Origin of the sequence: Pseudomonas sp. 67(2021) (genome assembly GCF_017491835.1) — a bacterium.
Taxonomy (GTDB): Bacteria; Pseudomonadota; Gammaproteobacteria; order Pseudomonadales; family Pseudomonadaceae; genus Aquipseudomonas; species Aquipseudomonas atacamensis.
This window is the reverse complement of record NZ_JAFGYL010000028.1, coordinates 1-55,483: the sequence shown is the minus strand read 5'-3', so window position 1 is coordinate 55,483 and position 55,483 is coordinate 1. Positions and strand designations below refer to the sequence as shown.

At 59.3% G+C, this 55,483-nt stretch carries 46 protein-coding genes, 2 tRNA genes, 3 pseudogenes and 1 riboswitch; of the genes and pseudogenes, 25 read left to right on the top strand and 26 right to left on the bottom strand.

The genetic code is table 11. From position 1 onward, the window contains the following. Nucleotides 1-405 precede the first annotated feature (405 nt). A complete protein-coding gene (locus J5M66_RS24490; protein ID WP_207808307.1) occupies nt 406-2,403 on the top strand; it encodes an acyltransferase family protein in 1,998 nt (665 codons plus the stop codon). A 161-nt stretch (nt 2,404-2,564) separates the two neighbouring features. Here the strand turns inward: J5M66_RS24490 and J5M66_RS27075 are convergent. The 7 genes and pseudogenes from J5M66_RS27075 to dapA form a co-directional block, all read right to left on the bottom strand. Then, nucleotides 2,565-3,131 (bottom strand): annotated as a pseudogene (locus tag J5M66_RS27075) (transposase). Continuing rightward, complete coding sequence (locus tag J5M66_RS27070; protein ID WP_243432929.1) at nt 3,131-3,448, bottom strand: transposase; 318 nt, start codon at nt 3,446-3,448, stop codon at nt 3,131-3,133. The pseudogene J5M66_RS27075 and the gene J5M66_RS27070 overlap by 1 nt, the downstream one beginning before the upstream one ends. A 313-nt stretch (nt 3,449-3,761) precedes the next feature. Continuing rightward, nucleotides 3,762-3,851: transfer RNA gene (locus J5M66_RS24480), tRNA-Ser, on the bottom strand. 84 nt (nt 3,852-3,935) lie between these two features. Further along, nucleotides 3,936-4,649, bottom strand: a complete 714-nt coding sequence (gene purC / locus J5M66_RS24475) for a phosphoribosylaminoimidazolesuccinocarboxamide synthase (RefSeq protein ID WP_016771262.1) — start codon at nt 4,647-4,649, stop codon at nt 3,936-3,938. Nucleotides 4,650-4,677: 28 nt separating this feature from the next. Then, nucleotides 4,678-5,439 carry an MBL fold metallo-hydrolase gene (locus J5M66_RS24470; protein WP_024012002.1) on the bottom strand — a complete coding sequence of 254 codons (762 nt, stop codon included), beginning with the start codon at nt 5,437-5,439 and terminating at the stop codon, nt 4,678-4,680. Between the two features lie 6 nt (nt 5,440-5,445). Further along, the gene (gene bamC, locus J5M66_RS24465) at nt 5,446-6,561 is read right to left on the bottom strand and encodes an outer membrane protein assembly factor BamC (protein WP_207808306.1); all 1,116 of its coding nucleotides are present in this window, start codon (nt 6,559-6,561) and stop codon (nt 5,446-5,448) included. A gap of 17 nt (nt 6,562-6,578) precedes the next feature. Next, entirely contained in the window at nt 6,579-7,457 is an 879-nt protein-coding gene (gene dapA / locus J5M66_RS24460; RefSeq protein WP_016771265.1) for a 4-hydroxy-tetrahydrodipicolinate synthase, read from the bottom strand. A gap of 328 nt (nt 7,458-7,785) precedes the next feature. Here dapA and J5M66_RS24455 point away from each other — a divergent pair, with 328 nt between their 5' ends. Together J5M66_RS24455 and J5M66_RS24450 are read left to right on the top strand one after the other, a co-directional pair. Then, nucleotides 7,786-8,346 (top strand): glycine cleavage system protein R, encoded by a 561-nt coding sequence (locus J5M66_RS24455; protein ID WP_016771266.1) that lies wholly within the window; start codon nt 7,786-7,788, stop codon nt 8,344-8,346. 10 nt (nt 8,347-8,356) lie between these two features. Next, nucleotides 8,357-8,830 (top strand): peroxiredoxin, encoded by a 474-nt coding sequence (locus J5M66_RS24450; protein WP_041478861.1) that lies wholly within the window; start codon nt 8,357-8,359, stop codon nt 8,828-8,830. A 119-nt stretch (nt 8,831-8,949) separates the two neighbouring features. Here J5M66_RS24450 and J5M66_RS24445 read toward each other — a convergent pair whose 3' ends face one another. Continuing rightward, on the bottom strand, nt 8,950-10,020 hold the full coding sequence (locus tag J5M66_RS24445; protein ID WP_016771268.1) for an AI-2E family transporter: 1,071 nt from the start codon (nt 10,018-10,020) through the stop codon (nt 8,950-8,952). Between the two features lie 31 nt (nt 10,021-10,051). After that, nucleotides 10,052-10,291: a sulfurtransferase TusA family protein gene (locus tag J5M66_RS24440; protein WP_016771269.1), complete on the bottom strand. Its 240-nt coding sequence runs from the start codon at nt 10,289-10,291 to the stop codon at nt 10,052-10,054. Between the two features lie 98 nt (nt 10,292-10,389). Here J5M66_RS24440 and J5M66_RS24435 point away from each other — a divergent pair, with 98 nt between their 5' ends. Beyond that, nucleotides 10,390-11,823: a M48 family metalloprotease gene (locus tag J5M66_RS24435; RefSeq protein WP_016771270.1), complete on the top strand. Its 1,434-nt coding sequence runs from the start codon at nt 10,390-10,392 to the stop codon at nt 11,821-11,823. Nucleotides 11,824-11,904: 81 nt separating this feature from the next. On the opposite strand, the gene J5M66_RS24430 is transcribed toward J5M66_RS24435, so the two are convergent. The 4 genes from J5M66_RS24430 to rpoE form a co-directional block, all read right to left on the bottom strand. Continuing rightward, nucleotides 11,905-13,332, bottom strand: coding sequence for a DegQ family serine endoprotease (locus J5M66_RS24430; protein ID WP_205900657.1), 1,428 nt, complete (start codon nt 13,330-13,332; stop codon nt 11,905-11,907). A 214-nt stretch (nt 13,333-13,546) separates the two neighbouring features. After that, nucleotides 13,547-14,512, bottom strand: coding sequence for a MucB/RseB C-terminal domain-containing protein (locus tag J5M66_RS24425; protein ID WP_207808305.1), 966 nt, complete (start codon nt 14,510-14,512; stop codon nt 13,547-13,549). Nucleotides 14,513-14,520: 8 nt separating this feature from the next. After that, the gene (locus J5M66_RS24420; RefSeq protein WP_008077804.1) at nt 14,521-15,108 is read right to left on the bottom strand and encodes an RseA family anti-sigma factor; all 588 of its coding nucleotides are present in this window, start codon (nt 15,106-15,108) and stop codon (nt 14,521-14,523) included. A 30-nt stretch (nt 15,109-15,138) separates the two neighbouring features. Beyond that, nucleotides 15,139-15,720, bottom strand: coding sequence for an RNA polymerase sigma factor RpoE (rpoE, locus tag J5M66_RS24415; RefSeq protein ID WP_003172477.1), 582 nt, complete (start codon nt 15,718-15,720; stop codon nt 15,139-15,141). Between the two features lie 557 nt (nt 15,721-16,277). On the opposite strand from rpoE, the gene nadB reads away from it, so the two are divergent. Next, on the top strand, nt 16,278-17,894 hold the full coding sequence (nadB, locus tag J5M66_RS24410; protein ID WP_207808304.1) for an L-aspartate oxidase: 1,617 nt from the start codon (nt 16,278-16,280) through the stop codon (nt 17,892-17,894). Here nadB and J5M66_RS24405 read toward each other — a convergent pair. Further along, on the bottom strand, nt 17,863-18,315 hold the full coding sequence (locus J5M66_RS24405; protein ID WP_038860547.1) for a protein YgfX: 453 nt from the start codon (nt 18,313-18,315) through the stop codon (nt 17,863-17,865). The two genes, nadB and J5M66_RS24405, sit on opposite strands and share 32 nt — an antisense overlap. Next, complete coding sequence (locus J5M66_RS24400; protein ID WP_007963266.1) at nt 18,299-18,553, bottom strand: succinate dehydrogenase assembly factor 2; 255 nt, start codon at nt 18,551-18,553, stop codon at nt 18,299-18,301. Before J5M66_RS24400 ends, J5M66_RS24405 begins: the two co-directional genes overlap by 17 nt. A gap of 150 nt (nt 18,554-18,703) precedes the next feature. On the opposite strand from J5M66_RS24400, the gene J5M66_RS24395 reads away from it, so the two are divergent. Beyond that, entirely contained in the window at nt 18,704-19,645 is a 942-nt protein-coding gene (locus tag J5M66_RS24395) for a folate-binding protein YgfZ (protein ID WP_122505807.1), read from the top strand. A 34-nt stretch (nt 19,646-19,679) separates the two neighbouring features. After that, the gene (locus J5M66_RS24390; RefSeq protein WP_207808303.1) at nt 19,680-20,501 is read left to right on the top strand and encodes an HDOD domain-containing protein; all 822 of its coding nucleotides are present in this window, start codon (nt 19,680-19,682) and stop codon (nt 20,499-20,501) included. 157 nt (nt 20,502-20,658) lie between these two features. On the opposite strand, the gene J5M66_RS24385 is transcribed toward J5M66_RS24390, so the two are convergent. Together J5M66_RS24385 and J5M66_RS24380 are read right to left on the bottom strand one after the other, a co-directional pair. Continuing rightward, on the bottom strand, nt 20,659-22,044 hold the full coding sequence (locus tag J5M66_RS24385; RefSeq protein ID WP_207808302.1) for a sensor histidine kinase: 1,386 nt from the start codon (nt 22,042-22,044) through the stop codon (nt 20,659-20,661). Continuing rightward, the gene (locus J5M66_RS24380) at nt 22,037-22,708 is read right to left on the bottom strand and encodes a response regulator (protein ID WP_024011992.1); all 672 of its coding nucleotides are present in this window, start codon (nt 22,706-22,708) and stop codon (nt 22,037-22,039) included. Before J5M66_RS24380 ends, J5M66_RS24385 begins: the two co-directional genes overlap by 8 nt. Nucleotides 22,709-23,152: 444 nt before the next feature. On the opposite strand from J5M66_RS24380, the gene J5M66_RS24375 reads away from it, so the two are divergent. From J5M66_RS24375 to J5M66_RS24360, 4 genes are read left to right on the top strand one after another with little or no spacing between them, the layout of a single operon-like run. Continuing rightward, a complete protein-coding gene (locus J5M66_RS24375) occupies nt 23,153-24,130 on the top strand; it encodes a tripartite tricarboxylate transporter substrate binding protein (protein WP_016771275.1) in 978 nt (325 codons plus the stop codon). 55 nt (nt 24,131-24,185) lie between these two features. Further along, nucleotides 24,186-24,644, top strand: a complete 459-nt coding sequence (locus tag J5M66_RS24370) for a tripartite tricarboxylate transporter TctB family protein (RefSeq protein ID WP_016771276.1) — start codon at nt 24,186-24,188, stop codon at nt 24,642-24,644. A 1-nt stretch (nt 24,645) separates the two neighbouring features. Further along, nucleotides 24,646-26,160, top strand: coding sequence for a tripartite tricarboxylate transporter permease (locus J5M66_RS24365; protein ID WP_123442925.1), 1,515 nt, complete (start codon nt 24,646-24,648; stop codon nt 26,158-26,160). Further along, entirely contained in the window at nt 26,153-27,190 is a 1,038-nt protein-coding gene (locus J5M66_RS24360) for an AbrB family transcriptional regulator (RefSeq protein WP_123442926.1), read from the top strand. The genes J5M66_RS24365 and J5M66_RS24360 overlap by 8 nt, the downstream gene beginning before the upstream one ends. Nucleotides 27,191-27,302: 112 nt before the next feature. Here the strand turns inward: J5M66_RS24360 and ung are convergent, their stop codons facing one another. Next, the gene (gene ung, locus J5M66_RS24355) at nt 27,303-27,998 is read right to left on the bottom strand and encodes a uracil-DNA glycosylase (RefSeq protein WP_016771280.1); all 696 of its coding nucleotides are present in this window, start codon (nt 27,996-27,998) and stop codon (nt 27,303-27,305) included. Between the two features lie 132 nt (nt 27,999-28,130). Between ung and J5M66_RS24350 the strand changes: the two genes are divergently transcribed. After that, entirely contained in the window at nt 28,131-29,243 is a 1,113-nt protein-coding gene (locus J5M66_RS24350; RefSeq protein ID WP_206420905.1) for an enoyl-CoA hydratase/isomerase family protein, read from the top strand. Nucleotides 29,244-29,307: 64 nt separating this feature from the next. Here J5M66_RS24350 and J5M66_RS24345 read toward each other — a convergent pair whose 3' ends face one another. The 4 genes from J5M66_RS24345 to J5M66_RS24330 all read right to left on the bottom strand — a co-directional run bounded on the left by J5M66_RS24345 (nt 29,308) and on the right by J5M66_RS24330 (nt 37,544). After that, on the bottom strand, nt 29,308-34,839 hold the full coding sequence (locus J5M66_RS24345) for a calcium-binding protein (RefSeq protein WP_207808301.1): 5,532 nt from the start codon (nt 34,837-34,839) through the stop codon (nt 29,308-29,310). A 2-nt stretch (nt 34,840-34,841) separates the two neighbouring features. Further along, complete coding sequence (locus tag J5M66_RS24340) at nt 34,842-35,696, bottom strand: hypothetical protein (RefSeq protein WP_207808300.1); 855 nt, start codon at nt 35,694-35,696, stop codon at nt 34,842-34,844. 1 nt (nt 35,697) lies between these two features. Next, nucleotides 35,698-36,942, bottom strand: a complete 1,245-nt coding sequence (locus tag J5M66_RS24335; protein WP_207808325.1) for a glycosyltransferase family 4 protein — start codon at nt 36,940-36,942, stop codon at nt 35,698-35,700. 197 nt (nt 36,943-37,139) lie between these two features. After that, nucleotides 37,140-37,544, bottom strand: coding sequence for a hypothetical protein (locus tag J5M66_RS24330; protein ID WP_016771286.1), 405 nt, complete (start codon nt 37,542-37,544; stop codon nt 37,140-37,142). 350 nt (nt 37,545-37,894) lie between these two features. Further along, nucleotides 37,895-37,995, top strand: a riboswitch (guanidine-I (ykkC/yxkD leader). A gap of 63 nt (nt 37,996-38,058) precedes the next feature. On the opposite strand from J5M66_RS24330, the gene J5M66_RS24325 reads away from it, so the two are divergent. The 12 genes from J5M66_RS24325 (at nt 38,059) to J5M66_RS24270 (ending at nt 52,015) form a co-directional block, all read left to right on the top strand. Beyond that, the gene (locus J5M66_RS24325) at nt 38,059-39,126 is read left to right on the top strand and encodes a putative urea ABC transporter substrate-binding protein (RefSeq protein WP_130900088.1); all 1,068 of its coding nucleotides are present in this window, start codon (nt 38,059-38,061) and stop codon (nt 39,124-39,126) included. Between the two features lie 18 nt (nt 39,127-39,144). Further along, complete coding sequence (locus tag J5M66_RS24320; RefSeq protein ID WP_024011982.1) at nt 39,145-39,960, top strand: ABC transporter permease; 816 nt, start codon at nt 39,145-39,147, stop codon at nt 39,958-39,960. Next, on the top strand, nt 39,957-40,745 hold the full coding sequence (locus J5M66_RS24315) for an ABC transporter ATP-binding protein (RefSeq protein WP_207808299.1): 789 nt from the start codon (nt 39,957-39,959) through the stop codon (nt 40,743-40,745). Before J5M66_RS24320 ends, J5M66_RS24315 begins: the two co-directional genes overlap by 4 nt. 13 nt (nt 40,746-40,758) lie before the next feature. Next, nucleotides 40,759-41,484 (top strand): urea amidolyase associated protein UAAP1, encoded by a 726-nt coding sequence (locus J5M66_RS24310; RefSeq protein ID WP_110644979.1) that lies wholly within the window; start codon nt 40,759-40,761, stop codon nt 41,482-41,484. An 11-nt stretch (nt 41,485-41,495) separates the two neighbouring features. Continuing rightward, nucleotides 41,496-42,137, top strand: a complete 642-nt coding sequence (locus tag J5M66_RS24305) for an urea amidolyase associated protein UAAP2 (RefSeq protein WP_016771291.1) — start codon at nt 41,496-41,498, stop codon at nt 42,135-42,137. Between the two features lie 283 nt (nt 42,138-42,420). Then, the gene (gene uca, locus J5M66_RS24300; RefSeq protein ID WP_207808298.1) at nt 42,421-46,068 is read left to right on the top strand and encodes an urea carboxylase; all 3,648 of its coding nucleotides are present in this window, start codon (nt 42,421-42,423) and stop codon (nt 46,066-46,068) included. Nucleotides 46,069-46,093: 25 nt separating this feature from the next. Beyond that, nucleotides 46,094-47,866 (top strand): allophanate hydrolase, encoded by a 1,773-nt coding sequence (gene atzF, locus J5M66_RS24295; RefSeq protein ID WP_207808297.1) that lies wholly within the window; start codon nt 46,094-46,096, stop codon nt 47,864-47,866. A 280-nt stretch (nt 47,867-48,146) separates the two neighbouring features. Further along, nucleotides 48,147-49,634, top strand: a complete 1,488-nt coding sequence (locus J5M66_RS24290; protein WP_207808296.1) for a sensor domain-containing diguanylate cyclase — start codon at nt 48,147-48,149, stop codon at nt 49,632-49,634. Then, nucleotides 49,627-49,857: a cysteine-rich CWC family protein gene (locus J5M66_RS24285; protein WP_016771293.1), complete on the top strand. Its 231-nt coding sequence runs from the start codon at nt 49,627-49,629 to the stop codon at nt 49,855-49,857. Before J5M66_RS24290 ends, J5M66_RS24285 begins: the two co-directional genes overlap by 8 nt. Before the next feature lie 33 nt (nt 49,858-49,890). Beyond that, nucleotides 49,891-50,583 (top strand): pseudouridine synthase, encoded by a 693-nt coding sequence (locus J5M66_RS24280; RefSeq protein ID WP_207808295.1) that lies wholly within the window; start codon nt 49,891-49,893, stop codon nt 50,581-50,583. A gap of 316 nt (nt 50,584-50,899) precedes the next feature. Continuing rightward, complete coding sequence (locus tag J5M66_RS24275) at nt 50,900-51,784, top strand: alpha/beta hydrolase (RefSeq protein ID WP_016771295.1); 885 nt, start codon at nt 50,900-50,902, stop codon at nt 51,782-51,784. Between the two features lie 157 nt (nt 51,785-51,941). Then, nucleotides 51,942-52,015, top strand: a tRNA-Gly gene (locus tag J5M66_RS24270). Between the two features lie 143 nt (nt 52,016-52,158). Here the strand turns inward: J5M66_RS24270 and J5M66_RS24265 are convergent. Together J5M66_RS24265 and J5M66_RS24260 are read right to left on the bottom strand one after the other, a co-directional pair. Next, nucleotides 52,159-53,442: a type II toxin-antitoxin system HipA family toxin gene (locus tag J5M66_RS24265; RefSeq protein ID WP_207808294.1), complete on the bottom strand. Its 1,284-nt coding sequence runs from the start codon at nt 53,440-53,442 to the stop codon at nt 52,159-52,161. Beyond that, on the bottom strand, nt 53,442-53,738 hold the full coding sequence (locus J5M66_RS24260) for a helix-turn-helix transcriptional regulator (protein ID WP_110602078.1): 297 nt from the start codon (nt 53,736-53,738) through the stop codon (nt 53,442-53,444). Before J5M66_RS24260 ends, J5M66_RS24265 begins: the two co-directional genes overlap by 1 nt. A 299-nt stretch (nt 53,739-54,037) precedes the next feature. Between J5M66_RS24260 and J5M66_RS24255 the strand changes: the two are divergent. Beyond that, nucleotides 54,038-54,208: pseudogene (locus J5M66_RS24255) on the top strand (transcriptional regulator); the annotation flags it as partial. Between the two features lie 103 nt (nt 54,209-54,311). Here the strand turns inward: J5M66_RS24255 and J5M66_RS24250 are convergent. Beyond that, nucleotides 54,312-54,671: a DUF6124 family protein gene (locus J5M66_RS24250; RefSeq protein ID WP_071174652.1), complete on the bottom strand. Its 360-nt coding sequence runs from the start codon at nt 54,669-54,671 to the stop codon at nt 54,312-54,314. Nucleotides 54,672-55,260: 589 nt separating this feature from the next. Next, nucleotides 55,261-55,483, bottom strand: a pseudogene (locus J5M66_RS24245) (trans-aconitate 2-methyltransferase); the annotation flags it as partial.

Here is a 55,483-nt window from a genome sequence, read left to right as displayed (position 1 = left end):
GGTATCTTCTGCCGCTCGAACATCTGGCACGAACTCAGCGTCCATTTGAACTGTCGCACGAATTCCCTAGGTGTTTCTGCCCGACGCGGTAGAGCGTGGCACTGCCGACAAAGACCTCGACGTAGTATTGGTCGGGTTTTTCCGAGGGTCACAGCCAGCATTTACAAGGGGGTTGACGCCTTATCAATCGCCTCCTTTTTCGCACCGTTGCCCGAGAAATTGGCCCAAAATCTCTGGTGTTCTGTCGCCTCCCCTTTCGCAGTCAATATCGCTACGCCAAGGCTGTTTTCGATTTGCTGCCCGTTGCGGTAAGTTGATGGGAGTTTCTTTCGCAGCGGAATAATGGCACTATCGCGACCCTCTGCCCCCTGCCTTTCAGCTAGTAACAACTTGAGCCGAAAACCAATGACAAACCCCAATTTAAAGTATAGAAGTGATATAGACGGCCTTCGCGCGCTTGCTGTTATTTCTGTTGTTATTTTTCATGCATTCCCAACACTGATGCCAGGTGGATTCGTAGGTGTAGATATATTCTTTGTAATATCCGGATATTTAATCGGCACCATATTACTTAAAAGCATTGACCTAGGAACGTTTAGTTTTTCAGATTTCTATGCCAGAAGGATACGTCGAATCTTCCCAGCCTTGACTCTCGTACTGATATCTTGCTGGGTTATTGGAAGACTCGTTCTATTACCAGATGAGATGACCGAACTGTCCAAACACATCGTAGCGGGCGCGAGCTTTGTAGCAAATTTCGCACTCTGGTACGAGAGCGGATATTTCGATATCGCTGCAGAACTAAAACCATTACTACATCTATGGTCGCTAGCGATTGAAGAACAATTCTATCTATTATTTCCTATCATACTTTGGGCGGCCTGGAAGATAGGATTCAGCGCTATCAGGGTGATTCTGGCTATTGGATTAGTGTCGCTGATTTTGAATCTTTACTTCATCAGCATGGATCCAAATGCCACGTTCTATTTACTGCCGACCCGCGCCTGGGAATTGTTGGCAGGTACATTGCTGGCGTGGGCTTGTTTGCAGCCGTGGTGGGTTTCAAGCGTCGAAGCACCGGGCTCCAAACTAAATGACATTCTAAGCGCGAGCGGGCTCGCACTCATATTCTTCGCTCTTTTTAGCTTCAAGTCGAGCGATCTCTTCCCAGGGTGGCGTGCAATATTTCCGGTGCTTGGTTCAGTCCTCCTGATAGCCGCAGGACCTTCATCTATAATCAACAAGAAAATTTTTTCAACACGGGTAGCTGTAGCTATTGGCTTGATCAGCTTTCCGCTGTACCTCTGGCATTGGCCACTGCTTGCGTTCTCCCGTATAGTCGAAAGTGAAGTACCCAGCATTGAGATAAGATCGGCAGCGGTTGCAGCATCATTCTTACTTGCCTGGACTACTTATTCAGTAGTTGAAAAGCCCCTTCGCACCGGAATACTAAAACAGCCACGTCAAACCTCTGCATTTCTTGGATTAATGATCGTTATTGTGCTTGGTGGGTTTGTATCCTATAAACACCCAGCGGCTATCCCGTTAGAGACTAAAACCGAAGCAGCCCGGGCTACCGAGAAAAATACTGCAATTTCGCTGGCGAACTGCGCAACGAAATTTCCTGACTGGAACAAAATGACCGACAACCCATGCCTGATCCAAGATGGTTCAATTACTAGCTCGGTCATTGGCGACTCACATGCAGCACACCTATTCGCTGGTCTGAGCACCTACTCCAACGCCGAGCGTGGCTTGGCTGTTTTTCCGGCCAGCTGTGCTGCGCCATTTTACGATACGTCTACTGCGCAAAAGGATAAAGCCGCGGCGAAGGTTCGCGCGAATGCTTATCGCCTCATCAATGAAGCATATGATTACGTCGCAAAAGATAACAACGTGGCAAATGTACTTCTTGCTCATAATCCACGGTGTTCTTATGAAGACGCTTTAGACATTCAAAACCCTGGCGAACTGGATTTCAAAAAAGTCTTGGAGTCAGGCATGAGAAGATCCTTCAAAATGCTATCTGACGCAAAGAAAAATGTTGTGGTAGTTCTAGACGCACCAACTCTTCCATTTGATCCATCGGCCTGTATCGAAAGACCTTTTAGAATTACTGAAAAGAATAATTACTGTTCATTCCAGCGGACAGTATTCGATCAGGACACTGTAAATTCCGTCTACAATGAAATTATTCAACGCGTAGCAAAAGACTTTACTAACGTACAAATAATTGACTTATCATCGCAGATGTGCGACTCCGACAAATGCTATGTGGCCAAGGGTGGAAAAATCCTGTACAACGACAGGAACCATCTATCCAAGTATGGCTCGCAATTCGTTGCACCGTACATTATGAAATCTCTACTTCACGAAAAAAATGAGCGCACCACGCAACTTTAGCCGTTAAAGATAGCGAATTGACCCAGGGAAGGCCTAAAGTACCTACCGTTTTTTTTGATCTCATCACTGCCTGAGGTTTAAAAATTCTGGGTCGGTCAAAAACAGACCTTTCCTGTCTTCAACTCATGGTTTCATCCTCTGGTCTCGGTACTTCAGGGCGATCATTCCGCATTACAGACGCACCTCTCCCGCAACAAACGTTTTCGCACCATCCACAGGTTCGATAATGCTAACAAGGTTGTCTGTTGTGCGATGTTTTTCGACAAGGCGCGAAAGCGTCCTTTCGTGTACCCAAACTGGCGCTTGATCACGCGAAAGTGATGTTCCACCTTGGCTCGTACCTGCGCTTTGGCGTATTCGATCTCACGTCGCATGCGCCCGACCAAACTCCTTTTATCGTGTTTTTTATAACTGCTGGGACGCGCGGCAAATTGACCAGATCATCTTGCGTCCTTGATGCTCCAGCCGCTTTTCTACTCAGGTGTGACCCGCATCATTGCATCCTCGCCGTGCAGCAACTGATCGACCTGCGCCACCTCCGCAACATTCGCCGCCGTGCCCACCAAGCCGGATCCGGCATCGACGCCGATGTTCGCTTTCATACCAAAAAAGTACTGATTTGTTTTCTTCATCTGACGCGTTTCCGCGTCGCGCTTACGGTCTTGTTTCTTGGTCGAACTCGGCGCATGAATGACCGTCGCATCGACCACCGTACCTTGGCGCAGCATCAAGGCACAGTCCCCAGATAGCCGTTGAAGACCCGCAAGATCCCACCCGCCAGCTCACGTTTCTCCAACAAGCGCCGGAAATTGAGGATCGTGGTTTCATCAGGAAACCGATCCAGGTGCAGCCCTGCAAACTGGCGCAGGATAGTGGTCTCGTAGAAGGCTTCCTCCATCGCCGGATTGCTGTAGCTGAACCATTTCTGCATCAAGTGAACCCGTAACATACCCAGCAACGGATACGCCGGGCGATCGCCCTCGCCTTTCGGACAGTGCGGCTCGATCAGGGCAATCAAGCCCTTCCAGGGTACGACCTGATCCATTTCAATTAGGAACCGGTCACGACGGTCTACTTACGTTTGCCGGCAGATGCGGCATCGGCGAAAGACATCTGTTCCATCGGGACTCAACCGTTCGATTCGTGTGAGGCGGGTTCTCAGCAAATCTGGGAGTCTTATTCAGAGTTCCCTTAGCGCAGACCCCAATGCACGCTTTCGAAATTGGCTGAAGCATACATGGGCCTAGAGCATCCTGATGATGTCATTTTTTTGCCCTCAAAATGCCTAAACGAAAATCCACAAACGAAAAAGCCCCCGTAATCAGCAATGATTACGGGGGCTTCGTCTTGTTCAATAATGGCGGAGAGATAGGGATTCGAACCCTAGGTACCGGTGAAGGTACAACGGATTTCGAATCCGTCCCATTCGGCCACTCTGGCATCTCTCCAACGGCGCGCATCATAACAACACTTTCGTTGGTTGCGAACCCCCCAAACGAAATTTTTTCCGTGCTATCAGATGCTTGCGTCGATTAAAGCGGTACGCCCAGACGAGCGGCGACTTCTTCGTAGGCTTCGATGACGTCGCCGAGGCCCTGGCGGAAGCGGTCCTTGTCCATCTTCTTCTTGGTGTCCTTGTCCCACAGACGGCAGCCGTCCGGGCTGAACTCGTCGCCGAGGACGATGGAACCGTCGCTGAACACGCCGAACTCAAGCTTGAAGTCGACCAGCAGCAGGCCGGCGTCGTCGAACAGTTTGCTCAGGACTTCGTTGACCTTGAGCGACAGTTCCTTCATGCGCGCCAGTTGCTCGGCGGTACCCCAACCGAACGCCACGACGTGGGATTCGTTGATGAACGGGTCGCCCTTGGCGTCGTCCTTCAAGAACAGTTCGAAGGTGTACGGGTTGAGCTTCATGCCCTCCTCGACGCCCAGACGCTTGACCAGGCTGCCGGCGGCGTAGTTACGCACGACGCATTCCACCGGGATCATGTCGAGCTTCTTCACCAGGCATTCATTGTCGCCCAGCAGTTTGTCGAACTGGGTCGGCACGCCGGCCGCTTCGAGTTTCTGCATGATGAAGGCGTTGAACTTGTTGTTCACCATACCTTTGCGATCAAGCTGTTCGATGCGCTTGCCGTCGAACGCCGAAGTGTCGTTGCGAAACAGCAGGATCAAGCGGTCAGCGTCGTCGGTCTTGTAAACCGATTTGGCTTTGCCGCGGTAGAGTTCTTCACGTTTTTCCATGATGGGCTCCGCTTGCTAAGTAGGTGGGCTAGGCGATGTGGCGCCAGTCGAGCCCTGAATCTTGATCGGCCAGTTGCAGCCAGTCCGGGTCGCACCCGAGGGTGTCGACAAAACATTGCCGGGCCAGCTGCGGCAGGTTGTTCTTGCTGCTCAGATGGGCCAGGACCAGGTGTTGCAAACCCTGCCAGCCCAACTCGGCCACCAGGAATGCCGCCTGATGGTTGTTCAGATGTCCGCGTTCGCCGCCCACCCGCTGCTTGAGAAAGTACGGGTAGTGACCACGGGCCAGCATGTCGCGGCAATGGTTGGACTCGATCATCAATGCATCGAGGTCCCGATAGCCATCCAGCACCCGCTCGCAGAACGACCCCAGGTCGGTCAGCAGGCCGAAGCGCCGCTGTTCCTGATCGCTGAAGACGTACTGGGTCGGCTCCTGCGCGTCATGGGCCACGGCAATGACCCCGACGTTCAGTGCGCCGATCTGCAGCTGCTCGCCGCCGGCCAGAAAGCCTGCCGGTTCAAGCGGTTTGCGCATCCCGCGCAACGTGCCGCGACTGAGGTAGACCGGCAGATTGTAGCGCCGAGACAGCAAACCCACGCCATGCACGTGGTCTGCATGTTCGTGGGTCACAAGTATCGCGCTCAGTTGCGCCGGGTGCACACCCAGGCGCAACAGACGTCTTTCGGTTTCCCGCAGGGAAAAACCACAATCCACCAGCACGTACGTATCAGCACTGGCGATCAGCGTGCCGTTCCCTTGGCTACCGCTGCCGAGAACGGCAAAACGCATATCGGATCAGCCCAGGTTGTCCTGAATCACGCTCAACACTTTACGCGCGACATCGGCCGGCGCGACGGTGTTGATGTTCTTTTCGACGGTGACCTGGATGTTCTCGCCCACCTTGCTCAGGCGAACCTGATAACGCTCGGCGCGGGCTTCGACTTCTTCCTTGCTCGGCGCAGTGCCGAACAGGCTGCTGAAGAAGCCAGGCTTGTCGTCTTTCTTCTCGGCTTTTTCGGCCAGGTTGATGTAGTACAGGCCCAGGCTGCGGTTGATGTCTTCAACGCGCCATTCGCCCTGTTCCAGCGCACGGCCGACGCTCGACCAGGCGCGGTCCAGATCGGTACCGACGTTCAACACCGGGTTGCCGCTGCCGTCTTCGTTCAGGCTGACACGGCTCGGCGCGTCGAAATCACGCGAGGCCAGCATCGACACCGAACCGCCCTTCTCGGAGGTGCGGCTCATGCTCGCGAGCATGTCGTCGACCAGCGCAGCGTCCAGGCCAGTGTTGACCGAACGGTTGGTGAAGGCCACGTCGGCCGTGCTGCCGGCAGGACGCTCGGCGCTGACCACGTAGATTTCACTGGTGTTGCGCTGCACGCCCGGCTCGATGCGCACACGCACGCGGGTTTCGCTGTCGCTGGCGATACCGGCCGCACTCAGGCGCTTGGCCATCGACGCGGACAACTCGTCGGAGTGCTGCCAGGTGGTGGTGAATTCACCGGTCTGCGGACGCTGTTCATCCAGACGGAAACCGTTGTCCTGGAAGAACTGCAGCGCCACTGGCCAGACTTCGGCCGGCGGGTGCTGAGCCACGACCCAACGCGAATCACCGCTCTTCTGCAGCGAGTAATCAGTGGCATCGGCAACCGCCGAAAGCGGCTGAGGACGCGGCACAACGTACTCGCCCGTCGCGGTGTCATCGGCCACGTTGCGCGGGATCGGCAACAGCGGATCGAGACGTTTGGCAGTGCTCACATCCGGTGGCAATTGCATCGGTGCAGTCTGTTGCGCTTGCAGGTAATCGCTTCCACGGTCGCGGAAATAACCTTCCGGCCCCCAGACCCATCCGCAGCCACTGGTGCTGGAGATAATCAAGGCAAGTGCGGAAAGTCCGGCCATTCGCTTCATGCGTTGTACTTCCTCAATTAAACCAGGACGTTGCACTGGCGCAGGGCCGAGCGCAGCGTTTCATGACAAGGGGTGCTCAGCCAGGTCAGTGGCAGGCGGATGCCTTCGTGCATCAGGCCCATTTCGACCAAAGCCCACTTCACCGGAATCGGGTTGGCTTCGATGAACAGGTCCTTGTGCAGCGGCATCAGTTTTTCGTTGATTGCGCGTGCGGTATCGGCGTCGCCCTTGAGCGCGGCCTCGCACAGGTCAGCCATTTCGCGCGGGGCGACGTTGGCGGTGACCGAGATGTTGCCTTTGCCGCCCAGCAGGATCAGCTCGACAGCGGTCGGATCATCGCCGGACAGCACGATGAAATCCTTGCTCACGCCATCGATGATCGCTTTGGCGCGCTTGAGGTCGCCGGTGGCTTCCTTGATGCCGATGATGTTCGGCACGGTGGACAGGCGAATCACCGTCTCGGCCTGCATGTCGCAGGAGGTGCGGCCGGGAACGTTGTAGAGAATCTGCGGAATGTCCACCGCCTCAGCGATGTGCTTGAAGTGCTGGTACAGGCCTTCCTGGGTCGGCTTGTTGTAATAAGGAACCACCAGCAGGCAGGCATCGGCGCCGGCGGCCTTGGCGTTGCGGGTCAGCTCGACGGCTTCGCGGGTCGAGTTGGCGCCGGTGCCGGCGATGACCGGAATGCGCCCGGCAACCTGTTTGACCACGGCTTTGATGACGGCGATGTGCTCTTCTACATCAAGGGTGGCCGACTCGCCGGTAGTACCGACGGCGACGATGGCATGGGTGCCGTTCTTGAGGTGGAAGTCCACGAGTTTGCTGAGGCTGTCCCAGTCAAGACGCCCTTGTGCATCCATGGGAGTGACCAGTGCCACCATACTGCCCGCAATCATGAAACCGCTCCTGCCGGAAAAAGAGAGCGGTAATGGTACTGGCGCCAAGATGCTTGCACAAGCGAAGTACTGCGCCGCCGCCATTCCCCTTGGCGCCGCTTTTCGCTACCCTTCAGACTTTGATCGGTACAGATCAGCTTGTACGCCGGGTTTCAGCCTCCCCTTTCGGCCTCCCAGGCCCCGTTCCTGCGTCGCATCGACGCGCTCCCGCACAGTGGAGCGAGCCGCGAACGCTGGCCGGGGCTCTTTATACGGACCGCCAGAACAGGCACTCCCGGCCGCCAACGCCCGTCAACCTACCGACCGCTCATCGCTTTAGGAATGCTGCATGTCCACCCCCACAGTTCGCGAACAATTCCTTGTCATCAGTGCCCTCGGCGCCAACCCCATGGAGCTGACCAACGTCCTGTGCCGCGCCAGCCATGAAAACCGCTGCGCCGTCGTCACCTCTCGCCTGACCCGCCACGGCGAGTGCAGCGCCCTGGTGCTGGAAATTTCCGGCAGCTGGGACGCCCTCGCGCGCCTCGAAGGCAGCCTGCCAGTGCTGGCCAAGCGTCACGCTTTCACCGTCAACGTGGTGCGCAGCGCCGCTCTGGAAAATCGCCCGCAGGCGCTGCCTTACGTGGCTTACGTCAGCTCGGCGTATCGCCCGGACATCATCAATGAGCTGTGCCAGTTCTTCATGGACCACAACGTCGAACTGGAAAACCTCACCTGCGACACTTACCAGGCTCCCCAGACCGGCGGCACCATGCTCAACGCTACGTTCACCGTGACCCTGCCGGCCAACACCCAGATCAGCTGGCTGCGCGATCAGTTCCTCGATTTCGCCGACGCGATGAACCTGGATGCCCTGATCGAGCCTTGGCGCCCACAAAACCCAATGTAAGGAAGCTTTCATGGCCGTAGTCATCGACCAACCGGTTGCGGATTTCACCGCACCTGCGACCAGCGGGCAGACCGTCAGCCTGTCCGAACTCAAGGGCAAGCAAGTGGTGATCTACTTCTACCCGAAGGACAGCACCCCGGGCTGCACCACTCAGGGCCAAGGCTTTCGCGATCAATATGCGGCGTTCAAGGCTGCCAACACCGAAGTCTTCGGCATTTCCCGCGACAGTTTGAAGTCGCACGAAAACTTCAAAGGCAAACAGGAATTCCCCTTCGAACTGATCAGTGACAAGGACGAGGCGGTTTGCCAGTTGTTCGACGTGATCAAGCTGAAAAAGCTGTATGGCAAGGAATACCTGGGCGTTGATCGCAGCACTTTCCTGATTGATAAGGACGGTGTGCTGCGTCAGGAATGGCGTGGCGTGAAAGTGCCGGGGCATGTTGATGCCGTGCTGGCGGCGGCTGAGGCTCTGAATAAAGCCTGATGTTTTTGCTGCGCCTGTAAAGACGCCTTCGCGAGCAGGCTCGCTCCCACAATTGAAATCTAATCACCGTGGGAGCGAGCCTGCTCGCGAATAGCCTCTCTGTAAATCCGGATCAACCGCTAAAGCAACGGCGCCACCACCGGCTCCTTGCGCGGCCACGCATCGAGCACAGCCTTGAACAGCGTCGCCAGCGGGATCGCAAAGAACACCCCCCAGAATCCCCACAACCCGCCAAACAACAGCACCGCGCAGATGATTGCCACCGGATGCAGATTCACTGCTTCCGAAAACAGCAACGGCACCAGCACGTTGCCGTCCAGCGTCTGAATGATCCCGTAGACCGCCATCAGGTAGATGAACTGGTCGCTCCAGCCCCACTGGAATAGCGCAATCAGCAGCACCGGTACGGTCACCACCACCGCACCGACATACGGCACCACCACCGACAAACCGACCAGCAACGCCAGCAGCGCCGCGTAATTCAGGCCCAGCGCGATGAAGGCGATGTAGGTCACGCCGCCGCAAATCACGATCTCGATGCCTTTGCCACGTATGTAATTGGCGATCTGCCGGTTCATTTCCTGGGCGACGCGGGTGATCAGCGCGCGTTCGCGAGGCAGATAGCCACGCACCCACTCGCCGATCATCGCCCGATCCTTGAGGAAGAAGAACACCAGAATCGGCACCAGAACCAGGTAGATCATGATGTTCACCAGCAGCGGCAAACTCGACAACGAGAAAGTCAGTGCCCACTGACCGAACTTGCCAATCTCGCCCCGCGCCGCTTCGATCGCCTGCAGGACTTGCTCGTCAGACACCAGATGCGGATAGCGCTCGGGCAATAGAAGCAGCAGCGATTGCCACTTGGCGAGCATGCCCGGCAACTCGTTGAACAGGGTGATCAACTGATGCCACAGCAATGGCAGCACCACGACGATAAACAGCATCAGCGCGCCCATGAACAGCGCAAACACCAGCCCCACGGCCACCCCGCCGGGCACACGCAGCCGCTCGAGCGTCACCACCAGGCCCTGCATCAGATACGCCAGCACCATCCCGGCCAAAACCGGCGCAAGCATGCCGCCGAGGGTGAGCACGGCGGTGAAGGCGAGAAACAGCAGCACTGCCAGCACCACCGCTTCCTCATCGGAGAAGTAGCGCTGAATCCAGTCGCGTAACACTTTGAACATCAATAATCCCTTCGATTTTAGGCGCGGCGCTTCAGGCTTTTTTCAACCAGTAACGGTAGACGCCAGCCTCGTCTTCTTCGCGCAACAGCGCATGACCGGCGAGTTTGGCAAAGGTACGGAAGTCGCGTTGCGAGCCGGCATCGGTAGCGATCACCTTGAGCACAGCGCCACTTTGCAGTTTGTTGAGTTCCATTTTTGCCTTGAGCAACGGCAACGGACAGTTCAGGCCACTGGCGTCCAGTTCCACGTCATGGGCTACAGCGTCAGTCATTGCGTCACTCCGGTTCGGGTTGTCGAGCTGCCTAGAATATCTGGTCGCGGCTTCGGTGTCCGGCTACAGTAAGGTCTTTGTCCTCCAAGGCTTTGTGCATGACTTTTCTGCGCCCTACCCTGCTGACGCTCGCTTGCCTGCTCGCCTCACCAGGCTTTGCCGACGATCTGCCGTCACTCGGCGACGCCAGCTCTGCCATTGTCTCGCCGCAACAGGAATACCAGCTCGGCCGCGCCTGGCTGGCCATGCTGCGCAGTCAGGTTTCCCAGCTCAACGATCCGCAGCTCAAGGATTACGTCGAATCCAGCGTGTACAAGCTGGTCGAGACCAGCCAGGTCTCCGACAGGCGCCTGGAATTCATCCTGATCAACAGCCCACAACTCAACGCCTTCGCAGCGCCGGGCGGCGTGGTCGGGGTCAACGGCGGCCTGTTCCTCAACGCCCAGACCGAAGGTGAATACGCCTCGGTGCTCGCTCACGAACTGGCGCACTTGTCGCAACGTCACTTCGCTCGAGGCGTCGAAGCCTCACAAAGAATGCAGGTGCCGATGATGGCCGCGTTGCTGGCGGGTATCGTCATCGCGGCGGCAGGCGGCGGTGATGCTGGCATCGCCACCATCGCTGGCACCCAGGCTGCGGCGTTGCAGGAACAACGGCGCTTCTCGCGGCAGAATGAACAGGAAGCGGACCGCATCGGCATCCTCAACCTGGAAAAGGCCGGTTACGATCCGCGCTCGATGCCGACCATGTTCGAGCGCCTGATGCGCCAGTACCGCTTCGACGCCAAGCCGCCGGAATTCCTCCTGACTCACCCGGTCACCGAATCGCGTATCGCCGACACCCGCAACCGCGCCGAGCAGGCGAAACCGGGCGGCATCGAAGACAGCATGCGCTACCAGTTGATTCGCGCGCGGGTGCAGTTGATCTACGAAGAAACCCCGGGGCTGGGCGCCAAGCGTTTCCACGCCCTGCTCGATGAAAACCCGAAAAATGATGTCGCGCGATACGGCCTCGCCATCGCGCAAATCAAGGGTGGCCAGTTGAACGAAGCCCGCGAAAATCTCAAGCAATTGTTGGCCAAGTCGCCGAACGAGATCATCTACAACCTCGCGCAGGTCGATCTGGACATCACCAACAATCGCCTGCCCGATGCGCAGTCACGGGTCGACCGCATGCTTACGCAGTTCCCGGGCAACTACCCGCTGAATCAGGTGCGCGTCGATCTGCTGTTGAAACAGAATCGCGCTGCCGATGCCGAGAAGGCACTCGACAGCCTGCTCAAGTCACGCCCGGATGATCCGGACGTTTGGTATCAGGTTGCTGAAACCCGCGGCTTGTCGGGCAACATCATCGGCCTGCATCAGGCGCGCGCCGAGTATTTTGCACTGGTCGGCGATTACCGCCAGGCCATTCAGCAGCTGGACTTCGCCAAGCGCAAGGCCGGCAACAACTTCCCGCTGTCCTCGCGCATCGATGCCCGCCAGCGCGAGCTGATGGAGCAGGAGCGCATGGTCAAGGACATGATGGGCTGAGTCTTTCCCGACAAAGACAAAAGCTGCTGACACAAAAAAACCGCCTCTTTCGAGGCGGTTTCTTTTTACCTGCCTGCTGGCTTATTCAGCCAGTTTGAAGGTGATGAAGCTGGCACGGCCCTGACGCAGCACGCGCATCGACACCGAACGGTTCTTCGGCAACGCCTTGGCGATGTCGGTGAACTCCTTGGCCGAGCCGATGGCTTGATTGTTCAGGTGGGTGATCACGTCACCCGGTTGCAGACCGATCAGGGCCGCAGGACCGTCCTGCACTTCCTTGATCACCACACCACCTTTGAGGTCGTAGGTTTTCTTCTGCTCGGCGGTCAATTCACCGACCGCAACACCGAGGCGGTTGCTGCTGCTTTCAGCGCCGGATTTCGGCAGACCTGCCAGCTCTTTGTCCTCGTCCGGGATTGCGCCGACGGTCAGCTCGACGTTCTTGCGCTTGCCTTCACGAATCACTTCCAGATTGGCTTTGGCGCCAGCCTTCAGCGCGCCGACCAGATGCGGCAGATCGGCGGACATGACGATCGGCTGACCGTTCATGCTCAGGATCACGTCGCCAACCTGCAGGCCGCCCTTGGCCGCAGGGCCGTCATCCTGGATCTGCGCTACCAGCGCGCCAGCTGGCTTGTCCAGACCGAACGACTCGGCCAGATCCTTGTTCACTTCCTGAATGACCACGCCCAGCCAGCCGCGGCTGACTTTGCCACCGCTTTTGAGCTGATTGGAAACATCCATCGCCACGTCGATCGGAATGGCGAAAGACACGCCCATGAAGCCACCGGAGCGGGTGTAGATCTGCGAGTTGATGCCGACCACTTCACCGTTCAGGTTGAACAGCGGGCCACCGGAGTTGCCCGGGTTGATCGGCACGTCGGTCTGAATGAACGGCACATAGTTTTCGTTTGGCAGGCTACGACCGACGGCGCTGACGATGCCTTGGGTCACGGTGTGGTCAAAGCCAAATGGCGAACCGATCGCGACGACCCACTGGCCGGCCTTCAGGTCCTGGGATTTGCCGAGCTTGAGCACCGGCAGATCCTTGCCTTCGATTTTCAGCAACGCCACGTCAGAGCGTGGATCGGTGCCGACCAGCTTGGCTTTCATCTCACTGCGGTCAGCCAGACGGACGAGGATTTCGTCAGCATCGGCGATCACGTGGTTGTTGGTGAGGATGTAGCCATCCGGCGAAATGATGAAACCCGAACCCAGCGATTGCGCTTCACGCTGGCGGCCATCGCCACGTGGCGAGCGCTGCTGAGGCGGCATGCCGCGCTCGAAGAATTCGCGCAGCATCGGTGGCAGGCCTTCCAGATCCGGCATCTGCTGGTTGACCCGACGGTCCGGCAGTTTCTGCGTGGTACTGATGTTCACCACCGCTGGCGACGCTTGTTCGACCAATTGGGTGAAATCAGGCAGATCGGCCGCTTGCGCAGCAGGCACCGCCTGACCGAGCAACAGCACGGTGGCGAGGATGGAAAGGTAAGACTTCAAACTTGGTATCGACATACAGCTCCCGTTACGACGAGCAGGGTTAAGCGATATGGAGCAAAGGAACACCGGAAACCACAGACCGGCATTTTTGTTCCGGGAACAACAAACAAGGCCAGAGCCGTGAGGCTCTGACCTATAAAAAATTTTCAGGGGTTTTGCAAATGAAAATGCTCAGCAAACATTTCGACGTCTCGACGACGAAGTGGAAATGACTGAAATCAGCTCACTGCTTGCTGGTCGCAGCGCCATCGTTGTTACGCATCGATAGAGCGATTCGTTCGGCGGTGCCAATCGGGATTTCGCCGACCACCGTGACCATCATTTCACCCTGCGGCGTGGTCAGGCGACGGGATACCGCGACGGTCGGGCCCAACTGAGTGCGGGTGTCAGTGACGGTTGCGCCATTCAACGGTTCAAGGAACACCGAAAAACGCGCCAGACCATCGTCATACATCAGACTGCTGACCTGGGTCTTGGTCTGCGCATCCTTGTGCGAACTGCTGCTGGTCAGCTCAAAGCCTGGCGGGAGCCAGTCCGAACGCCAGTTTTGCACGGTTTTAGCTGCAGAAGCCTTGTCGCTTGCGATGTTGATCGGCTTGCAATCCGGTTCCGCCAACAAGTCCTTGTCCGACGGGATTTCATCCGTGTCGAGGCTGGTGAACTGGAAACGCTCGAGCAACTGCCCCTTGTCGTTCAAAAGCAACGACTTGAGCGGCAGCCCGGTTTTCTTGTCCAGATGCAACTCGAAACTATAACGGTGCTGATCACGAGGCGTCAGCGACACGATCACTGCATCACGGCCGGCCACGCGCGACTTGCCAATGACGGCAAGGTCATACCAATTCTTCAGCTTTTTGGGATCCAGCGCACGGGCGGCAGCATTGGGTGAATCACCCAATCCCGCAATCAGGGTGCCGCTGACGCATTGAGTACGTCCATCAATGCGCACGACTTCCTGAGCCGAGCCGTCGAGCTGTAATAACCTCTCGCGGACCTGGCCATTCTGGACGCGATGCCAGATATTGTGCGTGGAAAAACTGCCGTTGCGCTCGTAAACGAAAGTGCCGTGGAAGCTCTGCTGCTGCTCGGCCTGGCCCAGACGGGTCAACCAGTCCTGGGCCTCGTCAGCGTGGGCTGGTACTATGAACCAGCCACTGAGCAGAAGCGAAAGTAGAGGGATGGCGCGCATGATCCTCCTTAACGGTTTTCCAGGCTTGCGGCACGTGCGTATGGCAGCGCGCTTTCAGTTCCCTTGAGTGCAGCCTGCTGAGCATGCTGACGCAGGTAGCCTGGCAGACGCTGATCATGCCAGCCTGGCTGACCTTGCAGAACGCCGTTAGCCATAGGACCAGTCGCTTCCGAGCTTTCGCTGTAACCAGCCAGAACTGCCGGACCTTTGACCTGTGGAGTGGCCAGAGTAGGCTGGTTCGACTGCTGGGCCAGTTCAACACCGGCGATTTCGTCCTGGTTGTACAGGCGAACACCGGCCAGAACGGCCACGGTTACCGAAGCGGCAACAGCGAGGCGACCCAGGTTACGCCATGGGCTGCGGGATACTTTGGCCGGAGCCGTTTCGTCTTCCAGCGCAGCGGACACTGCCGCAGCGATATCCAGACGCGGAAGCAGCAGATCCTTGTGCATGGCTGCCCGAGCGATCTGGTAACGAGCCCAGGTCTCACGGGTATCAACATCATCCAGTGCGCTGAGCACTCGACGCAATTCCAGTTCGTCCGCTTCGTTATCCATCACTGCGGACAGCGATTCCTGCAGGGCTTCACGACTCATGGCGTTCCTCTCTTGGCTGTCGCCGCTGTCTCAGTTTTCCTGCAACAACGGTTGCAGGGCTTTGTCGATGGCCTCCCGAGCGCGGAAAATCCGGGAGCGCACGGTACCCACCGGACACTGCATGACGCTCGCAATGTCCTCGTAACTCAGACCATCGAATTCACGTAAAGTTAAAGCCGTACGCAAATCCTCTGGCAGTTGCTGGATGGTCCGATGGACAGTGCCTTCGATCTCATCCCGCAGCAATGCACGTTCCGGTGATTCGAGATCCTTGAGGCCGTGATCGCCATCGTAGAACTCTGCATCCTCTGAACTTACATCGCTATCCGGCGGCCGACGGCCGCGGGAAACCAGGTAGTTCTTTGCCGTGTTAATGGCAATACGGTACAGCCACGTATAAAACGCACTGTCACCGCGGAAATTTCCAAGTGCCCGATACGCCTTGATAAAGGCTTCCTGAGCAACGTCCTGGGCTTCATGGGTGTCGTGCACAAAACGCACGATCAACCCGAGAATTTTGTGCTGATATTTCAGCACCAGCAGATCGAAAGCTCGCTTGTCGCCACGCTGAACGCGTTCGACCAGCTGCTGATCCTCTTCCTGGGTTAGCATGAACACTCCTCGATAAGCCCGGAGGAGACTTGCATTACTAAACGACCAGACTTGCAAACATAGACTCGGGCTTTTCGCAAAAGTTCTCCCCCTCCAAGCAAGTTTCCTGCGGGCTCTGATTTGGCACGCACGAAAAACGCAGCGCGGGATAAACCGGCTGCGCGAATAATCTTGTTATCGGTTTCGCCGGCAGGAATCCAAACGCAGATTCCGCACTGAAGCCGACACTGTCCCTGGTTTCTGGCACCGTCTATTGATCTTGGGCCTTTGGCAAAAGTTCCAATTATTTATAGCCGTACCCACCTGACATTGCGCAACCCTGCTCGGAAAAGACTGTTTCAGCGCCGATACAGGTGTCATTTTTCAAAACCGATGAAAAAAACTTCCGACGAAGCACAGCGCTTTTTACTGCGCAGTAGTCTCACAATGCCATCTGGGCCCGGCTATTGTGCCGCCCAACCCCTCTATATACTAGTGGGCTGTGTGGCTGTCTTGACTCGCCGATCCAGCTGTCTTGCGCCAACCCCGACCCGGGTCGCTTTGAGCGGAATCCTGAAATGAGCCAACAGTTCCAACACGATGTTCTGGTGATTGGCAGCGGTGCTGCCGGTTTGACTCTCGCTTTGACCTTGCCCGGTCATCTGCGCATTGCCGTATTGAGCAAAGGCGATCTCGCCAACGGTTCGACATTCTGGGCCCAGGGCGGCGTTGCCGCCGTGCTCGACGATACCGACACTGTCGAATCCCATGTCGACGACACCCTCAATGCGGGCGGCGGCTTGTGCCATGAAGACGCCGTACGCTTCACCGTCGAGCACAGCCGCGAAGCCATCCAATGGCTGATTGACCAGGGCGTGCCCTTCACCCGCGACGAACAGTCCGGCACTGAAGACGGTGGTTTCGAATTTCACCTGACCCGCGAAGGTGGCCACAGCCATCGACGGATCATCCATGCTGCCGACGCCACCGGCGCTGCGATCTTCAAGACCTTGCTGGCCCAGGCCAAAGAGCGCGAGAACATCGAACTGCTGGAACAGCGGGTGGCCGTTGATCTGATCACCGAGCGCCGCTTGGGCATGGAAGGCGATCGCTGCCTCGGCTCCTACGTACTGAACCGCGCCACCGGCGAAGTCGACACCTACGGCGCACGTTTCGTGATTCTGGCCTCGGGCGGCGCGGCCAAGGTCTACCTTTATACCAGCAACCCCGACGGCGCCTGCGGTGACGGCATCGCCATGGCCTGGCGTTCCGGTTGCCGGGTGGCGAACCTGGAATTCAACCAGTTCCATCCGACCTGTCTGTATCACCCGCAAGCCAAGAGTTTCCTGATCACTGAAGCGTTGCGTGGCGAAGGCGCGCATTTGAAGCTGCCCAACGGCGAGCGCTTCATGTATCGCTTCGATAAACGCGCCGAGCTGGCGCCTCGTGACATTGTCGCGCGGGCCATCGACCATGAAATGAAGCGTCTGGGTGTCGACTGCGTATATCTCGACATCAGCCACAAGCCTGAATCGTTCGTCAAAAGCCACTTCCCGACTGTTTATGAACGCTGCCTGGGCTTCGGCATCGACATCACCAAACAACCGATCCCGGTGGTCCCCGCCGCGCACTACACCTGTGGCGGAGTAATGGTCGATCAGCACGGTCGCACCGACGTGCCCGGCCTCTACGCCATCGGCGAAACCAGCTTCACCGGCCTGCACGGCGCCAATCGCATGGCCAGCAACTCACTTCTGGAATGCTTCGTTTATGCCCGTTCGGCAGCGGCGGACATTCTTGCGCAACTCGATGACGTCGCGGCACCAAGCGCCCTGCCCGTCTGGGACGCCAGTCAGGTGACCGACTCGGATGAAGACGTGATCATCGCGCACAACTGGGACGAATTGCGCCGATTCATGTGGGACTACGTCGGCATCGTGCGCACCAACAAACGCCTGCAACGGGCGCAGCACCGGGTGCGTCTGCTGCTGGATGAGATCGATGAGTTTTACAGCAACTATAAAGTCAGCCGCGACCTGATCGAGCTGCGCAACCTGGCACAGGTTGCCGAATTGATGATCAGCTCAGCCATGGAACGCAAGGAAAGTCGCGGGCTGCATTACACCCTCGACTATCCGGATATGCTGCCCGAAGCGCTCGACACTATTCTGGTGCCGCCCACCTACGCCGGCTGAACTTGAGCCGCACTCGCAGGCGTCGGTGCAGATCCGCCGCTTGCGAGTCACGTGGCACGCAGATTGACCTGACCCGCCACTCTCCGCGCAAACGAAAGCGCAGCACCACGATCAATGGCAGCGCCAGACTGTCCGGGCGCAGTTGCACCGCTTGCCAGCCATCAGCCTGATTCCACACCTGCCAGCCATCGCCATCGCGGCGCAAGCCGCAGAATGCTTTCGGGTGGTTCAGCAGAATCTGCCGTGGCAGCACCCGAAAACCGTGCAGCGCACAGGCGCAAGCGGCGAGCAGGCTGGCCCAGAGTGGAATCGACAGCAGACACAGCGAACCCATGGCGAACGCCTGGGCCAGCAGATACGCCGCCAGCAACTGCCGTGAGGCATGCCAGCGGCATTCGAACGTATTACTTGGGCTGGACACGATCCAGAATCATCCGGACCATGCGTTGCAGCTCGGGATCTTCCGACTCGCTGCGCTCCATGAACCAGCCGAACATGTCCTGATCCTCACAGGTCAGCAAACGCACGTACAGATCGCGATCCACTTGATTGAGGTGCGGATAGACCTCCTGCACGAACGGCACCAGCAGCACGTCAAGCTCAAGCATGCCGCGACGGCTGTGCCAAAAGAGGCGATTCAGTTCAACTTGTTCGACCATGGAGCCCTCCTCGAATTTGCCGGGCAGTATACAGCCCCGGCGCGGGCCGCACAGTCGGCTTTGGTCGGGCACCCCTGATCCTTTATCAACTACCCATTTCAACCCTGCCCCCTTATGATGTGCCCCAGTCTATTTACCCTGCGATGACCCATGGCCGATTCTGCTTTTTTCTGCACCCTGTCTCATGAAGGCGTACTCGCGGTTCGCGGTGCGGACGCCGGAAAATTCCTGCAAGGCCAGTTGACCTGCAATATCAATTACCTGAGCGACACCCGCGCCAGCCTCGGCGCCCGCTGCACGCAGAAAGGCCGGATGCAGTCGAGCTTCCGCATCCTGCTTGAGGGCGACGGCGTGGTGATGGCGATGGCCAGCGAGCTGCTCGAGCCGCAACTGGCCGACCTGAAAAAGTACGCAGTGTTCTCCAAATCGAAACTGACCGATGAAAGCGCCGCCTGGGTGCGCTTCGGTCTGGCGCATGGCGATGCAGCCCTGACCAGCCTCGGTCTGGCACTGCCCGCCGAAACCGACAGCGTTGTGCGCCATGAAGGCCTGATCGCAATTCGCGTCTCGCCCGAGCGCGCCGAACTCTGGGTGCCTGCCGCTCAGGCGCCAAACATTCAAAGCCAACTGTCCGCCACGCTGGCTGAGGGCGAACTGAATCAATGGCTGCTGGGCCAGATCCGCGCCGGTATCGGCCAGGTCATGCCTTCCACTCGCGAACTGTTCATCCCGCAGATGCTCAATCTGCAGGCGGTCGGCGGGGTGAGCTTCAAGAAAGGTTGCTACACCGGCCAGGAAATCGTTGCGCGCATGCAGTACCTGGGCAAGCTCAAGCGGCGCCTGTACCGCCTGCGCCTCGACGCAGCCGAGTTGCCGGAGCCCGGCACTCAACTGTTCGCCCCCAGCCACAACAGCTCGATCGGCGAAGTGGTGCTGGCGGCCAATGCCGAGGGAAACATTGAACTCCTGGCCGTGTTGCAGGCCGAAGCTGCCGAAGCCGGTGATTTGCGTCTGGGCGCCCTCGAAGGCCCCGCGTTGCACGTGCTCGACCTGCCTTACGAACTGGATCGCGACCGCGAAATCCAGCGTTGATCGCAGCATTGTTGCAACACCCTAGAGAGTCCAAATGAGCGAACTGGCGGAAAAGGTCCAACAGGATTTGGTTGCGGCCATCGATAACGATGACCTGGTTCTGCCAACGTTGCCGGAAGTGGCCCTGCAGATTCGCAAGGCCGCCGAGGATCCGGAAATCAGCGTCGGCGACCTGAGCAAAGTCATCGGCCGCGACACCGCGCTGTCGGCGCGCCTGATCAAAGTGGTCAACAGTCCGCTGCTGCGCGCCGCGCAGGAAGTCACCGACCTGCACACCGCCATCACCCGTTTGGGCATCAACTACAGCAGCAACCTGGCGATCGGTCTGGTGATGGAGCAGATCTTCAACGCCCGCTCCGAAGTGGTCGAACAGAAAATGCGCGAAGTCTGGCGCAGCAGTCTGGAAATCGCTGGCGTCAGCTATGCGCTGTGTCGTCGTCACACTCAGCTCAAACCCGATCAGGCGGCACTCGGCGGGCTGGTGCATCAGATTGGTGTGTTGCCGATCCTGACTTACGCCGAAGACCACAATGAACTGCTCTCAGATGCGGTCAGCCTGACCCATGTGATCGAGCAGATTCACCCATTGCTCGGCGAGAAATTGCTGCGGGTCTGGGAGTTTCCCGAGCGCCTGGTGCATTTGCCGTTGCTGTATCAAGACTTCAGCCGCGACTCGGCGCGCATCGATTACGTCGATGTCGTGCAAGTAGCCAATTTGTATTGCCGCAAGGACACCGATCATCCGTTTGCGCGGATTGACCCGTTTAGCGTGCCGGCGTTCAGGAAGCTGGGGATTGACCCGGAGAACAAGCAGTTCTGCGCGGATCTGGAAGAATCGCGGTCGATGTTCTACTGACTTGTAGTGAGGGGATTTATCCCCGTTGGGTTGCGAAGCGACCCTGAACTCTGCAACCCGGTTTTTTCCAGACAGATTGTGATCGCTGAACTGCGACTGCTGCGCAGCCGAGCGGGGATAAATCCCCTCGCCACAAAAAACCCTCGCCACAAAAGTACTACCCGGCAATAAAGCTGACCCGCACCTTCAACCCTGCCTGATCGCCATCATGCAAGGTGATCTGCGCCAGATGCGCGCGACAGATCTCGCCGACAATCGCCAAGCCCAGACCTGAACCGGCAACCTGCTGATTGCGCCGATAAAACCGTTCGAACACCCGATCACGCTCGTGCAGCGGGATGCCCGGCCCGTCGTCCTCGACCTCAAGCACCGCCGGGGCCGTGACCCGCAGAATCACATTGCCGCCCGATGGCGTATGCGCCAGCGCGTTGTCGACGAGATTGCTCAGCAGCTCATTGAGCAGCGTCGGCTCACCGCGCAGCCACACCGGTTCATCCGCTTCAAGCGCCAGCGCCACGCCGCGCTTGTGCGCCAAAGGCGCCATGGCCATGCCCAGCTCTCGGGCCAATTGACTCAGATCGAGCAACTGCGCGCCGCCCTCGGCAATCGCCCGCGCGCCGTTTTCGACCCGGGCCAGCGATAGAAGCTGATTGGCCAGATGGGTCAAGCGATCGGTGCTTTGCGCGGACGATTCAAGGGTGGTGCGCCAGGTCTCCGGCTCGTTCGAGCGCAGGCCCAGTTCCAGGCGTGCCTTGAGTGCGGCCAGCGGCGTACGCAACTCGTGAGCGGCATCGGCGATGAACTGCGCCTGCCGCTCGAACTGGCCGCGCAGACGCTCGGTGAAATGATTGAGCGCGCGGACCAAGGGTCCCAATTCATGCTGCACTTCCACCAGCGGCAGCGGCCGCAAGTCGTCGGGCTGGCGTTCCTCAACAGCGGTTCTTAACCGCTCCAGCGGGCGCAACGCCGCACTCACCGCGAACCACACCAGCAGCAATGCACCCACGGCCAACATGCCCAGGCGCAACAGGGTGTCAGCCGCCAGACTGCGCGCCATGCTGACCCGCGCTTCGTCGGTTTCAGCCACGCGGATTTCCGCCATGCCGTTCATGTTCGGCTCGCTTACGGCCTTGAGCAGACTGACCACACGCACGTTCTGGCCGTTGTACTTCGCGTTGTAAAAGCGCGCGAGCGCCGGATAGCTGTCGGTACGCGGCGTGCCGGGCGGTGGCCCGGGAAGATTTTCGTAGCCGGAAATCAGCTTCTGGTGAATGTCGTTGACCTGGTAGTAAATGCGCCCGGCGCTGTCGTAGGCGAAGGTATCCAGCGCCACGTAAGGCACGTCGGCGCTGAGGCTGCCATCGCGCTGCGACAACCCGGCAGCGATGGTCCGTGCCGAGGCCAGCAGCGTGCGGTCATACGCGGTGTCGGCGGCTTCGCGACCGTTCCAGTAAGCGCTCAAACCACTGGCGAGCATCAGCACCACCAGCAACCATCCAAGGTTCCACAGCAACCGCCAGCGCAGGCTGCTGGGCTTATGCATCGCGGCTTTCCAGCAGATAGCCGAGGCCACGGAAGGTGACAATGGCCACGGGCTGGCCATCGAGCTTCTTGCGCAAGCGGTGCACGTAGATTTCGATGGCGTCGGGGCTGGCTTCTTCGTCGAGGCCGAACACCTGCGCGGCCAGTTGTTCCTTGCTCATCACTCGCCCCGGCCGCGCGATCAACGCTTCCAGGACGGCCTGCTCGCGGGAGGTGAGGGTCAGCAGTTCGTCGCCGAGGGTGAAGCGCCGCGTATCGAGGTCGTAAGCCAGCACGCCACAGCGCTGCTGACGCTCGCCGCCCAGCACACTGCGGCGCAGCAAGGCTTTGACCCGCGCTTCCAGTTCCGTCAGTTCGAACGGCTTGGCCAGGTAGTCGTCAGCACCGAGATTGAGGCCATGCACGCGATCCTTGACGTCACTGCGCGCGGTCAGCATTAACACCGGCAGGTTCTTGCCGCGAGCACGCAGCCGCGCCAGCACCTCGAAACCGTCCATGCGCGGCAGGCCGACATCAAGGATCGCCACGGCGTATTCCTCACTGCCCAGCGCCAGGTCGGCGGCCACGCCATCGTGCAACACATCCACCGTCAGACCGGTGCTCTTGAGCGCCTGAGCCACGCTTTCGGCCAGTTGCAGATGGTCTTCGACGAGCAGGACACGCATGGATTTTTACCTCGTTCAGGGTTGGCCGACGCCACGCTTTGCCGCGGAGTTTACAGCCGCAACCGCCGCTGTGAAGCCCGAAAACCGTGAAAGACAACTGAAAGGTTGTTGAAAGGTTAGCCGGTTAGAGTCGGCCCACGGACAGTTTCGACTGTCGCCGCTGCCGCCACACAGCGCAACGAAAAACGCCATGAAGCGTTTTCGACTCATAAGAACAATAACGGAGTACCCCAGCATGCCCTCCATGCGCACCAAGGCTGTAATGCCTGCTCGCCTTGCTCGATTCCACCGTTGCACTGTCGGTTTTTCGCCGCAGTCCTGTTTCCCCTCCGTTGTTTCAGTCGTTGCGCTCGCGCCGCGAGAGAACTGCGCCTGCCGCTAGGTTTTCGCGTTGCCCTTTGGTCATTCGGTCCATCCATAACAACAACTCCTCTGGAGACTCAAATGAACGTATCACTGCGTAAAGTTGCTCTCGCCGCTGGCGCGATGCTGTTTGCCGGCCAACTCATGGCCGAGCCGAAACGTCCGGAATGCATCGCCCCCGCCTCCCCCGGCGGTGGTTTCGACCTGACCTGCAAACTGGTGCAGAGCGCACTGGTCAACCAGAAGCTGTTGAGCAAACCGATGCGCGTGACCTACATGCCCGGCGGTGTCGGCGCGGTGGCATACAACGCAGTAGTGGCGCAACGTCCGGCGGATGCCGGCACGCTGGTGGCGTGGTCGAGCGGTTCGCTGTTGAACCTGGCCCAGGGCAAGTTCGGCCGCTTCGATGAAACCAACGTGCGCTGGCTCGCGGCCGTCGGCACCAGCTACGGCGCCATCGCAGTGAAAAGCGATTCGCCCTACAAGACCCTCGACGATCTCGTTCAGGCGTTGAAGAAAGATCCAGGCTCGGTGGTTATCGGCTCCGGCGGCACCGTCGGCAGCCAGGACTGGATGCAGACCGCACTGATCGCCAAGGCTGCCGGGATCAACCCGCGCGAACTGCGTTACGTGGCACTCGAAGGCGGTGGTGAGATCGCCACGGCCCTGCTCGGCGGCCACATCCAGGTCGGCAGTACCGACATCTCCGACTCCATGCCGCACATCCAGAGCGGCGACATGCGCCTGCTTGCGGTGTTCTCGGACAAGCGGCTCGACGAACCGGAAATGAAAGACATCCCGACCGCTCGCGAGCAAGGCTATGACATCGTCTGGCCGGTCGTGCGTGGCTTCTACCTCGGGCCAAAAGTCAGCGATGAAGACTACGCCTGGTGGAAAGACGCGTTCGACAAACTGCTGGCTTCCGACGAGTTCGCCAAGCTGCGCGATCAGCGTGAGCTGTTCCCGTTCGCCATGACCGGCCCGGAACTGGACACCTACGTGAAGAAGCAGGTCGCCGACTACAAAGTGCTGGCCAAAGAGTTCGGCCTGATCCAGTGATCGTCTCTGTCTAGTGGCTGCGTCTCCTACGCGGGGACGCAGCACAGGAGCTCCCATGCTTATTCAACGCATTTTCGCCTCGGTGTTGCTGCTGGTGTGTGCCGGCCTGGCACTGATGGCGTGGCCGTACCAAGCGGCTTTTTCCTATGAACCGGTCGGCCCGCGCGCCTTTCCGCTGCTGATGCTCGGCCTGATGGGCCTGGCGCTGCTGTACATGGTGTTTCGCCCGGCGCCGATCAAACACAACCCGGATGAGCCGCCGCTGGATCGCGAAACCCTGACCAAGATCGGTCTGTGCGTGGTGTTGTTGCTGGTGTTCGCCGGCACCTTCGAACCCCTTGGCTTCATCGTGGCCAGCATCATTACCGGCGTACCGATGGCTCGTCTCTATGGCGGCCGCTGGCTGCCGAGCGTGGTGATCATCAGCCTGATGGCGGTTGGTCTCTATCTGCTGTTCGATCGCTTGATGGATGTTCCGCTGCCACTCGGCCTGCTCAGCGTCCTGGAGAACTGATATGGATACCCTTGGCTATTTGGGTCAGGGCTTCGGCGTCGCGCTGAGCCCGTACAACCTGGTGACCGCACTGTGCGGCACCCTGATCGGCACCGTCGTCGGTCTGCTGCCGGGCCTTGGTCCCATCAACGGCGTGGCGTTGCTGATCCCGATCGCGTTCGCACTCGGCCTGCCGCCGGAGTCGGCGCTGATCCTGCTCGCGGCGGTTTATCTGGGCTGCGAATACGGCGGCCGGATCAGCTCGATCCTGCTGAACATTCCGGGTGAAGCTTCGACCGTCATGACCACTCTCGACGGCTACCCGATGGCGCGCAAAGGTATGGCCGGTGTCGCGCTGTCACTGTCGGCGTGGAGTTCGTTCATCGGCGCGTTCATCGCCACCTGCGGCATGGTCCTGTTTGCGCCGCTGCTGGCGAAATGGGCGATTGCCTTCGGACCGGCGGAATACTTCGTGCTGATGGTGTTCGCGATTGTCTGTCTCGGCGGCATGGCCGGTGATCGACCGCTGAAGACATTTATTGCGGCGCTGATCGGTCTGTTCCTTTCCACCGTCGGCATCGACGCCAACAGTGGTGTGTACCGTTTCACCGGCGACAACATTCACCTGACCGACGGCATCCAGTTCGTGGTGTTGGTGCTGGGTCTGTTCTCGATCAGCGAAATCCTTCTGCTGCTGGAAAAAACCCACCACGGCCAGGAAGCGGTGAAAGCCACCGGCCGGATGATGTTCAACTTCAAGGAAGCGGCGTCGGTTTTCGTCGTCAACGTGCGCTGCGGCGTGCTCGGTTTCATCATGGGCGTGCTGCCCGGTGCCGGCGCAACGCTCGCCAGTGCCGTGGCCTACATGACCGAGAAGCGCATCGCCGGCACTAGCGGCAAATTCGGTGAAGGCGATCCCCGTGGTCTGGCCGCGCCGGAAACCGCGATCGGCGGCGCGGCGTGCGGCGCTCTCGTTCCGATGCTGACCCTCGGCGTTCCGGGTTCGGGCACCACGGCGGTGATGATCGGCGCGCTGTCGCTGTACAACATCACCCCGGGTCCACTGCTGTTTCAACAGCAACCGGACATCGTCTGGGGCCTGATCGCGTCGTTGTTCATCGCCAACGTGATGCTGGTGATCCTCAACATCCCGATGATCCGCGTATTCACCCGCATCCTCGCCGTGCCGAACTGGGCGCTGGTGCCGATCATCGCGATCATCACCGGGATCGGCGTTTACGCTGTGCACGCGACCACCTTCGATCTGTTCCTGATGATCGGTATCGGCATCTTCGGTTACATCCTGCGCAAGCTGGATTTCCCGCTGTCGCCGCTGCTGCTGGGCTTCATCCTCGGTGGCCTGATGGAGCAGAACCTGCGTCGCGCCCTGTCGATCTCCAATGGCGCGCTGGAGATTCTCTGGTCGAGTCCGATCACCTTCGGTTGCTGGGTCCTCACCGCGATCATGCTGCTGATGCCGCTGATCCGCATCTGGCGCAAGCGTTCGGCGGCACGGCGCGTCATTGCCGATGTTTGATCGCTTGTCCCTGAAAGCCTGGTGGGGCACCCCGCTGGTCGGTCTGCTTGGCGGTTTCATCGCCAGCCAGATCGGCTGGCCGCTACCGTGGATGGTCGGCTCGTTGCTGGCGATCATCCTGGTGCGCTGCCTGACGCCGTGGCAACTGGCGGAAATCCCCGGCGGGCGCAAGTGCGGCCAGTGGATCGTCGGCATCGGTATCGGCCTGCACTTCACCCCGCTGGTGATGGAACAGGTGCTCAGTCATTTCGGTTTGATCTTCTTCGGTGCATTGGTCACCAGCCTTTCGGCGGTGGTCGGCGTGTGGCTGATGCGCCGCACCGGCGAGGACCGCGCCACGGCTTTTTTCTCAAGCATGCCAGGTGGTTCCGGGGAGATGGTCAACCTCGGCGCGCGCAACGGTGCTCTGCTCAGCCATGTGGCGGCCGGGCAGAGTCTGCGGGTATTGGTGGTGGTGTTGTGCGTGCCGGCGGCGTTCAAGTATCTGCTCGGTGACGGCACGCCGATTTCTCACGCCGGCAGTGTCGATTGGCGCTGGCTGGCGATTCTGTTTCCGGCGGGCGCCCTGCTCGCCTGGCTCTGGCAGCGTCTGCGCCAACCCAATCCATGGCTGTTCGGGCCGTTGCTGGTCAGTGCGGCGGTGAGCATTACGTGGGATCTGCACATCGGTTTGCCCAATGGCGGCAGTCAGATCGGTCAATGGCTGATCGGCAGCGGTCTGGGCTGTCACTTCAATCGGCAGTTCTTCCGCCGCGCGCCGTCGTTCATGGGCCGGACGTTGATCGGCACAGCGCTGACCATGTTGATCGCGTCGCTGGCGGCGCTGGGCTTGAGTGCGTTGACCCATCTGGATCTGCGTTCACTGACCCTGGGCATGATGCCTGGGGGGATCGCCGAGATGAGCCTGACTGCGGAGACCCTGCAACTGTCGGTGCCGCTGGTGACGGCGATGCAGGTGATGCGGCTGTTGTTTGTGCTGTTTCTGGCGGAGCCGTTGTTCAGGTATTGGAATCGTATTCCAGAGTCCTGACTGACTGATCGTTCCCACGCTCTGCGTGGGAATGCCTCAATGGACGCTCCGCGTCCGCTTTGGGACGCAGAGCGTCCCGGGCTGCATTCCCACGAGGAGCGTGGGAACGATCTCAGGCGAGAGGTGGCAAGCGCCAGTCGATCGGCGTTTCGCCATTCTGTTCGAGAAACTTGTTGGTCCGGCTGAAATGCCCACAGCCCAAAAAACCCCGATAGGCCGACAACGGCGACGGATGCACCGAGGTCAGCACCAGGTGTTTGGTCGCGTCGATCAGCTTCTGCTTGCTCTGCGCATGGGCGCCCCAGAGCATGAACACCAGATGCGGCTGCCGCTCGCTGACCACCTCAATGATGCGGTCGGTGAAGTGTTGCCAGCCCTTGTCCTTGTGCGCGTTGGCGTTGGCGCGCTCAACCGTCATGGTGGTGTTGAGCAGCAGCACGCCCTGTTCGGCCCAGCTCTGCAGGTAGCCGTGGTTGGGAATGTCGATATTGAGGTCGCGTTTCAACTCTTTATAGATGTTGACCAGCGACGGCGGTGCCGGCACGCCCGGTTGCACCGAGAAGCACAGACCGTGGGCCTGGCCCGGGCCGTGGTAAGGGTCCTGGCCGAGAATCACCACTTTCACCTTGTCCAGGGGCGTTGAGTTCAGGGCATTGAAAATCATCGGTCCCGGCGGATAGATCTCCTTGCCGGATGCCCGCTCCTGCTGCAGAAAGCTGCGCAACTCTGCCATGTAAGGCTGGTCGAACTCAGCACGCAGTGCCTCCTTCCAGCTCGGTTCGAGTTTGATACGGTCGTCAGCAGTCATGGTCATTTCCGGCAAAAACAATGGGGCGAACCCTAGGAAAGCCGACCACGCTTGTCAATTGATCTGACGCAGATCCGGCACTTTCCCCCATAGCGATCATACTGATCGCTCAAATTCCCGATCGAGGTCACGATGAATCTGCACTTCGAAGAACTAACCGGCACCGACGGCGCCCGCATCGGCATCGCCAGCCTGGATGCCGAGAAATCGTTGAACGCACTGTCCCTGCCGATGATCAATGCGCTCAGCGACAAATTGAACGCCTGGGCCACTGACCCGCAAATCGTCTGCGTGCTGCTGCGCGGCAACGGCAGCAAAGCCTTCTGCGCCGGTGGCGAAGTGCGCAGCCTGGTCGAAGCCTGCCGCGCTCACCCCGGCGAAGTGCCGCCGCTGGCCGCGCAATTTTTCAGCGCGGAATATCGCCTTGATTACAGCCTGCATACCTATCCGAAGCCGCTGATCTGCTGGGGTCACGGTTATGTGCTCGGTGGCGGCATGGGCCTGTTGCAGGGCGCGAGCACGCGGATCGTCACGCCGAGCAGCCGTCTGGCGATGCCGGAAATCACCATTGGACTGTATCCGGACGTTGGCGCCAGCTGGTTTCTTGCGCGGTTACCGGGCAAGCTCGGCTTGTTTCTCGGTCTGACCGGCGCGCACATCAACGGCCGTGATGCGCTGGATCTGGATCTGGCCGACCGCTTCCTGCTCGACGAACAGCAACCGCAATTGATCGAAGGCTTGCTGCAATTGAACTGGCAGGAACAGACCGCCATGCAGCTCAACAGCCTGCTCAAGGCTTTGCAGCAGGAAGCACTCGAACAAATGCCCGAAGCGCAGTGGCTGCCGCGTCGTCAGCAGATCGACGAACTGCTTGATGTCAGCGACGTTGCCTGTGCGTGGAAAGCCATCAGCCTGCACCGCGACAGCAGCGATCCGTTGATTGCCCGCGCGGCGAAAACCATGGCCGAGGGCTCGCCGCTGACCGCGCATCTGGTCTGGGAACAGATCAGCCGCGCGCGGCACATGTCGCTGGCCGAAGTATTCCAGATGGAATACACCCTGAGCCTCAATTGCTGCCGTCATCCGGAATTCAGCGAAGGCGTGCGCGCGCGTTTGATCGACAAGGATCAGAAGCCGCACTGGCACTGGCCGGATATCAATAACGTGCCGGATGCAGTGGTCGAGGCGCACTTTCATAAAGTCTGGGAGGGGCGGCATCCGTTGGCGGATCTGACCCAGTATTGAGGTGACGCGAGGCCCGCGCTGGCGACTGGATTGCCATCGCGGGCCGGCTCAATCGGTCATCTTGTCAGACATTCAGTTCGTAGAACTCAATGATTTCCTTGATTGCCCGCTGCGCTGCATCGTCGCCCTTTATCAAAATATCCTCGACATCCCTCAGTGGCGGAAGCGGGTGCAGACGCTCGGCAATCTGCGTCGCGCTGTAGTCTTGAATCGCTGTTCCTTCGCTGACTCTTATGAAGCCAATAGCGCTTTCACCAGCGGCAAAATGACTGGAAACCCGGATTTTCGGCGCCATTCCGTAATCCACCACAATCACCAGATCATCGCGCTCACGATGAAACCTCAGGTTGTCGATCGTCAGCCTGCGTTCGGAAAAATCGATTCCATCCTGTCCGCCTCCGTTGTTGATGATCACGTCTCTGCCGAGGCCATCGTATCGGTAGAGATCATTTCCCGCGCCGCCGGTTAGCGTGTCATTGCCCGGCCCACCCAGCAGCAGGTCGTCACCGAGGCTGCCGGTGAGCACGTCATCCCCTTGCATGCCTCGGATCTCCCCCGCGCCGCTTATCGTGTCGTTGCCACGACCGCCCACGAGTGGCAGCGCTCGTCCGTCTCGCAAGGAAGTTGAAAGGGTGGGATGGTTGACGATGACACCCGTACGAAAAGTCTCGGGCGCAGGTCCCAGCTGACTTGATTCCAGGAGCTGCCTCAAACTTGCGACCGAGCCATCGGCGAACTTGACGAGCTCAATACCGGCGCCCTCAAGTTCACCGTTATGGGGCAAGACGATGCGGACTTTCTGTGTCCCGCCCCATTGGATATCGAGTGTCGGATGAAGCATTTTCGCTCTCGGCGGGTTGCGGTAAGCCGCGCGATCCGGGTTGGGCTCCAGCTCGACATGGGTGGTCTCTATCAGCGCAGCACCCCAGCTCAATTGCAGTGCATCGCGCTGCGCATCTGCTGGAAGAACGACCGTGTCCTGATCGATCAATCCGTACTCGTCTTTCCACCCCGCTACGCCAACTTCTGCTCGGTGGAAAACAGGGTTGAGCACGTCCGCAATCGTGGTTGTCGCTCCGGCATGCGCTTGCACGATGTAGGTGTCGGCGCCGTCTGCGCCGTAGAGCCAGTCATCACCCGATCCGCTGAGCAGATAGTCGGCGCCCTCGGAGCCGAGCAAGGTATCGTCACCTGCACCTGCGGATAAAAACGCGCCCGGTGTTCTGTCGCCGACAGTGCCGTAGTCAAGTGGGGAGCCTGCATAAGCGACGATCAGATCGTCTCCCGCGCCGCCGTGAAAAACGTTTTCCACTTCAACGTTGACTCGCCCGCCGGCATCGTTGCCATGGACGATTTTGCGTTTGATCGTTTCAGTTGTGACATCCCAGCGAAACGCCTTGGGCACTGTTACGCCCGAACTGAAGCTTGCCGCCGGGTAGACGTACCAGCCTTCAAGCGCGCCGGATTGCTTTCGGTCTTCAACCAATACGTCGCCCGTATTGAAGGAAAACCCGTTGGCCGAGCCGGATCGATAATAGCGAGGCGCCTGATTTGAGGAGGCGATTGCTCCCTCGGCTTTCACCGGTTTATGTTCGACACGGATTGTGGTTTTCGACTGCCTTTCACTGACAACGGCTTGCCTGCCATCAGCCTTCATCCATGGCGGCGTTTCAGACAGTGTTCCTGCGTCGACGCTGTCCTCGCTCAGCTCGGTGTGAGTGGTGTAACCGGTGTCGCTGGTGGTGACATGACTGCGCACCCAAACGCCTTGCTCATTCAAGGTAAAACCTGTGGCGTGTTTGCGGGCAGAGCGTTTTGACTGGATTTGCGCGAGGAACTCATCGGTCCAGTTGACCGCTTGAACAGACGCCACCGGGCCTTGCGCCGCAGCGGTCACATCATCTGGCTTAACCGGATCCGCAACTTTGCTTTCAGGGGTTGCCGGGGCGGTGACAAGTTCTGGTACGGGTGATTCGGCCGTCTCTATCGGTGGCAATGTTTTGCGCAGGACATCTGCGTAATCAAGTACCACGCCGTCGTTGAAACTGAATGTGGAAGACTTCCACTTCTCGTGATTCTTGATGAGTATCGCGTCGCCCGTTCCAACGGCCAGTCGCAACACCGTACCGACGGAAACTTCGATAACGTCGGCCTTAAGGCTTTGCGCGCAAAACCCTGCACCGAACCTGATGATGTTGCGGCCGCCGGCATCGGTGACGATATCCAGGCCGTCGCCAGCGCCGAAATAGTAGATGTCGGCGCCATCCATGCCATCCAGCACGTCAGCACCGGGACCGCCATCAAACACGTTGTCACCGGAATCACCGCGAAGGTAGTCCGTCCCTTCCCCGCCCAGCAGGGTGTCGTTGCCACCACCTCCGAGCAGCGTGTCGTTACCTGAGCCACCGTGCAGATAATCGGCATTGTGCTCGGCCTCAGCGCTGTTTTCGTAATCGCCGGCAAGAATGTCGTCATCCGCGCCGCCGTACAGCGTGTCGGCACCGAAACCACCCTGTAACGTATCGTTTCCTTCGCCGCCCTGAAGCACGTCATTGTTGCTTCCGCCCGGTTGCAGGTCAGATACGTCGCCATCGAGAAAATCAGCCCCTGCGCCACCCGCCAGCGTATCCGCGCCGCCCATGCCGCGCAGGGTGTCATCCCCCGCGCCGCCATCGAGAAAGTCGTTGCCGTGATAGCGAACCGGATGCTCAGGGCTATCGCCGATCAGATCGTCATTACCTTCGCCGCCGAAGAGCAAATCATCGCCACCGCCGCCCCAGAGCGTGTCATCGCCGGAGCCACCGTCCAGCAGATCATCGCCAAAAAAATGCGCGGCATCGCCTTCGACGCCGTCCAGTACGCCGTCATCACCCTGCAAAATGTCGTTGCCAGGGCCGCCATACAGCGCGTCGCTGCCACCGTTACCGGCGAGCCGGTCATCACCGCTACCGCCGTCCAGCACATCGTTGCCATGGTGTTTGCTGGGTAGCCCACCGCCCCAATCGAGGTTGTCGCCGAGCATTACGTCGTTGCCGCTGCCACCGGTCAGGGTGTCGTCACCTTGATCGCCTTTGAGAAAATCGTCGTCAGCTCCGCCGTCAAGCAGGTCCTCACCCCAGCCGCCGTTGATAATGTCCTTGCCGCCCTGCCCGTACAGCACGTCGTCACCGCCCTCGGGCGCACTGTTTATCGAGGCCTTAGAATAGACCGCTCGGTGACTGGTTACACCGCGAGCTATGGGGACGTCAGCGCGTTTGACCGCCCAACCTTGTTCCAGTGCACCGGTGGTTTCGTCTCCGGATAACACATCGTCGCCAGCACCGCCGATCAAGGTATCCCGGTCATTACCACCGAGCAGAACATCTCGGGATGCCGTACCGATAAGCAAATCGTCACCTTGCCCGCCGTCGAGCCAGTCTCCGCGACTTGCCTTGCCCTTGGCGTCACCGTCGGCCATAGCTTTTTCGAGCGTCGTCTGCTTGTCGCCGAATAACCGATCGTCTCCAGCCTTGCCGAACAATCGATCAGAACCACCCAAGCCGAGAATGACGTCGTCTGCGGCGGAACCGTAAAGTACGTCGGCCTTGTTGCGCTGTTTTACCTGGGGCAGCAGCACCACGTTGCCCAGTTCATCAAAGGAGGGCTGATCGCCGGGGACACTCGGATCTGTGTCTTTGGCTTTCCAGTCGCCCTGAAGCGTCAAAGCCGCAGCAGTGAGCGGCTGCCCCTCATATTCAGGGAGGCGGATGCCAAGCATCCCGGGCTGGAAGTTTTTGATCACCACCAGATCGCCCTCGCCGTATTTGATGTTGAGGGTGTTTTCAACAAGCGTCAGGGTGATGGACCGATCCTCGGTAGACCAGATATTGCTCAGAGGCGCGCGGCGTTCGAGATGGGGAATCGGCCCGCCGTTGATCCACAGTTGCCCATTGGCATTGGCATCAAGAATCTCGTCGAGGCCATCGCCGCTGGCGAATTCATAACGGTCGTTGCCTTCGCCCCCGATCAAGGAGTCGTTACCCTTTCCTCCGATCAGAACATCATCACCGGCCATCCCGTACAACACATCATTGCCGTCACCTCCGGTAAGCGAGTCGTTACCGCGACCACCTTCAATAACATCGTGACCGGCCATCCCATCGATGGAGTCATTGCCCACGCCGCCATACAGATGATCGGCATTAGCGCCGCCGGCGAAAGATCGCCCACCGTCATCACCGAACATGGCCAGCGGGTTCAGCACTCCGGTGGTCATCGGCGCCTGTTTGCCTGAGGCGAGATCGGAGTAGGAAAACTGCTGCAGCGAGTGTTCGCCAAACGAGCCCTGGGTTCGGGCAATCAACCGCGCCAGCATTTGCGCTCGATCCGCCAGCCACTGCGCGGTGATAAAGCCTTCGCCAGTATGCGGATCGTAAAGCTCGAGGTTGCGATCGGGATAACCGTCGGCTCGTTCTATGACGACTTCACTGAGTTGCTGCAAAGAGTTGCGCAACGCCAGACCGAGCGGCGTCGCCTCGCCTGCCAGTTTCGCCCATGCATTGGCATTGCCGAACTCGCTTATTGTCCGGGTGACGATGCTTTGCGACTGCTCTGGGGAGAATGCCGAGAAGAAGGCGTAAGCGTTGCTGGCGAAGGTGTCGTTGGTGGTGGGTATGGCAGCAGAATCGCCGTCGTAAGTGCGCTTGCACATGTCGAGAAATTCGTTCTGGCCGTAGCGCAATATCAGCTCGACCACGGCGGCAACAGGCGTGCCTTTGACTACATGCTGAATCAGCGGATTCACACTGCCACTCGCCAGCGCGATGTTGATTTGCTCCGGAACCACTGAAAGCAGACTTTGCAGTGGATTGACGCCGAAATTGCTGATCGCCGCTCGCAGGCCGACGCTGTAGGCGTCGATGGCGAAGAGAATGTTTTTATAGTCGTCGAGCCGGTTGGGTTTTGCCTGAGTGGGTGGGCCGTCATCTTCCGCATTCGGGTCGCCAGCAGAAATCAGTCTCCAGGTTTCATAGGGAGGTTTACCGCCCAGCAGGCTGAATCCGACTGTTCCAGACCAGCCGGCATTGCGTTTCACGGCGGTATCGTCCTCCCCGCAAACCTCCTTGAACAGCGCCTCGCCAATCGCGCTGGCGTCGATTTCTGCGATCTGGCTGATTGACGGCACGGTCCAGGGTGCCAGTTGACCGGCAAGGGATCCGTTGATCAGGGTATTGATGAAGTTGACGGCAACCTGGTTGGATGAAAGCTGCATCAGGTCTTCACTGAAAATTGTATTCAGTCTGAGTTCACCCTGGCGGGAGGTGTAACCACGAATCAGGGCAGAGTAGGCACCGTTTCCACCGTTGGCATCAATGGCCACGGCAAGCCAGAGTCTGGCGCTTTTCAGCACCTCTCCAGCCTCTTTATCGGCAGCTGCAACGTCAGAAACTTTTTCACCAATAATGTCGAATAGCTTCTGGTACAGGGGTGCGCAGCTTGCCCCTGCTAATTTCAGTGCATCGTACTGAAGTTGTTTTGAGCGCAGCCTCATTCCTTTGCAAATATTTGCTGCGTTGAAAATCTCTGATTTTTCCATATCGCTGAATACATAACTCATTGTTACTTCCTTGTAATAACAGAGCGTGAAAGATAGTCACTGAGATATCTGAGCATCTCAGGTGCTTCGCGTAATGACGCTAATCCGAGACCTACGCTACCGTGCCCCCCGGCAAAGTCGAAGTTATCCAGATTGATATTGCAGAAGAAATTCAGTTTGCCGAAATCAAGATTTTCCAATTCAGTTCTGCTGAACCTTGCCAGTTTCTCGTCAGTCAGCCTTTCCTCCGAAGCCGGGCGAATCAAGCCGTCACAGTTGATCAACCGAGGGGTTCCATCTCGCCGCGGCCAGCCAGTAATGACAAACGTTCTAACCGAATCTTCATTCTTGAAATGCGGCGGAGGTGCATCGAGCCAAATCTCCAGCCCCGGATAATTCTTTAGTTTCACAATCAACTCATCCGGCCAGTTGACGTGCCGATAACCCCGCTCATGGGGCTCGGTAGTTTCCTTTCTGGTAAAAAGCCCGGCATTCAATTTATAGAGCCGCCAGCTTTCGGGGATCGGTTCCAGGCGCTGATTCTGGTGCCGGCGCAGCCCCGTCCCGGTCCACCAGAAAAGCCCCTTCAGAGCAATCGCCAGACACGCTTTCTTGTTCACCATCTCAGGCATGCCAACGTAAAACTCGGGGACTAGCGTCTTATCTATATAGGCGCCGCCTAATATCGGCACTTGCTTCATGCTCGCCAGCTTGTTCTGGCAAACTTTCTCGTTTGCCTGGTGAATAGCCGCCGACTCGGCCGATTGTTCTTTGCGAATATAAAATTCCGCCACGCAATAACAGACATAAAAGAACAATCCATACTTCAATAACCTTTTAAACCACTTGATCGTCTGCTTACGCGACTTCCTGGACATTTCAAACCTCCCGCTCAAACTGCGGCACGGTTGGAATGTCGTTATGTCCGGATATCGCGCTTGCAAAAACCTCAAAATATTGGCTCACGCCCGATTCCACACTGAACCGACCTGCCGTCAACTTAGCGGCGCTGGCAAGTCCATCGTACTCACCTGCCGACTTCAAAACCTTGCTTACACTTCTGGCAACTCCTTGATGGTCGAAGAAATCCACCAACATGCCATTAGCCCCATCGACAATGACTTCCCTTACCGGAGCCGTATCCGACGCAACAACCACACAACCAGACGCCATCGCCTCCAGTAACGACCAAGACAAGACAAACGGATACGTCAAGTAAACATGGACTTTGGAACATGCGAGAACCGCGCGGTAAGTCTGGTAAGGAAGTTTCCCTGTGAAATGCACTCTGGAGTGATCGAAACTGACATCCGCCTCCATCCTGCTGCGCCAATCCGGGTACCCGACCGGCTTACTCCCATAACTGACACCGTCACCGCCAACCACGATGATCTGCGCATCTGGGCACTCGGTCTGAATAAGCGGGATCGCTCGCATGAAACTGTGAAAGCCGCGATAAGGCTCAAGGTTTCTGGCGACATAGGTAACGATTGGCTGTCCGGCTTTGAGCTCGATTCCATTGGGCAATCTGACTGCCCTGACTTTCGCCAGGTCAGATCTTTGAATCACACCCTCGTGAATGACCCGAATAGCCGACCGGTAAGCGGCCGGAAACAGGCTGCGCTGCCACTGGGTAGGCGCGATTGCGATATCACATTGTTGAAGATTCAACAGATGCAGCGAGTTGAGCACGCGCAGCCGTGACGACTCTCTTGTAGCTCGGCGGAATTCGGGGTCGAACCCGCAATCGGCGCCCTGCGCTCGATAGTAATACTCGCAATAGTGAATCAGCGGCGTATCGGCATAGACATCCTTGGCAAACAGCGTCTCTCCCCATCCGGGATGACCAAGAATCACGTCTGGCTGATAACCCGAACGTTTCAGCCTGCCCAGGATTTCAAAAACCTTCTGACCGTCGATCACCGCTTGTTCATAGCGGATCAGATAGGGGTGAGTATTGCCGGGCGCTCGGCTTGTCGCTCGATATCGATGAATTTGCACACCGGCGACGCCCGGTGCCGTGTCCCGGCCTATCGCCACAACCTCATCACCGCGCTCCAGCGCTGCCAGCACCACATGACGGAACTGACCGGGAAAATTTTGATGAATAACCAGTAGCTTCATAGCGCTGAACGTCCATTTTTCGCCGCTATCGAGCTGAGGATTGCTCGCCTCGTTCGGCATCCACGAACGCTAACAAACACCACAAAATGAAACTGTAGGACGCTTCCGGGATTGTCCTAGGAGATGGCCAACGGAAGGACTTTTCGACGGGCAAAAAAAAGCGGCGCATCATGCGCCGCTTTTTTATTTACGGTCAGTTACCAGCGGTTACCACGGCCGTTGTAGTCACGGCGACCGCTGTGACGATCATAGTTGCCGCGACCCCGGTGGTCATTGTCCCAACCGCCGCGACGGTGGCCGTCCCAGCGTCCGCGATCATTGCCGTGCCAGCGACGGCTTTCGTAATGACGCGGGGCCGGTTGATAGTGCCGCGGCGCCTGGTAATACCGCGGTTGCTGGTAGTAACGCGGCGCTGGCTGGTAGTAGCGCGGCTGAGTGTAATAAGTGCCGCCGCTGCGGTAATAGGAGCCGCCACCGCTGTAATAGGCCGGTGCGGGTGATGTGTAGACCTCTGACCTGTAGTAGCTGTCTCCATAGGAATAAGGAACGCATCCGCCAAGGGAAAAAAGCATCACGGCAAGCAGTACGATTCGGCGATACATGGCGGCCTCCTGGACCGCGGGTTGGCCACACCAGCGACGCTGGCAGGCGACCGTCAGCAATTGAGTGACTGTCGAAGAATCAGACAGCGGTTTCGGAATCTGGTGCGTTCCTGCAACAAGTTGAAACAAGTGATCATGAAATCTTGTTTATCCGCAAAATCAGCGACCAGTTATGCGTAAACGCGCTGCATGACGGTGCAACCACGCACCACCACGATGCGCTATCGCTCGCCCCGCTCCCCCCGGCAATCCAGCAGATCCCCGCAGCAGAGGCCTCGCCCCGACTTGGCACGTCTCTCGCTTTAGCAAACCTGTGCAGGAGTCATCACAGGTTCGCGGCACCACAATTTGCAATGGCTGACTAGGGTTCCGGCTCGCAAGCGCGAGTGGCTGGTCCGAGAGTTGGCGACCTCCAGTTGAGGTTACACGGCGGGACAAAAGCCCGGGAGACAAGCCACCGTTCGCGGTGCCGCGTTGCCTTCCTGTCCGCCCTCGATCAACTGGAGAATCCGCAATGATCCGACTACGTTTCCCCGCCCTGCTCGCCGCCGCTTTCGCCGCGCTCATCAGCACGCAATCTTCCGCCGCCCAGAAAGACCACTTCAGCGTGTGCTGGACGATCTACGCCGGCTGGATGCCATGGGAATACGCCGGCAGCCAGGGCATCGTCGACAAATGGGCGAAGAAATACGGGATCAAGATCGACGTCGTGCAACTCAACGACTACGTCGAATCGATCAACCAGTACACCGCCGGCCAGTTCGACGGCTGCACCATGACCAACATGGATGCGCTGACCATTCCCGCTGCCGGCGGCGTTGACAGCACCGCATTGATCGTTAGCGATTTCTCCAACGGCAACGACGGCATCGTGCTCAAGGGTGAAGGCAAGAAAGTCGCCGACCTCAAGGGCATGGACGTCAATCTGGTCGAGCTGTCGGTCTCGCATTACCTGCTGGCTCGCGCGCTGGACTCGGTGGACCTGACCGAGAAAGACCTGAAGGTGGTCAACACCTCCGACGCCGACATTGCCGCCGCGTTCAACACCGACGACGTCAACGCCGTGACCACCTGGAACCCGATGCTCTCGGATATCAAGGCCAAACCCGGCGTCACCGAAGTGTTCAATTCCAGCCAGATTCCCGGCGAGATCATGGACATGATGGTGGTCAACAGCGCCACCCTCAAAGACAACCCGGCCCTGGGCAAAGCGCTGACCGGCGCGTGGTTCGAAGTGGTCGCTTTGATGAACGCGAAAACCGCCGCGAGCAAAGCTGCGCTGGAACACATGGCCAAGGCCTCTGGCACCGATCTGGCAGGCTTCCAGGCGCAACTGGACACCACAAAACTGTTCGCCACGCCGAGCGAAGCGCTGAATTTCGCCACCAGCAAACAACTGCCGGACACCATGCGCAAGGTCGCCGAGTTCTCCTTCGAGCACGGCCTGCTCGGCGAAGGCGCGAAGGACCCGAGCGCGGTGGGCATGTCTTTCGCCAACGGCGTGACCAGCGGCGACACCGCCAACCTCAAGCTGCGTTTCGATCCGACCTACGTGCAGATGGCCGCCGACGCCAAGCTGTAAGCCACGGAGGATTTGGCCATGCGCCTGATCAATCGCCACCCCGATCGCCCGAGTCGCCTGTTGCTGGTGATCCTGCCGTTCGCGCTGGTGCTGTTCGCCTACTTCACAGGCTCGGCCGAGCGCCTGGCGGACAACCCCAACGACAAACTGCTGCCCAGCGCCGTGCAGATGAGCGACGCGGTAAAACGCCTGGCCTTCAACGCCGACAGCCGCACCGGTGAATACCTGTTGTGGCAAGACACTGCGTCGAGTCTGCGGCGCTTGGCCATCGGCCTCGGCATCGCGGCGCTGGCGGGTCTTTGCCTCGGTATCGCGGCGGGCACCCTGCCGCTGTTCGGCGCGCCGTTGTCGCCGTTGCTGACGGTGCTGTCGATGGTGCCGCCGCTGGCGATCCTGCCGATTCTGTTCATCGTCTTCGGCTTGGGCGAGTTATCGAAAGTCATGCTGATCGTGATTGGCATCACCCCGGCGCTGGCCCGGGATCTGGAACAGCGGGCCCGTGACATTCCGGTCGAACTGCTGATCAAGGCGCAGACCCTCGGCGCCTCGACCTGGACGCTGATGCTGCGCGTGGTCTTGCCGCAGCTGTTGCCGCGCTTGCTGATCTCGCTGCGCTTGATGCTCGGTTCGGCGTGGCTGTTCCTGATTGCCGCCGAAGCGATCGCCTCCACCGATGGCCTCGGCTATCGGATCTTTCTGGTGCGGCGCTACCTGGCGATGGATGTGATCCTGCCCTACGTGGTGTGGATCACCCTGCTCGCCTGGCTGATGGACTGGGGCTTGAAGCAGCTAACCCAGCGCGCTTTTCCCTGGTACGAGGGAGCAGCGAAATGAGCTTCATCACAGTAAAAAACGTCTGGCAGCAGTACGCCGATCAAGTGGTTCTGGAAGGCTTGAACCTGAACGTCAACGAAGGCGAGTTCTGCACCTTGGTCGGCGCCTCCGGTTGCGGCAAATCGACCTTCCTGCGCCTGTTGCTCGGCCAGGAAAGCGCCAGTCGCGGGGAGATTCTGCTCGACGGCCAGCCCTTGGCCAACGAGCCGGATGCCAGCCGTGGCGTGGTCTTTCAACGCTACTCGGTGTTCCCGCATCTGAGCGTGCTCGACAACGTCGCCCTCGGTCTCGAATTGCCGCGCGCGCCCTTGCTTGGCCGGCTGTTCGGCAGCGCCAAACGCGAGGCGCGCGAGCAGGCTGCAGCCCTGCTGACAAAAGTCGGCCTCGGCCATGCGCTGGACAAGTACCCGGCACAGCTGTCCGGCGGCATGCAGCAACGCTTGGCCATCGCCCAGGCGCTGATCATGAAGCCGCGCGTGTTGCTGCTCGACGAGCCCTTCGGCGCGCTCGATCCGGGCATTCGCAAAGACATGCACGCGCTGCTGCTGGAGCTGTGGCGCGAGACGCAACTGACGGTGTTCATGGTCACCCACGACCTGTCGGAAGGCTTCAGCCTGGGCACGCGCCTGCTGGTGTTCGACAAGGTGCGCCTCGACCCGCACGCCCCCGGCGCCTATGGCGCCCGCATCACCTACGACATCCCGTTGAACAGCGACCGCCGCGCCCAGCGCGCCGCCGTCGAGGCCCTGCCGCTGCCGCTGGCGGGCACCCTTCGCACTGCTTGAGAGGACTGCTCCCATGACCGATTCAATCCAACTTTTCCCACCCTTTGCTGAAGAACTGCTGCCGGGCGGCGGCCACCGTTCCTTCGTGCTCAAGCGCGGCCAATTGCTGCGCCTGACCGACCTGCGCGGCGGCGCCAATGTCAGCCTGACCTTGCTCAATGCCAATGAAAAAACCGAGCGGCTGAACCTGCCCGACAGCCTCAAATGCCAACACACCGCCAAGCTCACTGCCGGCCACTGCCTGTACTCGGACATGGGCCGCGTACTCGCCGCGATCACCGCCGACACCTGCGGTTGGAGCGACAGCCTCGGCGGTGTGCTTTGCGCACAGGAAGTCGCCGAAAAGTACGGTCAGGGCCGCTACCAGGAACTGCGCAACGGCTTCTTTCGCAACGGCACCGACAACCTGCTGGTGGAACTCGGCAAGTGGGGCCTGGGCCTGTCCGACCTGCTGATGACCCTCAATCTGTTCAGCCGCGTGAACGTCGATGAGGCCGGGCGTTTCCACTTCGTCGAAGGCAACTCGAAGGCCGGTGACTACATCGAGTTGTACGCGCCGATGGACACCCTGATGGTGCTCACCGCCCTGCAACATCCGATGGACCCGTCCCCCGAATACGCTCCGAAACCCTTGAAGCTGAGCTGGATGAACGCCGACGCCAGCGTCGCCGAACACTGCCGCACTTCGCGCCCGGAAAACGAGCGCGGCTTCATCAACACCGACCGTTTGTTCGCCTGAGGATCGCCGCCATGTCACTCGCAATCGCCACTTCGCACAAGCAAGCCGACAGCGCGATCTACCGCGCGACCATTCCCGCCGGCGAGCCCTGGCTGATGGAAGTCAAGGCCGGGCAGACCCTGCGCATCCTCGATCTGGAAGGCAATCAGGCCGTCGACACTTTGTTCTACAGCCTCGCCAACCCCAAGGAACGCTACGACGTGCAACGCACCTTGCGCCGGCAGAACAGCGTCTACCTGAGCACCGGCAGCGTGCTGTATTCCAACCTCGGCCAGCCGATGCTGACCATCGTTGCCGACACCTGCGGGCGCCACGACACCCTCGGCGGCGCCTGCGCGCAAGAGAGCAACACCGTGCGCTACGCCCTGGAAAAACGCTACATGCACAGCTGCCGCGACAACTACCTGCGCGCCTGCGCCCACGACGGCCGATTGAGCAAGAGCGACATCGGGCCGAACATCAATTTCTTCATGAACGTGCCAGTGACGGCGGATGGCGGGCTGACCTTCGAGGACGGTATTTCCGCGCCGGGCAAGTACGTTGATTTGCGCGCGGAGATGGACGTCATCGTGCTGATTTCCAACTGCCCGCAGTTGAACAACCCGTGCAATGCCTACAACCCGACCCCGGCGGAGTTGCTGGTATGGAACTGACCATCAGCCGTTTACGCCGTTGGCTTTTTGCACTGTGCCAGGCGCGTTCCGGGCAGTGCCTTAAATCCACCAGACAACCCTGAACCCTGTGGGAGCGAGCCTGCTCGCGAATGCGCCGTGTCATTCAGCATTGATGTGGCTGATCCACCGCCTTCGCGAGCAGGCTCGCTCCCACAGGAGGTTTGTGGTGGGTTGGAGTGAAGTGTGTTTTTTCCATCCGGGACGGCCCGGATGTCTGTCGAAAAACAGCGGGACGGCCCGCTCCCCCTTCAGGGGTTATGCCATGTTCGAAAAAATCCTGATCGCCAACCGTGGCGCGATTGCCTGTCGCATCCTGCGCACGATCAACGTGCTGAAGGCCAAAGGCATTGCGGTGTACTCCGAAGCCGACGCGGCCAGCCTGCACATCTCCCAGGCCGCTGAAGCGCACAGCCTCGGCGAAGGCGCGGCGTCCGCGACCTATCTGGCCGTCGATAAAATCCTCACGATCGCCAAACAAAGCGGCGCCACGGCGATTCATCCCGGCTACGGATTTCTCTCCGAGAACGCAGCGTTCGCCGAAGCCTGCGAAGCGCAGGGCATCGCCTTCATCGGGCCGACGCCGGAGCAATTGCGGGTGTTCGGCCTCAAGCACACTGCTCGCGCGTTGGCCAGACAGCACGGCGTACCCATGCTCGAAGGCACCGACCTGCTCGACAGCCTCGATTGCGCGCTGAGCGCCGCCGAACAGGTCGGCTACCCGGTAATGCTGAAAAGCACCGCTGGCGGTGGTGGCATCGGCATGCGCGTGTGCCGCAGCGCCAGTGAATTGAGCGAGTCGTTCGAAGCGGTGAAACGCCTCGGCCAGAACAACTTCAGCGACGCCGGCGTGTTCATCGAGAAGTACATCGAACGCGCGCGGCATCTGGAAGTGCAGGTGTTCGGCGACGGCTGCGGTGACGTCATCGCTCTCGGCGTGCGCGACTGTTCGGTGCAGCGGCGCAATCAGAAAGTCCTCGAAGAAACCCCGGCGCCGAACCTGCCAGAAGGCATGGCCGATGAGCTGTGCGCAGCGGCGATCAAACTGGCGCAAGCGGTGAATTACCGCAGCGCCGGCACCGTCGAATTCGTCTTCGACAGCGCGGCCCAGCGCTTCTATTTTCTCGAAGTGAACACGCGGTTGCAGGTCGAGCACGGCGTCACCGAACAGGTGTGGAACGTGGACCTGGTGCGCTGGATGATCGAGCTGGCCGCTGGTGATCTGCCGCCGCTGAACGAGTTGTATCAAGGCCTGGAACCGCAGGGCCATGCGATTCAGGCACGTCTGTACGCGGAAGATCCGGGGCGTGATTTCCAGCCGAGCCCGGGCCTGCTGACCGCTGTGCAATTTCCGCCCGCCAACGGCGTTGAGTTGCGTATCGACACCTGGGTCGAGGCCGGCGTGGAAATTCCGCCGTATTTCGATCCGATGATTGCCAAGCTCATCGCGTGGGCGCCGAGTCGCGAACAGGCTCGCGCCGAACTCCATCAGGCATTGGGCGATAGCCTGTTGTACGGCGTGGAAACCAACCGCGACTATCTGCGCCAGATTCTGCTCGATGCTCCATTCGCCAGCGGTCAGCCATGGACCCGTTGTCTGGAAAATCTGCTGTATCACGCCAACACCTTCGAAGTGCTCAGCGCCGGCACGCAGACCAGCGTGCAGGACTATCCCGGACGCCTCGGCTACTGGGCCGTCGGCGTGCCACCCTCGGGGCCGATGGACAGCCGAGCGCTGCGCCTGGGCAATCGTCTGCTCGGCAATGAACAAGGCGCCGCCGCACTGGAGATCACCATGAGCGGGCCGATCCTGCGCTTCAATTGTGACGCGGTGGTCGCGGTGACCGGCGCGCCGATTGCCTTGACCCTTGACGCTGAACCGGTGCCGATGAACACCGCGCTGCTGATCCCGGCCGGCGCGACGTTGCAACTGGGCAGCATCAGCGGCGCCGGCGCGCGCAGTTATCTGTGCCTGCGCGGCGGCTTGCAGGTGCCGGATTATCTGGGCAGCAAAAGTACCTTCACTCTCGGCCAGTTCGGCGGGCATGGCGGTCGCGCGTTGAGGGCCGGTGACGTCTTGCATGTGCCGGCATTGACCGAGCGCAGCGTCGGCCAGCAACTGGCCGAACAGCACATCACGGCGCTGCCGAGCGTGCGCCAGATACGGGTGATCTACGGCCCGCACGGCGCGCCGGAATACTTCAGCGAAAACTACATCGCCACGTTCTTTGTGACCCAGTGGGAAGTGCATTTCAACTCCAGCCGCACCGGCGTGCGCCTGATCGGACCGAAGCCTGAGTGGGTGCGTGAGGATGGCGGTGAAGCGGGTCTGCACCCGTCGAACATCCATGACAATCCGTATGCGATTGGCGCGGTGGATTTCACCGGGGACATGCCGGTGATCCTCGGCCCGGATGGCCCGAGCCTGGGTGGGTTTGTCTGCCCGGTGACGGTGATCGAGGCGGACCTGTGGCAGCTGGGGCAGCTCAAGGCGGGCGATAAAATTCAGTTCATTCCCGTCGACCTCAAGACCGCCCGCGATCTCGCCCTGAAATGGGATGCCCCCTGTGGGAGCGAGCCTGCTCGCGAAAGCGTCGGCAAAGACAAATCGATATTGACTGACACGGCCTCTTCGCGAGCAGGCTCGCTCCCACAGGGTTTGATGTCGCCTGTGGTGTTGGCGTTGGGTCAAGGCGATCAGCGACTGGTTGCACGGGTTTCTGGCGACACTCATTTACTGCTGGAAATCGGCGCGCCGGAGCTCGATCTGGTCCTGCGCTTCCGCGCCCACGCGCTGATGCAGGCGCTGGAAAGCCAAGCCCTGCATGGGGTGATCGACCTCACCCCGGGCATTCGCTCGCTGCAAGTGCACTACCAGCCGGAGCAACTGCCGCTGGCCGATCTGCTCGGCATCATCGCCGGCGAATGGGACGCGGTGTGCGCCGCAAAAGATCTGCAGGTGCCGTCGCGCATCGTGCACTTGCCGCTGTCGTGGGACGACCCGGCCTGTCAGTTGGCGATCGAGAAATACATGACCACCGTGCGCAAGGACGCGCCGTGGTGCCCGAGCAATCTGGAGTTCATCCGGCGCATCAACGACCTGCCGAATCTCGACGAAGTGCAGCGCACGGTGTTCGATGCGAGTTATCTGGTGATGGGCCTTGGCGACGTTTACCTCGGCGCGCCGGTGGCCACGCCGCTCGATCCGCGCCATCGTCTGGTGACCACCAAGTACAACCCGGCACGTACCTGGACCGCCGAAAATTCGGTCGGCATCGGCGGCGCCTACATGTGCGTGTACGGGATGGAAGGCCCGGGCGGTTATCAGTTTGTCGGGCGCACTCTGCAGATGTGGAATCGCTATCGCGAAGTCGCCGCGTTCGATGGCAAACCGTGGCTGCTGCGCTTCTTCGATCAGATCCGCTTCTACCCGGTCAGCGCCGAAGAACTGCTGCGCATCCGCCGCGATTTCCCCCTTGGGCGCTTTGATCTGAACATCGAACACAGCCAGCTCAACCTCGCCGACTATCAGGCATTTCTCAGTCAGGAAGCCGAGGGCATCAGCGCTTTCCGTGCGCAACAACAGGGCGCGTTCAAGGCTGAACGCGAGCGCTGGATCGCCAGCGGCCAGGCGCATTTCGACAGCGAAGAAGCCGTGCCTGACGCCAGCGAAGAAGCACCGCTGCAAAGCGGTGAACACAGCGTTGACAGCCACATCGCCGGCAATCTCTGGCAGGTGCAGGTCGAGGCTGGTCAGCGTGTCGTGGCGGGCGATGTGCTGGTGATTCTCGAGTCGATGAAGATGGAAATCCCTGTGCTCGCGCCGCTGGCCGGCGTGGTGCGAGAGATCCGCGTGCAACCCGGTTCGGCGGTGCGCGCCGGACAACGGGTGGTGGTGCTGGAACTCGACTGAAGCCATTTTTTATAAGGATCAACCGATGAATCTGCAACTCGATGCACTGCGCCAGGCCTATCGCAATGGCGATACCACACCGCGCCAACTGCTGCTGCAATTGCGCGAAAAAGCCGCTGCGCTGAACCCCGACTATCACCTGTTCATCCACCTGCTCAGCGTCGATGAACTGGAGCCGTATCTCGCCGCCCTCGACGGTCGTGACCTCGACAGCCTGCCGCTGTATGGCGTGCCGTTCGCGATCAAGGACAACATCGATCTGGCCGGCATTCCCACCACCGCCGCGTGCCCGGCGTTCGCCTATGTGCCGCAGCAGTCGGCGACCATCGTCGAGCAGCTGTTGGCGCTGGGGGCGATTCCGCTGGGCAAGACCAATCTCGATCAGTTTGCCACCGGCCTCAATGGCAGCCGCTCGCCATACGGAGCGTGCCCGAACAGTGTGCTGGCGGAATATCCGTCCGGCGGTTCCAGCGCCGGCTCGTCACTGGCGGCAGCGCTGGGTGTGGCGAGTTTCGCCTTGGGCACTGACACCGCCGGTTCCGGGCGGGTGCCGGCGGCGTTGAATAATCTGGTGGGATTGAAGGCCAGCAAAGGCCTGATCTCCACCGCCGGCGTGCTGCCGGCTTGCCGCACGCTGGACTGCGTAACCACCTTCACCGCCACCGCCCGCGAGGCCAGTCAGTTGCTGGCGTTGACGGCAAAACACGATCCCCGCGATGAGTACAGCCGGCCCAACCCGGCATGGAACGACAGCTCGGCATTCGGCACGCCACGACCGTTTCGCTTCGGCGTGCCACGGGCGCAGGATCTGGAGTTTTTCGGTTGCAGCGAGGGGCCGCAACTGTTCGCAGCGGCCATCGAACGGCTCAAGGCACTGGGTGGCGAACCCGTCGAGCTGGACCTGTCACCGTTTCTGGAAGCAGCGCGTTTGCTTTACGACGGGCCGTGGGTGGCCGAGCGTTATAGCGTCGCCGGTGAGCTGATGGAGCAGAATCCCGAAGCGGTGCTGCCGGTGATCCGAGCGGTGCTGGCCAAGGCACCGGCAGTGACCGGCGTGCAGACCTTCCGCGCGCAATATCGATTGCAGGCACTGAAGGCCCTCTGCGACGAGGCTCTGGAAAATCTCGACTGCGTACTGACGCCGACCATCGGCCGTCCGGTGACCCTGGCCGAGCTTGCGGCCGAGCCGGTGCTGCGCAATTCCGAACTCGGCTATTACACCAACTTCATGAACCTGCTCGACTACGCCGCCGTCGCCGTGCCGACCGCGTTCATGAGCAATGGTTTGCCGTGGGGCGTGACGTTGTTCGGGCGGGTATTTACCGACCAGTATCTGTTGAGCGTGGCCGATGCCTTGCAGCGCCAGCAGGACAGCGCCCTGCCAGTTCCGGCAAACCCTGCGCGCAATGACCGCGCTCGATTGGTGGTGTGTGGCGCGCACCTGCAAGGGCTGGCGTTGAACTGGCAACTGACCCAGCGTGGCGGGCGTCTGCTGGAAACCACGTTCAGTTCGCCGGACTATCGACTGCACGCCCTCGCCGGCGGCCCGCCATTGCGGCCGGGGATGGTGCAGGTCAAGGACGGCGGCGTGGCGATTGCCGTGGAGGTGTGGGAGTTGCCGAGCAGTGAGCTGGGCTCGTTTCTCACCGGGATTCCGGCGCCGCTGGGGCTGGGCAAGGTGCAACTGGCGGATGGGCGCTGGGAGAGCGGGTTTATCTGTGAGCCGTATGGGTTGGAGGGTGCGGTGGATATCAGTCATTTGGGGGGATGGCGGGCGTATCTGGCATCCCGGGGCTGATCCGAAAGCTCGCCCTCACCCTGGCCCTCTCTCCAGGGAGAGGGCCAGGGTGAGGCGATTGTCCATCGGTTGCCATTGGCTGATACCGAGTCGATCACAGATTTTCCATCACCCACAATCCAGCTCCCTCTCCCCTGGGAGAGGGCTGGGGTGAGGGGCTGCGATTTTCCTGACACACCGCTACGTCATATCCCCCGCCATTTCAGGCACAAATCCCGCAGTGTTTTCCCGACCATCCCACTAGAATGCATCCCATCGGGCCACTGCCAACGGATCTGCCATGCCGCTTCGTTCTCCCTTGTACTCGCAACGCTCACTGGTGCTCACCCTCGTCGCCCTGCTCGGCGCCGGCTTTCTCGCCACCTCGCTGTTGAGCTACTTCGCGTCCCGCGAGTCGATCCGCGACAACATCGTCAACACTGAACTGCCACTGACCTCCGACACGGTCTATTCGGAAATCCAGAAAGACCTGGTCCGGCCGATCCTGATTTCCTCAATGATGTCCCGTGACACGTTCATGCGCGACTGGGTGGTCGACGGCGAGCAGAATCCCGAGCAGATGACCCGCTATCTCGATGAGGTCATGACCCATTACGGCGCCTACACGGCGTTCTTCGTTTCCAATGCCACGCTCACCTACTACCACGCCAAGGGCGTGCTCAAGCAGGTCAAAGTCGATGAACCGCGCGACACCTGGTACTTCCGCGTGCGCGACATGCAGGACCCGTACGAGATTAACGTCGACCCGGATCTGGCCAACAAGGACAACCTGACGTTCTTCATCAACTACAAGGTCTACGACTACCACAACCGCTTCATCGGTGCCGCGGGCGTGGGCCTGACCGTGGACGCGGTGATCAAGCTGATCGACAAGTATCAACAGCGCTATCAACGCAGCGTGTACTTCGTCGATACCTTCGGCCGCCTCGTATTGACCGGTGCCGAGGGTGGCCCGGAAGGCGCGCACATCGGCCAGAGTCTTGGCGAACTGGAGAGCATGAAAAGTCTGGTCAGCCAGTTGCCCAAGCCGCACAGCGGCAGCTACGAATATTCCACTCAGGGCCAGGGGCATTTTCTCAACGTGCGGTTTATCCCCGAGTTGAACTGGTACCTGTTCGTCGATAAACGCGAGGACGGCGCGCTGAGCGAGATCCGCCAGTCGCTGTATCTCAATCTGCTGATCTGCCTGCTGGTGACATTGATCGTGCTGGCCTTGCTCAATCGAGTGATCAAGCGCTTCCAGGCGAAGATTCAGGCGCACGCCACCCTCGACAGTCTCACTGAACTGCCGAACCGACGCGGCTTCGACATCCTCGCCGCGCAAGCGCTGCACGAGGCCCAACGGGAAACCAAGCCGCTGACCGCGTTGTTGCTCGACCTCGACCACTTCAAAGCCTTGAACGACACCTATGGACACATGGCCGGCGATCAGGTGTTGATCGGTTTCGCCCGCGACCTGCAAAGTTGCCTGCGTCACGCCGATATCGTCTGCCGCTGGGGCGGTGAAGAGTTCATCGTTCTGTTGAAAGACACCGACGGCGAGACCGGGCAGAAAATTGCCGAGAAGATCCGCCAGCACGTCGAACAACACGAATATGCCTACGATGGCCACAGCCTGCATCTGACCGTGAGCATCGGCGCCACCACCGTGCAACGCGATGACACCTTGCACACTCTGCTGTCCCGGGCCGATCATGCGATGTACCGCGCCAAGCAAACCGGGCGCAACCGCACCTGCATGGAAATGCCGCACTCGACCTATGCCTGATAACGACGTCAAACCCGATCACTGCCCGGCCTGCGGTGCGCGCAACGATTGCAGCCTCGCCGACCCGCGCACCGCCGACCGCGAATGCTGGTGCTATGGCGTGACCATCGACCCGGCGGTGCTCGAAGCGCTGCCGGCCGAACTGCGCAATCAAGCCTGCCTGTGCCCGCGCTGCGCACAGGTCGAAGCGCAACTGCAAGCAGGCCGGCGGCCGATCCCGTAAGATGCGCGGCCCTTTGTTTGTTGAATCCTGACCATGCGCGTCGACCGCTTCCTCAGCAATCTGCCCCGCTACAACCGTCAGCAGGTTCGCCTGTTGCTGGTGGAAAAGCGCGTGCGGATTGACGGAAAAGTCGTCAGCGACCCGCACAGTGAGGTGCTGGAATTCAGTCGGGTCGAAGTCGACGATGAGGTGCTGCAAAGCGGTAAACCGGTGCGCTATTTCATGCTGCACAAACCGCCGGGTTGCGTCAGCGCCACCCGCGATCCGCAGCATGCGACCGTGCTCGACCTGCTCGATGAACCGCACAAGGACGATCTGCACATCGCCGGACGTCTGGATTTCAATACCACCGGGCTGATGCTGATCACCAATGACGGCGCCTGGTCGCGGCGCCTGACGCAGCCGCAAACCAAACTGGCGAAGGTCTATTACGTCGAAACCGAACAGCACATCGACCCGAGCTACGCGCTGAAATTTGCCGAAGGCATTTACTTCGCTTTTGAAGATCTGACCACGCAACCGGCGCAGCTTGAGCTGCTCGGCCCACGCTCGGCGCGACTGAGCATCGTTGAAGGCCGCTACCATCAGGTCAAGCGCATGTTTGGGTTTTTCAACAACAAAGTCCTGCGCCTGCACCGCGAATCCATCGGCGAACTGACCCTCGATCACGCGCTAAAACCGGGCGAATACCGCGCTTTGCGCACCGAAGAGATTCATTTGTTCTAAGCCGGCGACCGCTCAGCCGAAGTTGTCGAACAATTCGCCGACGGCACTTGCGTGATCCTGAGTCCCCTGCTTGAATCAGGACGTCGGCCGAAATGTGACCGATGAGTCACCACATACTTCCAAGAAACTTTTTGTCGGTCGTCTGCCCTCAAGGGCTGCGCCTCAGCCGGCAATCTGCCCGCCAATAACAACACCCGTCGACCTGCCGTACCGGATCGACATGGGCCAGCAAATTTCAGGCGTATGCCTACCTGTCACAAAGCTCGTGCAATCTCGATTGCGCGCATACCCGCTTGCTTGCCAGGAGTCTTATGACATGAGGCCAGAAATCGCTGTGCTGGATATACAGGGTCAGTATCGGGTTTACACGGAGTTCTATCGCGCAGACGCCGCAGAAAAGACCATCATTCTGGTCAACGGCTCGATGGCCACGACTGCGTCGTTTGCACAGACCGTGAAAAACCTGCACCCGCAATTCAACGTGGTCTGCTATGACCAGCCCTACGCGGGTCGGTCAAAAGCCCACAACCGGCATGAGAAACATCTGACGAAGGAAGTCGAAGGGCAGATTCTGCTGGAGCTGATCGATCACTTCGCCGCCGAACACGTGCTGTCCTTCTCCTGGGGCGGCGCCGCCACTCTGGTCGCCCTCGCCCAGCAACCGCGGCGCATTGAAAAAGCCGTGATCAGCTCGTTCTCCCCGGTAATCAATGCGCACATGCTCGATTACCTTGAGCGCGGCGTCGATTACCTCGGCAGCCGCGACGGCGACCGGGTCGGTCATCTGGTCAACAACACCATCGGCAAACACCTGCCGTCGCTGTTCAAGCGCTTCAACTATCGCCATGTCAGCAGCCTCGCCGAGCATGAGTACGGGCAGATGCACTTTCACATCAACGACGTGCTGCACAGCGATCGCCAGTGCTATCTGAATGCGGCGAAAAAGATCAGCGTGCCGGTGCTGTTCCTGAATGGCGAATGGGACGAATACACCGCCGCTGAAGACGCACGCCTGTTTGGCAATCACGTCGCCCACAGCAGCTTTACCACCCTGCAAGCCACCGGGCACTTCCTCGACATGGAGCACAAAGCCGCCTGCCGCGACAGCCAGAACGCCCTGCTCGGCTTTCTGAAACCTGCGCCGCAAGCCAGCCGAACGCGCTACTCGTTTGTGCAGGATCACCATGCCCTGGCCATTTGAAACAGCGTCATCGCGGGCAAGGCTGCAAGCTGCAAGTGCCTGTTGCACCGGCGCAGTCCTTGTTCGCGATCGACCGATTTCTGCGCGGCAAAGCCCTCGCAGAGAAAAGAAAACTTCAAATCCGTGGCCGAGTCTGGTACAAAGTCAGCCGCTCTGAGCGGGTATAGTTTAGTGGTAGAACGAAAGCTTCCCAAGCTTTAGATGAGGGTTCGATTCCCTCTACCCGCTCCACCGAATATTGATCTCGCGTTGTGTTGTCCGACGAGGGATGCAGGAATAGAAAAAGCCGGCCTTGATGGCCGGTTTTTTTGTGGGTGGGGTTTCAATCTCAGCGTCAACAACCTACCGGAGCAATGCTGCTCCCCGTCTGCAGCTTACTTCTCGAAATCCAGATGCAGCCTCGCCAGTACATTGAAGATCGGCTCCCCGGCTTTGTGCGGGACGTTCAATCGAGTGAATACTTTCTTCCAGTTGGCGAGCGCAGCGAGAGTCTGCTCGATATATTCCTCGGCCTTGAGGTATTTGTAATCCTTGCAGATCTCCATGATTCGCTTGCGCGTAGGCGTGCCGGGAGTGCGGCCACCGAAGTCAGTGGTGTGCTCGCCCATGGCGTTTGCGAAGGTCAGGTCGTATGCCGGGGACAGCGTCCAGGTTTCTCTCTCGCCTTTTTTTTCAGGATTGTGGCAGAGAAAGGCAAAGTTCTTCGCATGGTCGTCATGGTTGTGAGACAGCGCATTGAAGATCATTAACCTGGCCATCTTTTCCACTTCGACGGAGCTTCTGGTCAACACCTGAGTGAGCTTGAGCAGGTTCGGGTAGTCGATGGATGACAATGCGCGGTAGTCCGCGTACATGAGCGCCGAGACGGTCATCATGTGAATCTTGCGCTCGCCGTCGCGATCGAAGCGCTTGGTTGCGAAGAAACGCTCAAGCTCGCCGCCAGGCATCTGCACATTCAGAAGATCCGATTCAGCCATGGTCACTCCGGCGGCACGAGCCATCTCGGCATAGGCGAGTTCGATGCCGCCGGTTTCAATCGGTTCGTACAATGCCCTGAACTTCACGATCCAATGTGCATAGCCCTCGGGCAGGGCATCAAAGGCCGAAATTGCGTGATTTTTGTCGGCAGACAGCGCCACGATTGCCTTCGGTCGTGCGCCCCCCGGTGAGCCACCGGCCAGTCGCAATTTGGTAAGCACCGCAGGGGTCTTACCCTCTTGAACTTCGATTGAAGCTTCGTAGAGTTGGCAAATATCCAAAGGGCCTGTGAGCTCTGTTTTTTCCGCCTTCGGCTGATATTCAAACGCACCCATACTGCGCTCGCCCATATAAGCAAGGCGATCAAGCGCTGTGAGGGTTAGGTGGGTGCCGTCACCGAAGGTGCTGTCGAAATATCGATCCATCAGCAGCATGCCCCAGCCGTCAGGCAGTGAATCGGCGAACGGTCCGTGTAGCCCTTCGAAGAGGCTGGTGTTCCTGGCCAACTGGGGCTTTTCGTCCCAAGCCATTGTCAGCGGCGAAAGATTGTAGCCAGTGGCAAGCCAACCCGGATCGTAAGCGAAGTAAATCCCCCGGCCCGCGACTCTGACCAGCTCACCAACCTTAGCGCCCTCTTTCAAAACATTCAGCGCTTCTGTGTGTTTGAAAGGCTTGATCATCAGCGCATCCCTCTCTTGCGCCTGGCATTCTTCAGCTCATCCAGCGAGCTCGGTTGCTCTGGTTTGAACAGCTTGGTCACAGCGTTGAGTTCATCAAGCGCAGTGGCTATCAGGATCAAAGCCTCCAACGTCACGAGCCCGGTCGCTTCGAATCGCTTGATGGTGGATTCGGAAACCCCCGCCTTTTCCGCGAGCGTCTTGCGGGAAAGGTTTTTGGAGAGCCGCAGGATTTTGGCGTTTTCTCCGACATTTCTAGCGATCTCAGCCGGCGAGTGAAGCAAATGCATGAATGACATGGCAAACCCTTCCAATTCTTAAGGATCTTAATAGAGCCATTGTAGCCATCTAACCTCCCTTAAGGATCAGATATGACCATTTTTGAAAAATTTCACTAATTTCGTGGAGCAATAGAGATCTTCGGATTGCTACACAGCTGACACTGAGGATTACGCGGTTGGGTCACGCGTGGCCGCTTTTGTCACCGCGAATCTTACTCTCCGCAATGCAGTCATATTTGGCAACGTAATGATGAACACAGCGTTTGTTGTGCCGTTCAAGATCGCCGCTCATGTGGTTACCAAAGCGGACATCATTTATGGACATCAAACCCATTCGGAGCACTGAAGACTTGTCCGCAGCATTGCTGCGTATCGAGCAGATTTGGGGCGCTGAGATGAACTCGCCGGAAGGCGATGAATTGGAAATTCTCGCTCGGCGGGTGGGCGAGTATGAGGAGCAGCAATTCCCGATTCCCCCTTCCGAGCCCTTTCAAGAGGACAAACCTGGTATTGATCAGCGGTTTTGACGCTGCACTAGCCGAAAAACCGGTCGCAACGACCGGTTACTTTTTACTCGGAAATCAACGCCGGCTAACCCACCGGCACCACATTATCCAGCACCTGATTCACCGCCAGCTCGCCCAGCATGACGACCTGGGCGATGCCGAGCAGGGTTTTGCGCTGGCTGCCGTCGAGCAAGGCGGCAAAGTCGCCGAGCATGACGCTGGCCGAGCCGAGGGACTCGCTGGCGTTGACCAATAGCGACTCGGTATCGGTGCCCGGATTAACCATGAACATGCTGCTGGCCTGGTACGGCGGTGAGCTTGTTTTTGGTGGGATGAGATAGTGGTCGAGGGCGCGTTCGGCGGCTTCGTGGAGTTTTTTCGAATCGAGGGACTCGTAAGGAGAGGCCGGATCGGTTTCCGGCGGATTTGGCGTTACTTTGAACACGGGGCGGTACCTTTCATTTGAGCCGCATCCACCACGCTACTAAACGGGAGGGTGGCGGCTGTACGCAAGTTAGTAGACCGGACCCATCCCCCATCCGGCGCACCCGAAGGCGCCATGCGCACAGCCACCATAAAATACAGGCACGCGCCTGATTCAACGGAACTCGTGCAACCGTTACGAGGAGGACATTACCGGGCTACTAAACCCGATCACTGGAAATCAGTGACGCGAACCAAGTTACCGACCGCCCTCCAGGCGCACAAGCCGGCGGATTCTGGCGTACCGGTAGGCAGCGGCGCAAGGATTTGTAGGCATCGGGACGTAACGCGGTTCGACTTTAAACAGCCATGGCGCACCACGTGTAAAAGCCTGGAAAACAGAAGGAAATTTCCGACGAGCTCAGCGTGAACGAGTTGAAAGGATGCCAGAGGACGATGATGGTGGCGGTGCAGCGGTGATCGGATTTGCATGCGCCAAGAGGCCCCTCACCCTAGCCCTCTCCCGAGGGAGAGGGAACCGACCGGATTGCTTTCAAGGGATGCGCCGACCTGAGATAACGTGGCGATCTCAAGAAAGTTAGAGGTGTGATTCAGCGAGTCGCAACAATAAACAGCCGTGGAAACGGCAGCAGCACCGAGCCGTCAGCCAAGGCCGGATAAGCCTTGGCAACTTCCGCCAGATACCGCTGCAGATACTGCGCCCGTTCCTCCTCGGTCAACGGGCTCAGGAATGGAATCAACCCGCTGCCCTTGAACCACTCCACCACCCCCGCCGCCCCGTCCCGAAGTTGGTGGTGATAAGTGGTGCGCCAC

Bases quoted from the DNA above. Each gene is read 5' to 3' on its own strand.
- J5M66_RS24435 (WP_016771270.1), top strand. From the start codon at position 10,390: ATGACTTTTCTGCGCCCTACCCTGCTGACGCTCGCTTGCCTGCTCGCC.
- J5M66_RS24445 (WP_016771268.1), bottom strand. From the start codon at position 10,020: ATGTTCAAAGTGTTACGCGACTGGATTCAGCGCTACTTCTCCGATGAG.
- J5M66_RS24385 (WP_207808302.1), bottom strand. From the start codon at position 22,044: ATGCATAAGCCCAGCAGCCTGCGCTGGCGGTTGCTGTGGAACCTTGGA.
- J5M66_RS24285 (WP_016771293.1), top strand. From the start codon at position 49,627: ATGCCTGATAACGACGTCAAACCCGATCACTGCCCGGCCTGCGGTGCG.
- J5M66_RS24440 (WP_016771269.1), bottom strand. From the start codon at position 10,291: ATGACTGACGCTGTAGCCCATGACGTGGAACTGGACGCCAGTGGCCTG.
- J5M66_RS24365 (WP_123442925.1), top strand. From the start codon at position 24,646: ATGGATACCCTTGGCTATTTGGGTCAGGGCTTCGGCGTCGCGCTGAGC.
- J5M66_RS24265 (WP_207808294.1), bottom strand. From the start codon at position 53,442: ATGATCAAGCCTTTCAAACACACAGAAGCGCTGAATGTTTTGAAAGAG.
- J5M66_RS24455 (WP_016771266.1), top strand. From the start codon at position 7,786: ATGTCCACCCCCACAGTTCGCGAACAATTCCTTGTCATCAGTGCCCTC.
- J5M66_RS24280 (WP_207808295.1), top strand. From the start codon at position 49,891: ATGCGCGTCGACCGCTTCCTCAGCAATCTGCCCCGCTACAACCGTCAG.
- J5M66_RS24320 (WP_024011982.1), top strand. From the start codon at position 39,145: ATGCGCCTGATCAATCGCCACCCCGATCGCCCGAGTCGCCTGTTGCTG.
- uca (WP_207808298.1), top strand. From the start codon at position 42,421: ATGTTCGAAAAAATCCTGATCGCCAACCGTGGCGCGATTGCCTGTCGC.
- J5M66_RS24400 (WP_007963266.1), bottom strand. From the start codon at position 18,553: ATGGTCGAACAAGTTGAACTGAATCGCCTCTTTTGGCACAGCCGTCGC.
- J5M66_RS24450 (WP_041478861.1), top strand. From the start codon at position 8,357: ATGGCCGTAGTCATCGACCAACCGGTTGCGGATTTCACCGCACCTGCG.
- J5M66_RS24275 (WP_016771295.1), top strand. From the start codon at position 50,900: ATGAGGCCAGAAATCGCTGTGCTGGATATACAGGGTCAGTATCGGGTT.
- J5M66_RS24370 (WP_016771276.1), top strand. From the start codon at position 24,186: ATGCTTATTCAACGCATTTTCGCCTCGGTGTTGCTGCTGGTGTGTGCC.
- J5M66_RS24335 (WP_207808325.1), bottom strand. From the start codon at position 36,942: ATGAAGCTACTGGTTATTCATCAAAATTTTCCCGGTCAGTTCCGTCAT.
- J5M66_RS24360 (WP_123442926.1), top strand. From the start codon at position 26,153: ATGTTTGATCGCTTGTCCCTGAAAGCCTGGTGGGGCACCCCGCTGGTC.
- rpoE (WP_003172477.1), bottom strand. From the start codon at position 15,720: ATGCTAACCCAGGAAGAGGATCAGCAGCTGGTCGAACGCGTTCAGCGT.
- J5M66_RS24310 (WP_110644979.1), top strand. From the start codon at position 40,759: ATGACCGATTCAATCCAACTTTTCCCACCCTTTGCTGAAGAACTGCTG.
- purC (WP_016771262.1), bottom strand. From the start codon at position 4,649: ATGGAAAAACGTGAAGAACTCTACCGCGGCAAAGCCAAATCGGTTTAC.
- J5M66_RS24490 (WP_207808307.1), top strand. From the start codon at position 406: ATGACAAACCCCAATTTAAAGTATAGAAGTGATATAGACGGCCTTCGC.
- J5M66_RS24350 (WP_206420905.1), top strand. From the start codon at position 28,131: ATGAATCTGCACTTCGAAGAACTAACCGGCACCGACGGCGCCCGCATC.
- J5M66_RS24395 (WP_122505807.1), top strand. From the start codon at position 18,704: ATGGCCGATTCTGCTTTTTTCTGCACCCTGTCTCATGAAGGCGTACTC.
- J5M66_RS24305 (WP_016771291.1), top strand. From the start codon at position 41,496: ATGTCACTCGCAATCGCCACTTCGCACAAGCAAGCCGACAGCGCGATC.
- J5M66_RS24260 (WP_110602078.1), bottom strand. From the start codon at position 53,738: ATGTCATTCATGCATTTGCTTCACTCGCCGGCTGAGATCGCTAGAAAT.
- J5M66_RS24325 (WP_130900088.1), top strand. From the start codon at position 38,059: ATGATCCGACTACGTTTCCCCGCCCTGCTCGCCGCCGCTTTCGCCGCG.
- J5M66_RS24375 (WP_016771275.1), top strand. From the start codon at position 23,153: ATGAACGTATCACTGCGTAAAGTTGCTCTCGCCGCTGGCGCGATGCTG.
- ung (WP_016771280.1), bottom strand. From the start codon at position 27,998: ATGACTGCTGACGACCGTATCAAACTCGAACCGAGCTGGAAGGAGGCA.
- J5M66_RS24340 (WP_207808300.1), bottom strand. From the start codon at position 35,696: ATGTCCAGGAAGTCGCGTAAGCAGACGATCAAGTGGTTTAAAAGGTTA.
- J5M66_RS27070 (WP_243432929.1), bottom strand. From the start codon at position 3,448: ATGGATCAGGTCGTACCCTGGAAGGGCTTGATTGCCCTGATCGAGCCG.
- J5M66_RS24330 (WP_016771286.1), bottom strand. From the start codon at position 37,544: ATGTATCGCCGAATCGTACTGCTTGCCGTGATGCTTTTTTCCCTTGGC.
- J5M66_RS24470 (WP_024012002.1), bottom strand. From the start codon at position 5,439: ATGCGTTTTGCCGTTCTCGGCAGCGGTAGCCAAGGGAACGGCACGCTG.
- J5M66_RS24425 (WP_207808305.1), bottom strand. From the start codon at position 14,512: ATGCGCGCCATCCCTCTACTTTCGCTTCTGCTCAGTGGCTGGTTCATA.
- J5M66_RS24290 (WP_207808296.1), top strand. From the start codon at position 48,147: ATGCCGCTTCGTTCTCCCTTGTACTCGCAACGCTCACTGGTGCTCACC.
- bamC (WP_207808306.1), bottom strand. From the start codon at position 6,561: ATGAAGCGAATGGCCGGACTTTCCGCACTTGCCTTGATTATCTCCAGC.
- nadB (WP_207808304.1), top strand. From the start codon at position 16,278: ATGAGCCAACAGTTCCAACACGATGTTCTGGTGATTGGCAGCGGTGCT.
- atzF (WP_207808297.1), top strand. From the start codon at position 46,094: ATGAATCTGCAACTCGATGCACTGCGCCAGGCCTATCGCAATGGCGAT.
- J5M66_RS24390 (WP_207808303.1), top strand. From the start codon at position 19,680: ATGAGCGAACTGGCGGAAAAGGTCCAACAGGATTTGGTTGCGGCCATC.
- J5M66_RS24380 (WP_024011992.1), bottom strand. From the start codon at position 22,708: ATGCGTGTCCTGCTCGTCGAAGACCATCTGCAACTGGCCGAAAGCGTG.
- J5M66_RS24345 (WP_207808301.1), bottom strand. From the start codon at position 34,839: ATGAGTTATGTATTCAGCGATATGGAAAAATCAGAGATTTTCAACGCA.
- J5M66_RS24420 (WP_008077804.1), bottom strand. From the start codon at position 15,108: ATGAGTCGTGAAGCCCTGCAGGAATCGCTGTCCGCAGTGATGGATAAC.
- dapA (WP_016771265.1), bottom strand. From the start codon at position 7,457: ATGATTGCGGGCAGTATGGTGGCACTGGTCACTCCCATGGATGCACAA.
- J5M66_RS24315 (WP_207808299.1), top strand. From the start codon at position 39,957: ATGAGCTTCATCACAGTAAAAAACGTCTGGCAGCAGTACGCCGATCAA.